This is a genomic window from Dentiradicibacter hellwigii (assembly GCF_041770905.1).
GTDB lineage: Bacteria > Pseudomonadota > Gammaproteobacteria > Burkholderiales > Rhodocyclaceae > Propionivibrio > Propionivibrio hellwigii.
This window is the reverse complement of record NZ_JBEUWX010000002.1, coordinates 1,204,668-1,262,338: the sequence shown is the minus strand read 5'-3', so window position 1 is coordinate 1,262,338 and position 57,671 is coordinate 1,204,668. Positions and strand designations below refer to the sequence as shown.

The window sequence follows — 57,671 nt, the reverse complement described above, 5'->3', positions numbered from 1 at the left end:
CTGGCGTGGACGGAAGTGGGCGGCGAGTTGCTGACCATTGAGTCGGTCGTTTTGCCAGGCAAGGGAAAGACGACGATGACAGGCTCGCTGGGCGATGTTATGAAGGAGTCGGTAGAAGCCGCGCGTTCTGTGGTGCGCGCCCGTGCCCAGCGTCTTGGAATCTCGGATGATGTATTTGAAAAACGCGACATCCATATCCATGTACCCGAAGGTGCAACGCCTAAGGATGGGCCGTCGGCAGGAATTGCCATGACGACCGCGATGGTGTCTTCACTGACCGGTATTCCAGTGCGTTGCGACGTGGCGATGACCGGTGAAATTACGCTGCGCGGTGAAGTGTTGCCGATTGGCGGCCTCAAGGAAAAATTGCTGGCGGCGGTGCGCGGTGGCCTGGCGCGGGTGCTGATTCCGGAAGAAAACGTACGCGATTTGGCCGAGATGCCCGATACGATCAAGAATCGGCTTGAAATTATTCCGGTCAGATGGATCGACAAGGTGCTCGAACTGGCGCTGGCGCAAGTACCGACTCCTTTGCCGGAAACAAAGGTGGTTGCGGCCGTTCCGGAAAATAGCGACACATCATCGACTGCGCCATCGGTTGTCACGCACTGATTGGAATCCGCCGCTACCCACGGTGGCGGCAGAGGGCTCCCTTACAATCCATTGGCTCCTTACGAGTGGCTGAATGAGCGCTGTGCTCATGTGCTCAGTGAATTCGTTTGCGCTGGAAAAAGGGTAGTCGCAGATGGGACAAGAAGTCTGTGGCAAATACAGAACGGCGAGCCAATGCTGTTGGCGACGATAAAGAATGGATAGTGATTTTCCCGCCGGATAAGCATATGCTATCGGCACAGATCTTGACAGCGCTGACCTCATGTTGTCAGATGCGCCACTACGCGTATGACTGATGCCGGTTTCCCGTAATGTGTGGTGCCTGTCTGTACTCATGCACCCGACGGACTTTACCTGGCCGGATATGTTTTTGCTGATGCTAGGCCGGAATCAGGCCATGACGCCACCTTTTTCCTCAACGACTGCAAAGGAGGTCATTATGAATAAGGCCGAGCTGATCGACCGGATCGCCGCATCCGCTGAGATTTCTAAGGCTGCCGCGGGGCGTGCGCTTGATGCGACGATCACGACCGTCAAAGCCTCTCTCAAAAAAGGCGGTTCTGTTTCACTCGTTGGTTTTGGGACTTTCTACGTCGGCAAACGCGCCGCCCGTGTCGGACGTAACCCGCAAACCGGTGCAACACTGAAAATCAAAGCGGCCAAGGTGCCGAAGTTCCGTGCTGGAAAAGGGCTAAAAGATGCAGTAAACTAAGCGCTTTGCGTTCTGGCGCATAGCGGGTGCTTAGCTCAGTTGGTAGAGCGCTAGCCTTACAAGCTGGATGTCGGCGGTTCGAACCCGTCAGCACCCACCATTCAGGCGAGAGATGGCAAAACTCCCTCTGCTGTAAAATTGGCGCTTTGCCTGATCTGCTCTCTGGAGTGGTAGTTCAGTTGGTTAGAATACCGGCCTGTCACGCCGGGGGTCGCGGGTTCGAGTCCCGTCCACTCCGCCAGTTTTCAAAGGCGAACGTGAGTTCGCCTTTTCTTTTTTGATTCGTATTTTTGTCGTTTGAGTTAGGCACACTACCATGTTCGATGCCGTCAGAAATAATCAGAAGATCGTACAAGTTTTTCTGGCCCTGATTACGCTGCCTTTTGCCTTTTTTGGCATCGAAGCGTATGTCCGAAATTCGGGCGCGGGGGATGATGTCGCCCGCGTCGGCGATACAAAAATTACCGCACATGAATTTGAGCTGGCGATGCGCGAACGTCAGGATCAACTGCGCCGGTCGATGGGCGAATCGTTCAGGCCGGAGATGCTTAATTCTTTGGATGCCCGCATGAGTGTGCTCAACTCGCTGATCGACCGGCGGCTTCTATTGCTTGATTCGAGTCAGAACCGCATGGTGGTCAGCAACGCTGCGCTCGTAAACGAAATCAACAAGATTCCGGCTTTGCAGGATAACGGCAAGTTTTCGCTGGAAAGATACAACCGTCTGCTCAATGCTCAAGGGATGTCGAAACCGCAGTTCGAGGCAATGTACCGCCAGGATCTGACGATTCAGCAACTGATGGATGCCGTTAGCGAGACGGCTTTCGTATCGCAGGCGCAGGCCGATGCGCTGCTCGATATTCAGCTGGGCGGGCGGCAGTACGCGGAACATCATATTGCCCCCGGACAATTTACTGCGCAGGTCAAACTTGCTGCTGACGCAGCCGAAAAATATTACAACGACAATAAAGCGCAATTCGAGACGCCCGAGCAGGTTAAAGCGGAGTTTCTGGTGCTCTCGCCGGACGCATTGGCAGCGCAGGCAGCCATTAGCGAGGCGGAAGTCAAGGCCGCCTATGAAGCCGGCAAGGATCGCTACCAGCAAGCGGAAGAGCGGCGTGCCAGCCATATTTTGATTACCGCCAAAAATGACGGCGAAAAAGCGGCCGCCAGAAAAAAGGCTGAAGAATTGCTCAAGGAAGTCCGCAAAACGCCCGCCAAGTTCGCCGACCTGGCTAAGCAGCACTCACAAGATCCAGGTTCGGCGGGGAATGGTGGCGATCTGGGTTATTTTGGCCGCGACGCGATGGTCAAACCCTTTGAAGACGCGGTTTTCAGCCTTAAAAACGGTGAGATTTCCGATGTGGTCGAATCGGATTTTGGCTATCACATCATCAAACTGACAGGCATCAAGCCGGCCAAGCTGCTGCCGTTGGAGAGCGTGCGCGCCGACATTGAGAAAGACCTCCGGCAGCAGGCGGCGCTGCAAAAATTTGCCGAATCTGCAGAAAGCTTCAGCAACATGGTTTATGAACAGCCGGACAGCTTGCAGGCGGCGGCCGAGGGCTTCAAGCTCCAACCGCAGCAGAGTGGCTGGATTGCCCGGAACGCGACGCCGCAGGAGGCGGCAGCGCTCGGCCTCTTGGGTAACGAAAAGGTGCGGGCTGCATTGTTTTCGGACGATGCCATCAAGAACAAGCGCAACATTGAGGCAGTCGAAGTTGCGCCGAATACTTTGCTCGCGGCGCGGGTGATCGAACACAAGGCCGCTGCGCTCAAACCCTTCGAGTCTGTCAAAAGTGAAATCGAAAAACTGCTGACCGCGCGCGAGGCGGGAAGACTGGCCGAGGAGTCGGGCAAAGCGCATCTGGCCGCCTTGCAGAAAGGCGAGGCCGACAAGGTGAGCTGGTCGCCGCTAAAAACAGCGACCCGGATGCAGCGCGGTGACTTGCCTGCAGAAGCGGTACGCCCATTGTTCCAGGCCGAAACGGAAAAACTCCCCGCCTACGTGGGGGTCAATGTGCGCGGCGGTTATTCGCTTTACAAGCTTGTCAAGCTCGTTCCACCGGAGAAGCTGGATGAAACGCGGCGCAAGGCACTGGAGCGCCAATACGCGGGCATTCTGGCGCAGGAGGATCTTTCCGCGTATATCAACGCGCTGCGCGCCCGCTACAAGATTGACATCAACAAATCGCTGCTGGAAAGCCGGGAGCGCTGAACCCGAACCGAATCCCAAATCCCAAATTCCAATTCCAATCCGCTTTTCTACACTTTTGGCGGAATAAGCGATGAAACGATGGAAATGGCTGACTCTGGTCAGTGTGTGATTGTGTCGCGGCAGGTTTCACAGCTCGTCATTCCGCATGGAGTGTAACGGGCAAAGTGTGCCGTGAATGGGGGCGAAAATACTGTGAATGCCGCGTGTTCAGGCGTAACGGACGCCGGATTGGGCGGCCTGGTTTGGCCATCGGTCATGGCTCAGGCAAATAGGCAGTTTGCATTTGCACCAGATGACATGGCCGGACGGGCAGGTCCTTGCCCCCTGGACTGCTGATCCATGCCGCTGCTCATCGCTGCCTCAATGCAGCCTCAAGAAAGATGCTTGCGTCAGGCAGCAAGCCGCCCGGATTTTCCCGATAAAACGACTTGTCGGCGTTCTGGGCGCCAGTATCCAACCGCGCTTATTGCCGCTGTCCCCGTTATCCATGCGGTAGATGGGAAAATGGATGCACTGTGGCCGAGACTGTGATGGGGATCCGGCCGGCATAACGCCTGGAATGCCGCGAAGGCGCCGGAAACGGTGCGCAGCGAGCTGAAAAAGAAAGAAATTCCGGACGCCGTAGCGTCCGGATAGTCTGTGTGCCGGCCATGATATGACCGGATGATGCCGTCCCGGAAACCCCCAAGGGACGCGGGCTCCAGGCCCATGCTTTAGGCCGATAGCGCGTCCTGGTTGCCGAGCGCTGTCGTGTTTATGCCGCCGTCGACATAGAGAATCTCGCCGGTGATTGCGCTGGACAGGTCGGAGAGCAGGAAAGCCGCGGCGTTGCCGACTTCCTCAATGGTGACATTGCGGCGCAGCGGTGCATGCTGCGCGTTGTAGCTCAATAGCTTGCCGAAATTGCCGATCCCGGAAGCGGCCAGTGTTTTGATCGGGCCGGCCGAAATCGCATTGGCCCGGATGCCTTGCGGGCCGAGGCAGAAGGCCAGATAACGCGTTGCCGCCTCGAGGCTGGCTTTGGCCAGACCCATCGTGTTGTAGTTCGGCATCGTGCGCTCGGCGCCCAAATAGGTCATCGCCAGTAGCGACGGGTGGTTGCCCTTGAGCAGCATGGGGCGCGCCGCCTTGGCCAGCGCCGGATAGCTGTAAGACGAGACATCGTGCGCGATGCGGAAGGCTTCGCGCGACAATCCGTCGAGAAAATCGCCTTCGATGGCCTCTCCCGGCGCATAGGCGACCGAATGCACGAGACCATCCAGCCCGTCCCAATGTTTGCCCAGTTCGGCGAACAGCCCGTCAATCTGGGCGTCTTCGGCAACGTCGCAGGGAAAAACCAGCGTGCTGTCAAATTCGGCGGCAAATTTGGTGAGGCGATCCTGAAAGCGTTCGTTCTGATAGGTGAAGGCCAGGCGCGCGCCTTCCCGATGGCACGCCTTGGCAATGCCGTAGGCGATCGAATGCTTGGAGAGAAGGCCGCAGATCAGAATGCGTTTGTCAGCAAGAAATCCCATAAATGCTCCCGTACAGTGTGAGTGGCAACAGATACCGCCAATGCGGCGAATACACCGAATGTGCCGGACGAAACAAAAAAACGGCCAACGGCGCACGCACGGCCAGATCGGCGGCGGATTGTTGTTATGCCTTTCCGGACGTTTTTCAGCAGGGAAATTATAAAAGATTTCGCGACCCGTCCCGATACTGCCTGCGCTGGCGCGTTTTTGCCGGCGCGGTGCAATGCGTGAGAACGCGGGTCGGGTTAAACTCCGCCCATGTCCTGCTTTTCGTTGCCCGCCGATTTCACCGTACTTGCCGACCCTATGCGGCGCTTGTTGCGCGCGCTGCCGTGCAGCATCCGCTGTGCCGCGCATCTGCTCGCCGGGGCGGTTTTGCTGGCAATCACCGGCTGCGGCAATGAATGGAACGATCCGTACCCTGCCGTCGAGCGCGGCCGCAACATCTTCTACACGGCATTTATCGAGCGGCCGAAACACCTCGATCCGGCGCAATCCTATACCGAGGATGAAAGCGTTTTTACCGGGCAAATTTATGAGCCGCCGCTGCAATACCATTATCTGAAACGGCCATATGAGCTGATCCCGGCAACCGCCGAAGCCGTGCCCGAAGTGCGTTATCTCGACGCCTCGGGCGAACCGCTGCCACCCGATGCGCCGGCGGCACGCATCGCTTTCAGCGAATACGAAATCCGCATCAAGCCAGGCATCCTTTACCAGCCGCACCCGGCTTTTGCCGTCGATGCTGCGGGTGTGCCGGTTTATGCCAATCTTGATGCGGCACGCCTAAGATCGATCCGCACGCTGGCCGACTTGACACACACCGGAACGCGCGAGCTGATCGCCGACGATTACATCTACCAGATCAAACGGTTGGCGCATCCGCGTCTGAACTCGCCGGTTTTCGGGCTGATGGCCGGCCACATCGTCGGCCTGAAAGAACTGGGGGCGGCGTTGCAGACAGCACAGTCCGCGCAGCCCGCGCGTCCCGACACCTGGCTTGACCTCGACCGTTTTCCCCTCAGCGGCGTCACGCGCATCGACCGCTATACTTACCGGGTGCGTCTGATCGGCAAATACCCGCAGTTTCTCTACTGGCTGGCGATGCCGTTTTTTGCGCCCATCCCGCGCGAGGCCGACCGCTTCTACAGCCAGCCTGGCATGGCTGAGAAAAACCTGACACTCGACTGGTATCCCGTCGGTACTGGCCCCTTCATGCTGACTGAAAATAACCCGAACAGCCGCATGGTTCTGTCGCGCAATCCGAATTTTCATGGCGAAACGTATCCGTGTGAGGGCGAGGAGGGCAAAGGGAAGGGCAAGGGCGGGCAGGACGACCGAGCCGCCGGCCTGCTGGCCGACTGTGGTAAGGTGCTGCCGCTGGTCGACCAGGCTGTCTTTTCGCGCGAAAAGGAAAGCATCCCGTACTGGAACAAGTTCCTGCAAGGCTATTACGACGCTTCTGGCATTTCGTCCGATAGCTTCGACCAGGCCGTGCGGCTTAACGTCGGCGGCGACGTGCAGCTCTCCGATGAAATGCGCGAACGCGGCATCCGCCTGCTGACCAGCGTGCGCGCCGCAATCTTCTATATGGGATTCAACATGCACGACCCCGTCGTGGGCGGAAAGGACGGCGTCGGCGAGATGCGCGCGCGCAAACTGCGTCAGGCGCTGTCGATTGCCATTGACCAGGAAGAGTTCATCTCGATCTTCCTTAACGGGCGCGGCATCGCCGCCATGAATCCGCTGCCGCCGGGCATTTTCGGCCATGAAAGCGGCGAAGCCGGCATCAATCCCGTGGTCTATGACTGGGAGAGGGCGCATTCCCATGCTGCGGAAGATGGGGATGGCGGCCGTGCGCGGCGTAAACCCATCGCCGCGGCGAAGGCGCTGCTGGCCGAAGCCGGCTGGCCGAACGGGCGCGATGCCAACACCGGCGAGCCGCTGGTGCTCAACCTCGACACCACGGGCACCGGCATGGGCGATAAATCACAGCTCGACTGGCTGCGTCGGCAATTTGCCAAGATCGGCATCCAGCTTGTCGTCCGTTCAACCGATTTCAACCGGTTTCAGGAAAAGCTGCGCAAAGGTGCGGTGCAGATTTTCTTTTTCGGCTGGAATGCCGATTACCCCGATCCGGAAAATTTCTTTTTCCTCTTTTCGAGCAAGGAAGGCATGCTCGCGCACGGCGGAGAAAATAAGGCCAATTACGTCAATGCCGAATTTGATCGCCTGTTCGAGACCATGAAAAACATGGACAATACGTCGCAGCGGCAGGCCATCATCCGGCGCATGAACCGCATCCTTCAGGAAGATGCGCCGTGGATCTTCGGCTTCCATCCCAAGAGCTACACGCTTAGCCATAGCTGGCTGTACAACCGCAAGCCGAACGATGTTGCCAACAATGGCCTCAAGTATCAGCGCATCGACGCAGCCGCGCGCGAACGCCTGCGCCAAGCATGGAATCCGCCTGTCGTCTGGCCGCTGGCGTTGGTCGCCATCGCCGCCGTCGCGACCCTGATCGCCGCGGTGCTCGCCTGGCGCCGCCGCGAACGGCGCAGCGCATTGAGGCGGTGATGGGCGGCGGCATGGATTTGCAGCCGGCCAAGGCGCAACGTAACATCCCGTCCTGGCCGTACCGTCTAGCGCGCGTGCATGTCGCCAAAGCGGGTTGCCGGAGCCATGACACGATGGCCGAGACGTACCGCCTGATTCTGCGCTTATTTCTGCGCCCGTTGCGCCTGAACGCGCGGTATCCACGTTTTTTCACCTTTTGCTGACTTTGCGAGCTGCCATGAGCTACAAAATCTTTGTCGATGGACAGGAAGGCACCACCGGCCTACAGATCAACGAATACCTCGCGCAGCGCGACGATGTCGAGGTGCTGCGCATCGACGCGGACAAACGCAAGGACCCGGCCGAGCGCAAGCGGTTGATCAACGCCTCCGACATCACCTTCCTCTGCCTGCCCGACGATGCGGCGCGGGAAGCGGTGGCGCTGGCCGACAATCCGGCCACCTGCATCATCGACGCCTCAACGGCGCATCGCGTCCATCCGGGCTGGGTCTACGGCCTGCCGGAACTCGAGCGCCAGCAGCGCGAGCGGATTCGCACCAGCAAGCGCATTGCCAATCCCGGTTGCCATGCCACCGCCTTCATTTTGGCGCTCAGGCCGCTGGTTGCAAGCGGCCTGCTGCCGGCCGGAACGCAGGTTGCGGCGCATTCGATCACCGGCTATTCGGGCGGCGGCAAAAAGATGATCGAGTCCTACCGTAATGCGCAGCGCATCGACGCGCCGCGCCCCTATGCGCTGGCCCTGACGCACAAGCACCTGCCCGAAATGCGCGCCCATACTGGGCTGGACATCGCGCCGATCTTCGTGCCGATCGTCGGCCCTTTTTACAAGGGGCTGGCCGTTACTGCCTATCTGCATCCCGGCCAGTTCGCCCGCAAGGCTACACCGGCGGAGGTGCAGAAAATCCTCGCTGACTATTACGCCGGCGAAGCCTTCATCCGCGTCCATCCCTGCGATCTGGAAGCGGCGACGGACGGCGGCTTCTTCAACGTCGAGGCCAGCAACGACAGCAATCGCGTCGACCTCTTTGTATTTGGCAATGAGGAGCGCATGCTCGTCGTCAGCCGGCTCGACAACCTGGGCAAGGGCGCATCCGGCGCCGCCGTCCAGTCGATGAATATCCATCTTGGCATCGACGAGACGAAAGGGCTGGTTTGAATGCGAATCGCGCCATCGCGCGGCAAGCCGTGGTGCGATTGACCTGAAACGCCGCCATGCTCGCCTATCTCATCCGCCGTCTGCTCTACGCCATTCCGATCCTGATTGGCGTCAATCTCATCACCTTTGCGCTCTTTTTCATCGTCAATACGCCGGATGACATGGCGCGCATGCAGCTGGGCGTCAAGCGGGTCATGCCGGAGGCGATCGAGAAATGGAAGGCCGAGCATGGTTACGACAAGCCGCTTTTCTTCAACGCCCAGGCCGGGGGCAGCGGCAAACTGAGCGACACCATTTTTTTCACCAAGTCGGCGCGCCTGTTCGTCGGCGACTTCGGGCGCGCCGAGGATGGCCGCGACATTGCCGGCGAAATCGCCGCGCGCATGGGGCCGTCATTGGCCGTTGCCGCACCGACCTTTGTTCTGGGGCTGGTCGTCACCGTCTGTCTGGCGCTGTTGCTCGCCTTCTTCCGCGCCACGCCGTTCGATTTCTGGGGCGTTGTGCTGTGTGTGGCGATGATGTCGGTTTCCGGCTTGTTCTACATCGTCGGCGGCCAGTATCTCATCAGCAAGCTGTGGCGGCTGGCGCCGATTTCCGGCTACGCGCCGGGCATCGATGCGTGGAAGTTTCTCATCCTGCCGGTCGTCATCGGCGTGATCTCCGGCATCGGCGCCTCGACGCGCTGGTACAGGACGATTTTCCTCGAAGAGATCGGCAAGGATTATGTGCGCACGGCGCGCGCCAAAGGTTTGTCGGAGCGGCTCGTCATGTTCCGGCATGTGTTAAGAAACGCGCTTATTCCGATTCTGACCGGGGTGGTTGTGGTCATTCCGCAGCTGTTCATGGGGTCGCTACTGATCGAATCCTTTTTCGGCATTCCCGGTCTGGGCAGCTACACCATCGATGCCATCAACGCGCAGGATTTCTCCGTCGTTCGCGCCATGGTCTTCATCGGTTCGGTGTTGTACATCGTCGGCCTAATGCTGACCGATATCGCCTATACGCTGGTCGATCCACGCATCCGTTTTGAATGAACGCAGGAGGATAAGGCCATGTCTTTTTCGACGGAAGAACGCAATGCCCTACTGGCGCTGAAAGGCGTTGGCCCTACCGTTCTTGCCCGCCTGGAAGCGATGGGGATCGAATCGCTGGCGCAGCTCTCCACTGCCGATGTGGAAAGCATCGTGGCGCACGCCGCCCGTTTGACCGGATCGACCTGCTGGAAGAACAGCCCGCAGGCGCGCGCCGCCATTCAGGCCGCCATCGACCTGGTGCGTTCGGCCTCGGCGGAAGCGGCGCAAAGGACCGGCGCACCGTGCCCATCGGATGAGACAGCCGCGTGATGCCTGACTTTGCATCCTTCCAGCCCGTTCTGCTTTGGTCCGACGTGCTCGTCTGGTTGCTCGTCGGCGTCAGCGCGCTGGGCGCCGGGCAGGCGCGGCGTAATGCGCTCTCGCGTGCGGCGTGGGCGCGTGTCGGGCGCAGCCGGCCGGGCATGACGGCGGTGACCGTGCTCACCGTGTTCGTCCTGATCGGCCTGATCGATTCGCTGCATTACCGGCCGCGCCTGCCCGGCGATCATGCCGATGCGCCGCCGGTTTACGCCGTCGAGGTGCGCTCCCTGCTCGATGCGCTGGCTTCGCCGCTGCGCGAACGTCACGAGAAAACCTATTCCGCGCCCCTGGCGACACGCGCCTATGCCAAGGAATCGCTGGAAATGCGCGGTGAGGATGGCCGCGTGCACACGGTGCGCGAATTCCCACGCCTGCGCTATGGCGGCGCGCATCTGGGGGATGCGGAGAACCGGCGCAATGCCGATGTCCGGCGGCGTATGCTGGCCGCAGCCGCGCTTGCGGCAGGGCTGACCGGCCTGCTGGCTCTGGGCGTTGCGTTTTTTCTGGCGCGGCGGCAGGGCAAGCCGCTGGGCGCTGTTTGGCGCGCGCTCTGGCGCGGTGAAACGGCTTTTGCCTGGAACGCCGTACTGATGAGCCTGGGCGTTTTGTTGCTGATCGGTCTGCCGGTGCTGGCGCTGTGCGTCGATTATCACGTTTTCGGCACCGACAAGGTCGGGCAGGATGTCTTCTACCAAGTGCTCAAGAGCGTGCGCACGGCGCTGGTCATCGGGCTGGTGACGACGCTGGTGACGATTCCCGTCGGCGTTGCGTTCGGCACGCTTGCCGGCTATTTCCGCGGCTGGGTCGATGATTTCGTGCAGTATGTCTATACGACGCTTTCGTCGATTCCCGGGGTGTTGCTGATTGCGGCGGCCGTACTGATGATGCAGGTGCTGATCGACACGCATCCGCAATGGTTCGCTACCGCCGCCGAGCGCGCTGATCTGCGCCTGCTGGCGCTCTGCTTCATTCTCGGGCTGACGAGCTGGACGAGTCTGGCGCGGCTGCTGCGCGGCGAAACGCTCAAGCTGCGCGAACAGGAATACGTGCAGGCGGCGCAGGCGTTCGGCGTAACCGACGGGCGCATCCTCCTGCGCCATATCCTGCCCAACCTGATGCATATCGTCATCATCACGCTGGTGATGGATTTTTCCGGGCTGGTGCTGGCCGAGGCGGTGCTGTCCTACGTCGGCATCGGCGTCGATCCGGCGACGATCAGCTTCGGCATGATGATCAACAACGCGCGCATGGAGCTGGCGCGCGAACCGATGGTGTGGTGGTCGCTGGCCGCCGCGTTTACCGCCATGTTTGCGCTGGTGCTGTCCGCCAATCTGCTGGCCGACGCCGTGCGTGACGCCTTTGACCCCCGGCTGGGATAACCCGCGCTGGACGCGATTACTGACCGAGGCGAAGCGAATGACCGAAAGTGCGGAAGTCATAAAAATGAGTGTAACGATGACACGCTGGATCCAGATTGAACCGTCCGTAGCGCGTGCCCTGCACAAAAAGCGGGCCGCCGGGCGCGGCCCCCTGGCGGCGCTGGCTGGCGCCGGCGCCAGACTGCCCGCCTGGGCGCCAGCGTGCGTCCGCCAATGGACGCCGGCTGTGTCCGGCTTTACCCGCCGGATGCGCGGCGATCGTGCGGCCCGTTGATCATGGCGCATCCGGATCGAATCGTTCTCAGCGTGCGCGATTTGCGCGTCGGTTTCGTCGGCGAGGCGGGAGCGCCGAATGGCGCGCGGCGCATACGCCCCGTCGTCGACGGCATCTCCTTCGAAGTCTCGGCGGGCGAAACGCTGGCGCTGCTCGGCGAATCGGGCTGCGGCAAGTCGGTCACGGCGCTTTCCCTGCTGCGCCTGCTGCCGCCGAATGCCCGCCTGCTCGGCGGCGAGGTTCATTTCGCCGGGCGTGAGTTGCTGGGCTTGCCGGAAGCGGACATGCGCGCCGTGCGCGGCGGCGGCATTGCCATGATTTTCCAGGAACCGGCGACCAGCCTCAATCCGGTGCTGACGATCGGCCGGCAAATCGGCGAGGCGCTGGAAAAACACGCCGGATTGCGCGGCAGCGCAGTGCGCGCCCGCGCGCTCGAATTGCTCGATGCGGTCGGTATTGCCGACGCGGCGCGGCGGCTCTCCGAATATCCGTTCCAGCTATCCGGCGGGATGAAGCAGCGGGTGATGATCGCCATTGCGCTCGCCGGTTCGCCGCGCCTGCTCATTGCCGACGAACCGACGACGGCGCTCGATGTGACGATCCAGGCGCAGATTCTCGACCTGCTGTGCCAGATCCAGCGTGAGCGCGGCATGGGCATACTGCTGATTACCCACGATCTGGGCGTTGCCGCACGCATGGCGCAGCGCATCGGCGTCATGCGCGCGGGCGTGCTGATCGAAACTGCCGCGCATGAAAGTTTTTTCAGCCGGCCACGCCATCCCTATACACAGCGCCTCTTCGCCGCGCTGCCCGACGCCTCGTGGCGACGCGGGCGCGATGAACGCCGGGGGTGCGGCGAAAACGAAGAAAACACCACGCGAAACACCGCGTGCATAGGATGCCCGGAAGCCTGCGTCCCACGGGCATTTCAGGGCACCCCCTCTGGAAAGCCCGTGGATACTGGGCTAGCGGGCCATGCCACGGTCGATGCCGCCAGGGATGCGACGGCGGATGGAGTGGCGGACCTTGTGGCCGACCTTGCGGCCGATGTTGCTGCGGATGGCGCGGCGCGGACGGATGGCCTGGCCGCTGCCGATGCGGTGGCTCGCGCCGGACTGCCCGTGCCCGACGCCGCCCCCAATGTCGCGCCAGACGCTGCGCCTGATCTGGCGCCAGACCCGCCGCCGCTGCTCGCCGTGACCGATCTGCGCGTGCATTTCCCCATCCGGCGCGGCCTCCTGCGGCGCGTTGTGGGGCATGTCAAAGCGGTCGACGGCGTTTCGCTGACCTTGCGGCGCGGGCGCACGCTGGCGCTGGTTGGTGAGTCGGGCAGCGGCAAGACGACGGCCGGCAAGGCGATCCTGCAACTGCTGCGGCCTGGCGGCAACGTCCGGGTGGAAGGCAGCGTCCGGCTGGACGGCCGGGAGCTGGTCGGTCAGTCGCGCGCGGCCTTGCGCCCGGCGCGGCGGCGTATGCAGATGGTGTTTCAGGACCCGTTTGCCTCGCTCAACCCGCGCCTGCCGGTCGGTGAAATCATCGCCGAGGGCATGCGGGCGCTCGGCGTCGGTAGCGAAGGAAGCGGCGCCGCGCAGTCGGCCGAACGTGCCGCCGCCGTTGCCGCGCTGCTGGCGCAGGTGGGTCTGCCAGAAGATGCGGCCTGGCGCTATCCGCACGAATTTTCCGGCGGTCAGCGCCAGCGCATCGCCATCGCCCGCGCCCTGGCCGTGCAGCCGGATCTGATCATTTGCGATGAGCCGACTTCCGCCCTTGATGTGCTGGTGCAGTCACAGATTCTCGATCTGCTCAGATCCTTGCAGGAAAGGCTGGGGCTGACCTATCTGTTCATCACGCACAACCTTGCCGTCGTCGATGCGCTGGCGCACGAGGTGGCGGTGATGTACTGCGGCCGCATCGTCGAACAGGGGCCGGTCGATGCGGTACTGCGCAGGCCGCAGCAGCCGTATACGCAGCGGCTGCTCGCCGCCGTGCTGGAGGTGCCAAAGCCGTTGCCTGCACCTACGGCCGCGTGCGCGGACGCGCGCAAACAGGAAGCGGCGGGCGAGAGATAAAGGGCGGGCGGGGAGGCCGGTACGGGTACAATAGACGCCCGTGAATCGCGGCTTGAATAGCGGCCTGAATCGCAGCTTGGGCAATCCGGCCGGACGCAGGCGCCGTTCAAGGCGCGGTGGTGCGGCAGCGCCCAGCGTAGGAGTGGCAGGAATGGCAGAAATGCGCCGCAGAGGATGTTGCCGAGGTCGTTTTGCAAAGCTTGTGAAGATTGTCCAAGATTGTCCGGATAGCCGTCTATCGTCTTTCAATCCACTTTCATCGTGAGATGCCATGTCAATCAAATATCAGATCGTTCCCGTGACGCCGCTTGAGCAGAACTGCACCATTCTCTGGTGCGAAGAAACCCGCAAGGCGGCCATCGTCGATCCGGGCGGCGAAGTTCCGCGCATCGTCGCGGCCATTGAGCAGCTGGGCGTGACGCCGGAAAAAATCCTGCTGACGCACGGGCATATCGACCATGCCGGCGGCGCGGCGGAGCTGGCTGAACGGCTCGGCGTGCCGATCGAAGGGCCGCAACGCGAGGACGCTTTTCTGCTTGACGGGCTGCCGGCGCAGGCGCGCGCCTACGGTTTTAGCGGCGTGCGGGCGGTGACGCCGGATCGCTGGCTGGAGGACGGCGACACCGTGACGGTGGGCAACGCCACGCTGAAGGTGTTTCACTGCCCCGGCCATACGCCCGGCCATGTCGTCTTTTTCGATGAGCCGGGCCGCATACTGCTTTCCGGCGATGTGCTCTTTCAGGGGTCGATCGGGCGAACGGATTTTCCGCGCGGCGATTTCGACACCTTGATCGCGTCCATTCACCTCAAGCTCTGGCCGCTGGGCAACGATGTCGCCTTCATTTCCGGCCACGGGCCGATGTCGACGATTGGTCATGAGCGACGCTACAACCCGTTCTGCGCCGGCTGAATCCGAAGCCGGCGCGCCCAAGCCCGTGTCCGTTCGAGCGTCCATTCCCGCGTCGATTGCAGCGTCCATTGCCGCGCCCATGACGGACGCCCCCTATCGGACTTACCAGCTGGCGATCCACATCGACGCGCCGGTGCGCGTTGCCGTCGGCCGGCTGGGCACGTTCGATTTTCCGGCCGGCGATTACGTGTATACCGGCAGCGCAAGGCGCAATCTGGAGGCGCGCATCGCCCGCCATCTTGCGCGGGCGAAGAAATTTCACTGGCACATTGATTATCTGCTCGCCGCGCCGGGCGTGGCGATCTGCAAGGTGCATCGCCTGTCGGCGCCGGAGTGTGTGGTCAACCGGCAGCAGGCGGGTGAGATCGTCGTGCCGGGGTTTGGCGCGAGCGATTGCCGGGCGGGCTGCGGCAGCCATCTCAAGCGTCTGCCGGACGGCGGCACGGCGCATCATCGCCTCCGCCGTGATCGGTCTGGGCGCGCGGGCGAACAAGGCACCGCGCCGGCCTACTGGCGCGAGGCCTGTCAGGCGCTGTCCGCCGCCGATCCGGTCATGGCGGCGATTATCCGCCAGCACCCGATCGATTCGCTGATCTCGCGCGGCGATCCTTTCGGCACGCTGGCGCGTTCCATCGTCGGCCAGCAGATTTCGACCAAGGCCGCCGACAGCGTTTGGCGGCGCTTTGCCGCCGCGCTGCCTGCGGTAACGCCGGCGGCGGTGCTGGCAGCGGAAGCCGAGGTGCTGCGCGCCTGCGGGCTGTCCGCGCGCAAGCAGGAATATCTGACCGATCTGGCGCGCCATTTCAGCGAAGGCAGCATTCATGCGCATGACTGGCAGGCGATGACGGACGCCGACATCATCGCCGAGCTGACTTCGGTGCGCGGCATTGGCGTCTGGACGGCGGAAATGTTCCTGATCTTCAACCAGATGCGTCCGGACGTCTTTCCGCTGGACGACATCGGCCTGCAAAAAGCGGCTGCCCAGCATTACGGCGGCGGCGAACGGCTCACGCGCAAACAGCTGACCTGCCTGAGCGAACGCTGGCGGCCGTGGCGCTCGGTGGCGACCTGGTATCTCTGGCGCAGCCTCGACCCGCTGCCGGTCGATTATTGAAGCGCGCGTTTGCGTTGCAGGCAGCGGCCGGGGGCGACAGCGAAATGGGGAAGACGGGCGAGGACAGCGTGACGAGCACAACGGCGAAGGCCGCTCCGGCCGCGCTTGTCGACGCGGCGCTGCGCCGCTTTTTCGCCGAGCATCCGCCGGTAGCGCGGCGCATTTGCGTTGCTCGTATTTGTGTTGCCCGAATTTGCGTTGCTTTTTCCGGCGGCATCGATTCGGTTGTCCTGCTGCATGCGCTGCACCGTTACCGGCAGGCGGCCGCGGCGGGCGGCCAAGCGCCCAGATTCGCCGTGGGGCAGGCGTGGACATCCGGTATTCCGGCGAATGAATCAGATGAGGCGAACCCTGCCGGCCAGACGGCAGCGTTTGCGCTCTCGGCACTGCATGTGCATCACGGCCTCAGCCCGCATGCCGATGCGTGGGCGGATTTCTGCGCGGCCTTCTGCCGCAGTCTGGCAGTTCCGCTCAATATCGTCCGCGTCGAAGTGCAGCGCAACAGCGGCGAAGGCCTGGAAGCGGCGGCGCGGCGCGGCCGTTATCGCGCATTCGCCTCGGTTGATGCCGACTGGCTGGCGCTGGCGCACCACCGCGACGACCAGGCCGAAACGGCGCTGCTCAATCTGCTGCGCGGGGCGGGGGTTTCCGGCGCGGCCGGCATGCCGGCGCTTCGTGCGCTGCAAATCACTGGCGGCGGGCCGGAAAAAGGCGATCGCAGGGCGCGATCAATCGAGCTGATCCGGCCGCTGCTGGCCGTGCCGCGCGCCGCGATCGAAGGCTATGCGGCCGAATACGGCTTGCATTGGGTCGATGATGAAAGCAACGACAGCCGGCGTTTCCGCCGCAACTTCCTGCGCCACGAAATTTTGCCGGCGCTGGAAAAACCGTTCCCCGGCGCGCGTCAGGCGCTGGCGCGGGCGGCCGGGCATTTTGCCGAAGCGGCCGATCTGCTCGCCCAGCTGGCGCGGATCGACGCCGATGCGGCGCGCCTGCCGTCAGGGCGCGTGGGGCTGGCGGCATTCAACCGCCTGCCGCCGGCGCGCGCGCGCAATCTGCTGCGCCACCTGTGGGCAGAGGCCGGCTTCCGCCTGCCGGAGGCGCGCTGGCTGGAGGAAGCCTGCCAGCAACTGGCGGACTGCGCCCCCGGCGCAGAAACCTGCGTGACGACCGCGGAGGGTGAATTGCGCGTTTATCGCGGCGAACTGTATTGCCTGCCGCGCTGCGCGTTTGCCGCGCCGCAAGCGGCCATCTGGTGCGGCGAGGCGGAAGTGGCGTGGGGGTCGGGGCGCGTGCGTTTCGTGCCCGCCGTCGGTAGCGGCATCGCCTGCCGTTGGCTGGAAGGCATGCGGGCGGAAGGACGGAAAGAGTGGGGAACGCTGCGGGTGCGGCAGGGCGGCGAACGCTTCCGGCCGCACATCAATCGCCCGCGCCGCGCCGTGCGCAATCTGCTTCAGGAAGCCGGCGTGCCGCCGTGGGAACGGATGCGGATGCCCCTGTTGTGGATCGACGGACAGCTTGCCTGGGTGGGCGGACTGGGCGTCGAGGCCGGCTTTGCCTGCGCCCCCGGCGAACAGGGCGTGCTGCCGGTCTGGCAGCCCGTGCAAGCTTTGCAGCCCTGAAGCCCGCGTAAACAGGGTATCTCCGAGAAGGTATAGCGGCTTCCTTTGCCAAAATACTTCTTTGGCTCGCCTTGCCGTACTGCTCGTACTGTCAGCGGCTCGCCGCCTTGTCTTTTGGCAAAGTTAAGCCGCTATAGATTGTCGGTTTTTAAAAAGGGCTGCCCGCAACTCCGTATGGATAGGGCGTTTCCGGGCAGGCACCTCTGAAACGCCCTATTTATAAGGGTTTCAGGGCATACCCCTCGGAGATGCCCTAAATACGCGGGCTAGCGGGCAGGTGCCCGGAAGAACAAAAAACAGGGATTAAAAGGATTGTTTAACTGTAGGCGCTGGCTCCGCCCACGAGGCTTCTTTTGACGCCGTTGCGCTGAGCGGCAGCGCGCCCCGCTGACTTTCTTTGCCTCGCCAAAGAAAGTCAGCAAAGAAAGGCGACCCCCAGGCGCAGAAAGCTCCTTGCCGCGGGTTTGCTTGGCGGCGGGCTTGATTAACTCGCTGCGCTCAGACAATCAAGCCCTTGCTTCCGCCAAGCCGCCCCGCGCCTGCGGCTGCGCCTAAGGGGGTTTGGGCGCTTCGTCGTTATTGAATAGGCGAAAGAATATGCCCGGAAACCCGCGTGGATAGGGCGTTTTCGGGCAGGCACCTCTGAAACCCTTATAAATAAAGGGCTTCAGGCCACCTCTTTTTGGAGATACACCTGCGCTTCCGTCCCCCGCGTTTTTCCAATTCTCCCCCTGTTGGGAAGATGCCCCAAACCCGCGTGGATAAAGGACTTCAGGGCAGGGTGCCCGGAGATGCCCTAAATACACGGGCTAGCGGGTAGGTGCCCTGAGACACTTTAAATATAGGAATTGCCAAGGTCTGCGCGCTGACCTTCCACACATGGAACTCCTCTTGATGCCGTTGCGCTGGACGGCAGCGCGCCCCGCTGACTTTCCTACCTTCTTTCTTTATCTCGCCAAAGAAAGTCAGCAAAGAAAGGCGACCTCAGGCGCAGAAGACTCCTTGCCGCGGGTTGCTTGGCGGCGGGCTTGATTAACTCGCTGCGCTCAAACAATCAAGCCCTTGCTTCCGCCAAGCCGCCCCGCGTCCCTGAAATAGCGGCTTCCTTTGCCAAAATACTTCGTTGGCTCGCCTTGCCGTACTACTCGTACTGTCAGCGACTCGCCGCCTTGTCTTTTGGCAAAGTCGAGCCGCTATGAGGCTTTCGGGGCACACTTCTGAACCCCGCGTGGATAGGGTATCTCCGGGCAGGCGCCTCTGAAACGCCCTATTTATAAGGGTTTCAGAGCACTTCTCTCGGAGAAGCCCTAAATACGCGGGCAGCATTTCCGGGCGCTTTCTTGGAAACGCCTTATCCACATGGGCGCCGGTGGAGGGGCTGCGCGGCGGCAAGTTGACGGCTTGTCGGGCGGCGGGCAAAGGTTCACAATGCTGCGCCCATGAAACCCATTTATGTCGATGCGCGCGGCATCACGCTGCCAAGGGGATGCGTGAAAACCGTGAGGACGGCGGGTGCGGCGGGGGAATCTTCCGGCGGTTTGTGCGGCGCCCATGCAGATGCGGGCGATGCCGCGGAGTTGCCCGTCCGGCGCGGGCTTCCGGCAGACTGCGTGTGTGCGGGCGAGCAGTGCGGCGATGGCGGTGTGCGGATATTCATGGCCGCGGCGCAGGCGGCCCGGGAGCCGGCATCATGAGCGGCGAACGCGTTAAATCATCCGAAACTGCCGCGGGCGCAAGTGATGGCGCAAGCGGCGCCTCGTTGTCACGGCGGGTCATTCTGGCGACGCAGCTCGTTTTCAATATCGGTTTTTATGCCGTCGTGCCGTTTCTTGCCGTGCACATGGCCGACGATCTGGCGCTGTCGAGCCAGCTGATCGGCGTGGTGCTGGGGGTGCGCACTTTTTGCCAGCAGGGATTATTTTTTATCGGTGGTCTGCTGGCCGAACGCCTCGGCAGCCGCTGGCTGCTGCTGGCGGGGTGTGCGGTGCGCTTCTGCGGCTATGCGGCGTTCGCGTTTTCCGCTTCTTTTAGCGAGATGCTGCTCGGCGCGTGCCTCACCGGGGCGGGCGGCGCGATGTTCTCGCCCTGTCTGGAAGCGCTGGCTGCCGAGGCGGAGCGGCAAACGCCGGCGGCGCTGCGCCAGCATGGCATCTTTGCGCTTTTTGCCGTCTGCGGCGAAGTCGGCGCGGTGGCTGGCCCCTTGCTCGGCAGTGCCTTGAGCGGCTTTGGTTTTCGTGTCATGGCGCTGGCCTGCGCCATGCTTTTCCTGATCATGATGGGGGTTCTCTACCGTTCCATTCCGACGCATATGGCGCTGCCGGAGCGTCCGGTGGGCTGGCGCGGGGTCATGGGCAACGCGCCGTTCCTGCGCTTTATCCTTTGCTACAGCGCCTATCTGTTCAGCTATAACCAAATGTATTTTGGCCTGCCGCTTGAACTGGAGCGGGTCGGCGGCGGTGCGCGCGAAATGGCTGGGTTGTTCATGCTGGCCTCGGTCATGGTCATCGTCATGCAGATGCCGCTGGCCGGCTGGTGCCGCAGGCAGCCGCCTAGATTGCCGCTCGTCGCCGGTTTTTCGTTGTTTGCCGCGGCGTTTGCGTGCGTTGCCTTGGCGGCGCTGTCGCCGTTATTTAATCCCGCAGATGCAGGCTGGCTGCGCTTTGCGCCCATCACGGCGATGGTGATTCTGCTCACCCTGGGGCAGATGCTCGCCGTGCCGACGGCGATGTCGCTGGTTCCCGGTTATGCGGGGCAGGGCGCATTGCCGGCGTATTACGGCGCGCTGGCTTCGGCCGGCGGCTGCGCCGTGCTGCTCGGCAATGTCCTGCTTGGGCGGATGTTCGATCTGGCGGGGGCTTCAGGCGCGGGGATCAAGCTGGCCGTGGCAGCGGGCGGCGGGGATATCGGGCATGCCGGTCGCTATGCGCTGGCCTGGGGCGTGGCGGCGCTGTGGCCGGCGCTGGCCGCCGCCGGTTTTGCCGGCCGTTTCTGGAAGCCGCCCGCCGTTTGATGTCTGCCGTTTGCCGCCTCGACAAATCGCTGCCGGGTAATCCGGCGCCGCCGGCGATGCACAAGGCTTCTATTGGGGCTTGCCTTCATCGGCGCTGGGGCGTGCCGTACATCGTCCGCGGGTTTGGCTGATAACGCCTGAAAAAAACCGATAGTTGTCTCATTTATTTTCAGTTATTTTCCCTCTGCGTCCCTCCTGCTAGAAATGGCTTGCCCTGAGAATTATTTTTATATATGCTGCACCCAGCCTTGGCCCCGAAAGGGAAACGCGCCGTCTTCCGTCTTATCTGAGGGATTGGCGGCATGCGCAAGGGAATCCAGGCGCGAAATCACGCAATGATGTACTGCAAATCACAGGTGCATCGACTATTCGGCGCGGTCGTCGCGTAAAAGGAACTGCCCCCGTAACTGTAGACGAGGAGTCGGCTCGACAGAAGCCACTGGTGCTTTACGCATCCGGGAAGGCAAGAGTCCGGCGATGAATCGTGAGTCAGGAAACCTGCCAAGGCTGGGCCGGTGTTGTTGGTGTGGTTTTTGCCGGTTCATTGCTGGTCGAGTGTTCGGGAAGGAACGCTCTCGTGAATTCTCAGTCGCCCATGCCGCTGGCTATCAGGTCAATGGGGCGGGGCGCGCGGATTCGCGTTCAGGTTTCTTTCCAACACAAGAAAATTTCAATCATGGAGAGAAATCATGCGTTTTCAACGAATCATTCCCGCGCTGGCGCTGGCTGCCCTGAGTTTTTCCGCTCACGCCACGACCTACCCCCTGAAACTCGAAAACTGCGGTCAAACCCTGACCTTCGACAAGGCGCCCGCCTCAGTCGTGACCATCGGTCAGGCCGGAACGGAAATGCTTTACGCGCTGGGGCTGGGCGACAAGGTGGTCGGCACCTCGCTCTGGTTCCACGACATCCTGCCGCAGTTCAAGGAAATCAACAGCAAGGTGCCGCGTCTGGCCGACAATGCGCCGAGCTATGAATCGATCATCGGCAAGCGCCCGAATCTCGTTGTTTCGCAGTTTGAATGGATGGTCGGCAAGGAAGGCGTGGTTGGTACGCGCGAACAGTTCCACAAGCTCGGCATCATGACCTACGCGATGCCTTCCGATTGCGAAGGCAAGGACAACCTGACCGGCGCTGACGGCAAGCGCATAAAAGCCTACAACGTTGAAGCGCTGTACAAGAGCATCAAGCAACTGGCCGAAATCTTCAATGTCGAGGCCAAGGGTGACGCCCTGATCAAGGAAATTCGTGCGCGTGCGGCCAAGGCGGAAGAAAAGGTGCGCGCCGCCAAGATCAAGGATCTGTCCGCCGCGATGTGGTTCTCCAGTGCTGATATGGAATCCGACCCCTATATGGCCGGCCGCTCCGGCGTCGCTGGCTACATGATGAAAGCGCTCGGCATGCGCAACGTGGTGACTTCCGATGAAGAATGGCCGACCGTGGGTTGGGAAACCATCGCCAAGGCCAACCCCACCGTGTTGATCATCTGCCGCATGGATCGCCGCCGCTTCCCCGCCGACGATTACCAGAAGAAGCTTGAGTTCCTCAAGAAAGACCCGGTGACCAAGCAGATGGACGCCGTCAAGAACAACCGTATCGTCATCGTCGATGCCGATGCGACGCAAGGCTCGATCCGCATGGCTGACGGTCTGGAACAGATGGCCGAAGGCGCGCTCAAGGTCAAGGGCGCCAAGAAGTAAGCGCAGTCAGTAAGCACAGTCTTGTGCGATAAAAATGCCGGATGGGGGCGCTGCCTGCAGCGTGCCCGTCCGGCGCATTCAGGAAGTTCATGAATAGCTTTAATAAAAGATTTCGCCAGCAACTGTGGTTCAAGTTGCTGGTCGCCGTTCTCTCGCTGGTGGCAATCGTTGTCGCCGTCATTTTTGGGGTTGCCATCGGCGAGACGCCGATCGCCCCTAAAATGGTTTATCACGTGTTGAGCAACCATCTGTTTGGCGCGGAATTTCCGGTCGAGCCGCTCGATGACGGCATCGTCTGGAATTACCGGCTGACGCGCGCCCTGGTGTCGGCCTGCTGCGGCGCTGGGCTGGCCGTGTCCGGCGTCATTCTGCAATCGCTGCTGCGCAACGCGCTGGCCGAACCTTATCTGCTGGGCATTTCCGCCGGCGCCTCTACAGGCGCGGTGCTGGTGACCATTGTCGGCGTCGGCGGTGGCGCCATTTCAATGACCGTCGGGGCGTTCTTCGGTGCCGTCTTCGCCTTTGCACTGGTGGCGCTGCTGGCGCATGCGGCCGGTGGCGACGGGCTGCGCAACGGCGGACAGATCGTGCTGGCGGGGATCGCCGGCTCGCAGCTATTCAACGCGCTGACTTCGCTGATCATTACCAAATCCGGCAGCGCCGAGCAGGCGCGCGGCATCATGTTCTGGCTGCTCGGCAGCCTGGGCGGCGCGCGCTGGTCGGACGTGTCGGTCGCCTTTCCGACCATCATTGTGGGCGGGGCTATCTGCCTGGTGCTGGCGCGGGCGCTGGACGCTTTCATTTTTGGCACCGAGTCGGCCGCCTCGCTGGGGATTCCCGTGCGGCGCGTGCAGATCACCCTGCTGCTGGTGGCAGCGATGATGACTTCGGTGATGGTTTCCATGGTCGGCGCCATCGGTTTTGTCGGGCTGGTCATTCCGCATACGGCGCGCATGATTGTCGGCGTGCGCCATCAGGTGCTTATTCCGGCCAGTATGGTGCTGGGGGCGATTTTCCTGATCGCGTCCGATGTGGCCTCACGCATTCTCATCATGGGCCAGGTGCTGCCGATCGGCGTCATTACCGCCCTGGTTGGCGCGCCGGTATTTGCGGTGATTCTCCTGAAAAGAAGCGGGCGGCGGTCATGACGAAGGAGCAAGTGAAATCTTCCGAAGCGCTGAGTGCACGGCAGGTCGTGCTGGAAGCGCGCAATGTCAGCTGGAGCGTGCGCAGCGCAACGCTGGTGCAGGACGTGAGCCTGTGCTTGCGCGCCGGGGAAATGCTGGGGCTGATCGGCCCCAACGGTTCGGGCAAATCCAGCTTCCTGCGTCTGCTGGCCGGCGTCAATGCGCCGAGCGCGGGCGAGGTCTTTCTCGAAGGTCAGCCGATGCATGCCATTCCCCGGCGCATGGTCGCGCGCCGGCTGGCGCTGGTTTCGCAAATGGCCGACACGGTCGATGCGATCACGGTGCAGGATGCCGTCGAGCTGGGGCGCACTCCCTGGCTGAGCGCCCTGCAAACCTGGTCGCAGCGTGATGATGAGATTGTCTCCAAGGCGCTGGCGCTGGTCGGCATGGAGGAAAAGCGCGAGCAGTACTGGAGCACCCTGTCGGGCGGTGAGCGCCAGCGCACGCACATTGCCCGCTCGTTGGCGCAGCAGCCGAGCATCCTGTTGCTTGACGAACCGACCAACCACCTCGACATCCACCACCAGCTGTCGCTGATGCATTTGATCCGCAGCCTGTCGGAAAGCATGTCCATCGCCGTGGCCATTCACGATCTCAATCATGCGCTGATGTGTGACCGGCTGGCTGTCATGTACAAGGGGCGTCTGGTGCGCATCGATGTGCCGGAGAAAGTGCTGGAGCCTGAATTGGTGCGGGAAGTGTTCGAGGTCGATGTCAGCGAGCTGACCGACCCGGCGGATCAGGCGCGCGTGTTGCGTTTCATGCCCTTATAAAGCGGCGTTCAGGGCGTTATACGTGCAGAGTGTTTTGTTTTATCTGAAGACAAGGAGAGCGTAATGAAATTATGGAAACCGGTAAGCCTGCTGATGGCGCTTGTTATTTCGGCCCTGCCGTCAATGCCGGCGTGGGCGGAAACCTATGAGGTGAAGCTGCTCAACCGTAACGAAACGGGGCCGTATCCTTTTGAACCCGAGTTTCTGAAAATCAAGCCGGGCGACAAGGTCACCTTCAAACTTGTGACGACGGGGCATGCGCCCGCATCTATCGAAGCCATGATGCCGGCGGGCGCCAAGCCGTTTAGAACCAAGATCAACCAGGGGATTACCGTCGAGTTTACCGAAAAGGGGCTGTACGGCATCAAGTGCATTCCGCATTTCTCGATGGGCAGCGTCATGATCCTGCAAGTGGGCGATGAGGCGAGCCTAGACGATCTGAAGATCAGTTCGGACGTGCCGCCGATCTCGCAAAAACGCTTCAAGGACATCATCGCGCGCGCAAAAGCGGCGGGGGCGAAGTAACTATTTGATCCGTTCCTTTGCGGAACATCAAAACACATACCACGCTGGGGAGTGAAAATCATGCAGTTCAAACACCATCATCTGGCCCGCCTGGGCGCGGCGTGCGGCTTACTGCTGTGCTGCGCGCCGCTGGCCGGTGCGCAGGAAAAAGCCACCGCGCCTGCCGGGGAAACGTCCGGCTCATCGTCGGGCTCATTTTTCTCGCCGGTCATCGACGATGCGCACTGGAATATCCTGACGCGCACCGTGTATTACCGCCGCGATTACCTGAACGGCGCCAAGAGCAACGGCGGCCGCAACGCCTATCTGCCGCGCGCCCGGCGCAGCGATTACGCCGAGGAATGGGGCCTGGGCGTGATGGGCAACCTGGAGACGGGCTACACGCGCGGGCCGGTCGGCTTTGGCGTTGATGCCTTCCTGTACGGCGGGCTGAACCTGATGGGCGACGATTACCGGGTCGGCAAGATTCGCATGTTGCCGGTCGATAAAAACGGCTATGCCCAGGACAACCTGCTCCGCGGCGGCGTCGCGCTCAAGGCGAAGATCTCGAAAACCATGCTCCGCTTTGGCGAGCAGCGCATCAAAACGCCGATCTTCAGTTCATCGGATTCGCGTCTGCTGCCGGAATCGATGCGCGGCCTCTACCTCAACAGCAAGGAGTTCAGCACGCTGACCTTCCATGCCGGGCACTTCACCGGTTCGACGGACCGCAACTCGCGCAATACCAACCACGCTCTGACCGTCAACTATCTGAACCCGGCCTTCCGGCGCGGCGATCACTTTGACCTGGCCGGGCTGACCTGGACGGGCGTGCCGGGGCTGTCGCTCAGCGCCTTTGCCGGCCGCTTGGCCGATACCTGGGTGACCGGTTATCTCGGCGCGTTCTACAGCATGACGCTGGCCGACAAGTCGAAACTCTCTTTCGATTCGCACCTCTACGTCAGCCGAGATACGGGCAAGGCCTACGCCGGCGATATCCGCAATACCACCGGCAGCATTCTGGCGTCCTACCAGACGGGCGTGCATAAGGTCGGCCTGGGTTACCAGAAGGTGGCCAGCGATACGCCTTTCGATTACGTTACGCGTGGCGCCCTTTGGCTGGGTAATTCCTCGCAGCTTACCGACTTCAACGCGCCGCACGAACAGTCCTGGCAACTGCGCTACGAGCTGGACGGCAAGGCCTTCAGCCTGCCGGGGTCGAGCCTGGGCGTGGCGTATATACGCGGCTCGGACATCGACGGCACGCGTATGCCGCGGAACAGCGGCTATCGCTGGCTGGGTTACGGCAAGGACGGCAAACACTGGGAACGCGACCTCTGGTTCCGCTACACCGTGCAATCGGGAGCGGCCAAGGGGCTGGCGATGCTGGTGCGTTACAACGTCCATCGCGCCAACGACGCGCAGGCCGAGCTGGATACCAACGAGATTCGCCTGGCGGTCGAGTACCCGTTCGGTAAATAAGCCGGAACGGGCGGCAGCCCGCCGCGCGGCCCCTCAGCGCCAGCCCGCGTAAAATGGGCTTCTCCCGGCGGTCAGGCCGGAGACCTGCGTGGAATAAGGGCTTCCGGGGTGCCTGCCGGCAAACGCCCGATTGGCGCGGGTTCCAGCGCTACCTGGCTGGAAACGCCCAAAAGACGCGGGCTTGCGGCCGGCCGCTGCAACGGGTGACCGCCGACGTTCAGCCACTGCCGCCCGCTGCTGCGCTTTGTCCCGGCAGATTCGCACCGGTATTTGTATCGGCAGACGCCGGCGGTGACGGAGCGCCGGCCGGAGACCTGCGTGGAGGGAACCGCGTGGAATATCGTTGATTTGAATAGATAAAAAAGCGTGATAAGGAAAAGCGTCACAAGGCGCGCCGCCGCAGACAGTACAAGGCGTGCGGCAAGGCGGCGCAACACCGTGACGATTTTTTAGATATTTGACGCTAAGGGCTGCCGGGGTGCCTGCCCGCAAACGCCCGATTGGCGCGGGTTCCAGCGCTGCCTGGCCGGAAATGCCCAAAGGACGCGGGCTTGCGGCCAGTCGCTGTGGCCAGTCGATGCCGGCGTTCAGCGCCCGGTATCGACTGGAAGCATTGATCAATCTGATATGGAAGCCGGTATGAAGCCGTAAAACCGTTGCCGGCCCGCCCTCGTATCTATCTGTGCCCGGAAATACGCCGTTCCGGGGCAAACCTTGCCGACGCTGAAAAAGGGTTGCGTTGAGGGTTGCGTTTTTTTGCGTTGCGTACTGCCTCACGAAAGGAATCCATCATGAACATCGCCGTTTTTCGCCGAATACTGCCATGCACCGCCCTTTGCCTTTGCTTTGCCGGCGCGCCGCTTGCACGCGCCGCCGAATCCGGCACGGACGCCGGCGGTTCCGGGAGTTCCACCAGTTCCGCCACTTCCACCAATTCCACCACGTCCACCAAGGCGGCCGTTGCGCCCGATGCTGAAATTGCGCATACCGGCGGCCTGCCCGGTTACGAGGTGATCAAGGCGCCGGCGAACATTGCCAGGCTTCCCCGCGTCAGGCAGAAGCTCGTCGCCCCGCCGAACGTGCCCGAACACAGTCAGGAATCGCCGGCCGCGCCGCGCCTCGTGCAGGTGGACATGACCATCGAGGAAAAAGAGATCGAGGTTGAACCGGGCGTCTTTATGTGGGCGTTTACCTTCAACGGTTCCGTGCCCGGTCCGATGATTATCGTGCACGAAGGCGATTACGTTGAACTGACGCTAAAGAATCCGTCGAAAAACCAACTGGTTCATAACATCGATTTCCATGCTTCGACCGGCGCGCTGGGCGCGGGCGACCTGACCTACGTGCAACCGGGGCAGGAAGTCACGGTGCGCTGGAAGGCGATTAAACCCGGTGTTTTCATCTACCACTGCGCGCCGGGTAGTCTGATGATCCCCTGGCATGTGACGCATGGCATGAACGGCGCCATCGCCGTGCTGCCCAAAGGCGGCCTGAAGGATAAAAACGGCAAAAAAATCCGCTACGACAGGGCGTACTACATCGGCGAGCAGGATTTCTACCTGCCGAAGGATGCGAACGGCAAATACAAGCGCTACGCCAGCCCCGGCGAATCGATGGAAGACGACTTGGTGGTGATGGAAAAACTGATTCCCACGCACGTCGTCTTTGGCGACCGCAAGGACGCCTACACGGGCGAGAAGGCGCTGACGGCTAAAGTCGGCGAAACCGTTATGTTCTATCACTCGCAGGCGAATCGTCCCTCGTATCCGCACCTGATCGGCGGCCACGGCGAGTACGTGTGGGAGCGCGGCAATCTGGCCGATAAACCGGCGCACAATCTGGAAACCTGGACGATCGCCGCCGGTTCCGCCGGCGCGGCGATGTACACTTTCAAGCAGCCGGGCGTTTATGCCTACCTCACCCATAACCTGATCGAAGCGTTCAATCTTGGCGCTGCGGCGCAGGTCAAGGTCGACGGCAAGTGGAACAACGATCTGATGGAGCAGCTCTTCGAGCCGCGCGCATTCAAGGAGTAGGGGCTTGCACGTTTTCCCGTGGTTTTGCCGTTCGCGCCCCGGGCATGGCCGTTGGATGCGGGCGGCCGGGCGGCGAGACAGGGAAAATGTCGAGCGAGATGTAGAAATTGTAGAAATGTAGCGCATATACGGCAAGAGGAAGCCGGCGCGGCAGGGAATCCGGGTTTATCGGCGGTATTCCGCGTATTCCGGCCTTTCGGCGGTCTTTGAATCTGGCAAGGAGTCGAATATGTCCAAGTATTTATCCGGGCGTTTGTCGCTTTCCGGTTTCCGGCGGCTGTTGTGCCTGTTTTTTCTGTTTTGCCTGTCCCCCAATCTTTTCGCCGCGAGTGCGGCGCGCGGGATGCCGCTCCATTTCGACCTGATCGGCGAGAAAGGGCGCGTCACGCAGGAAAGCTACCCGGGTAAATACCTGCTGCTGGCGATCGGCTACACCAACTGTCCGGACATCTGCCCGACGACGCTATACGAATACAGCGAAGTGATGCGCGCCATCAAGAATCCGGACGCCATTCAGCCGCTCTTCGTCACCATCGATCCGGTCAGTGACGATATGCACTATCTCAAAATTTATACCCACCATTTCCATGAACGTATCGAGGGTCTGAGCGGCGAGATGGAGAATTTGCGCGCGCTGACCGATCAGCTCGGCGCAACGTTCGGCTACCGGCTGAACGGCAAGAAGGTCGATAAGCCGACGCCGGGAACGGACTACAACGTCTATCACAGCGGTTTCATTTACCTGATTTCGCCCGAGCGCAAACTGATCGACATCTATGACTACCAGATTGGCCCCGCTGAGCTGACGAAAGCGCTCGATAAAGTGCTGGGCGAACCGGGCGGCCAAACCGGAAAAAGCGCCGCGGATGGCGACGCGCCGGGGGCCTCGGCAAAAAACGCGGCGGCGGCTTCCGTGCCGCCGGATCGATCCGCACAAGCGGCCCAGAATGCCCAGACGACGCAGCCGGCGGCTGCGGCCTGCCCCTTGCCCGTGGGCTTTTCCGCGGCGAAATCGAACACGGCGTTGAGCGACATTCTGCCGGAGATGAAAACGGGCGCGGAAGCGGGAAAACAGGGCGGCACGCTCGTACTGCTCAACGTTTGGGCGGCCTGGTGCGCGCCTTGCCGGATCGAGTTGCCGGCGCTGGACAAGCTGGCCGCCGCGCACAAAGATATTTCCGTGCAGACGCTCAATCTGGGTGATAAGCCGGCCGATATTGCCGCACTGTTTAGCAAAATGAATATCCGGACGTTGCCCCAAACCGGCAGCAATGATGCCGGCCTGCTGGCGCGCCTGGGCGCGGTTGGCCTGCCGTTTACCGCCCTGTTCGTCGATGGCCGGCAGGTCGCCAGCCGCAACGGCATTCTGGAGAGGACGGAAAGTATCGCCGACTTTGCGCGTTGCCGGGCCGCAGCGCGTTAATCTGCACGGCTGAATCATGAGCCAACCGTGCTTGCTTCCGTGCCGGTTCCATCGCGAGCTTGGCTGTGTGTCCGTACCGGCGGTGCAGACCTTCCGCAGCAATTTTTGCCCGTCCGGAAAAGTGGAGAAATTTATGAATGGCGTTCTTAACCGGAGTCCACGAAAGAAAGGAGAAACGATGACACTGAAGACACTAAAAGCGGCCCTGTTGGCTGCCGCTTGCGCACAAACAGCCATGCTGGCGCATGCCGCTGAACCCGCCATTGCGGCGCATACCGAGCTGAAGGATTGCGTCATTCAGGAAGTGCTGCCGGGCAAAAACATGACCGGCGCGTTCGTCCGCTTCGTCCATCACGGCGCGCCGGTGGAACTGGTGCGTGTTGAAATGCCCAGTGTCAGCCCGCGTATCGAGCTGCATAGCATGAAGATGAAGGACGGCGTGATGGAAATGGCCCGCATGACCGACCTGAAGCTGAGCGAAGGAGAGCGCCGGTTCAGGAAGGGGGGCGACCACGTCATGCTCTTTGACATCGCCCAAAATCCTGCCATCGGCAGTACGCATACGATGACCGTTTATTTCAGCGACAGCACCCAGGCCCATTGCCAGGCGGTGGTGAAGTCCGTGCGCGAGGTCATGAAAGACGCCGGCATCGACGCTGCCCCGGCGCATGACCATAATCATGACCACGGGCATAAACATTAAGCGGCGTTCGCTGGCCTGACGGGCGCGGGTTTGCGAAGGGGTGCCCGGAGCCCCTTTATCCACGGGCATTTCTGAAGGGGCGCCCGGAGCCCCTTTATCCACGGGCATTTCTGAAGGGGCGCCCGGAAGCCCTTGTAAACAGGGCATTTCAGAGCGCCTGCCCGGAGATGCCCATTCCATCAGGGTTTGCGGGCACCCCCGCTGAGATGCCCACCCCATAAGGATTTCCGGGCAGCCTGATTGCAGGCGTGCGTAGGCGTCATGGTTGAAAGGATGAAAATGAAGCGGCGGAAATTTCTTTTATCAGCAACCGGCGCGCTGCTGGCGCTGCCCGGTGCGGGCGCATTCGGCGCGCCGGTTGGGCGTTTTTTCAGTTTATGTTTTTTGATGCCCTGATCCCCTTGTATTTAAAGGGCTTCCGGGCAATTTATGTTTTCTGATCTGTTTTCGTAGCTTTCGGAGCATCCTCTTTTTGCCTGCTGAGATGTCCTATCCACGCGGGTTGCCGGTCATGTCCCTTCGCGCATTCAATCATTACGAAGCACCCAACCCCCTTAGGCGCAGCCGAAGGCGCGGGGCAGCTTGGCGGAAGCAAGGGCTTGATTGTCCGAGCGTGAGCGAGTTAATCAAGCCCGCCGCCAAGCAAACCCGCGACAAGGGGTTTTCTGCGCCTCGGGGTCGCCTTTCTTTACTGACTTTCTTTGGCGAAGCAAAGAAAGTCAGCGGGGCGCGCTGCCGCACAGCGCAACTGCATCAAGAGAAGTTTCGTAAGTGGAAGTCAGCGCGCAGGCTGTGGCAATTCCTATATTTAAGGTATCTCAGGGTGCCTGCCCGCTAGCCCGCGTATTTAGGGCATCTCCGAGAGGGGGTGCTCTAAAAGCTTAATAGCGGCTCGACTTTGCCAAAAGACAAGGCGGCGCGCTGTTGACAGTACGAGCGTACGGCAAGGCGAGCCAACGCCGTATTTTGGCAAAGGAAGTCGCACTATTCAGAGCGGATTTTTGAAAGGATGGAAATGAAGCGGCGGAAATTTCTTTTATCAGCGACCGGCGCGCTGCTGGCGCTGCCCGGTACGAGCGCATTCGGCGCGCCGGGCTGGGCGGATATCGACAGCGTCAAGCTCAAACCCGGACAGGTGGCGCTGAACGAGTCGCCGACCCGCTACGCTTTTGTCGCCGACAAATTCTCCAATTTCATCAGCATCGTCGATATTGTCAGCGGCGATTACATCGAGACGCTGGATTTAGGCTTCCGCCCGCAGGTTTTTGAAATGGCGCGCGACGACGCCATGATGGCCATCGGTTCGCCGGAAGTGTCCGGCATCTGCTTCTTCAATCTGACGACGCGCGAAAGGCGCTTCCTGCGCCTGCCGGCGCCGGTCTACCAGATTTTCTTCGTGCCGCAGTCGAAGCTGGTGGCCGTCGGCCTGCGCGACCGCGTCGGCATGATCGACTATGAATCGTTTTCCATCCGTATTTTTTCGCGGCGTTTCGATTCGCCGCAGCGCCAGACTGTGCTCGACACCTTTTATTCGCTGCTCTTCAGCTCGTTCAGCCGCACGTTCTGGATTCTCGATGAAGAACGCCCGCGCATCTTTCGGCGCCACTTCGATCAGGCGGCGAGGAACCTCGATGCCGCCGAAGATGTAAAAAATGCAAAAAGCGGCCAGGTAAAAAAAGCGGCAACAAAACCGCTGTGGAAAGAAATCGACTTCTCGCGTCGCATCAAAAGCCGCGCCGGCTTCGGCATCGGCATCGCCAGCCCGGAAGACCATCTGCTCGCGCTGACCGTCGACGACGGATCGGAAGGGCTGATCTATTTCCCGGAAACGGACACGCTGCGCTCCACCGGCCCCATGCGCACCGTCGGCACGACCAACGAGCCGATGATCCGCCCCTATATCGACGCCAACACGCAGCGCGTGATTTTTGCCGACGTGGAAGGCAATGTCGCGCTTTTCGACCTGACACGCGACGCCGCCAAGCCGCAGCGCTTCCGCGTTGATTTTTCGCCCCGCGTCATTCGCAGCGGCTGGCTGGAGAGCACGTGGCTGCTGGGCGGCGACAAGGCGTTGCTGTTCCAGTCGTTCGACGACCCGGACGATCGCAAGCTATTCCGCTTTCGGGCGCAGGTCGTCGATATGTGGGTAACGGGGGACAGCAAGACCGCGCTGGTGACGATCGACGAGCAGTTGCCGCAGATTTTTCGCTACGACATTCATACGCGCGAAATGCTCGCGCCGGTGCGGGTGCCGCGCATCACCATGGCCAGCAGCATCCGTATGGGCAGCAACAACAGCCTGTGCTACTGAGGGAATGCATCGTGGTGGGCGGCAGGATGAGCGCTGGGCACGCCGTGATGGCGGGAAGTTCGCCGATACGGCGGGTTTATTGCAGATTGGCCGACGGCGCAACGCCGATACGATTTTTTAGATGTTTAACGATAGATGCAGCGATCCGCCGAAGGTTTGCCTCACCGCGCAAGGCGGTATACGCTTAGCGCATTAATACGGCCATGACGGCCTGATTACGATGGAATCGATTATGAAAACTGACTGGACCGTTTGGGCGAAAAAAATATGCCGGCTGGCTTTTTCCCTGTGTTTCTGCGTTTGCACGTATGCCGTGGCGGCGGAATCGGCGGAAACCTCCGATTTTTCACGCGCCGCCGTGCCCGAACCGCTCAAAACCTGGGTGCCGTGGGCGCTCGACGAGGTTCCCGATGCCGCCTGCCCGCATCTCTTCAACCGGGATGCGCCGCGGCAATGCGTCTGGCCAGGCGTACTTGAACTGAAGGCGGACAGCCGGGGCGCCGCCTTTGCCCAGTACTGGCGCGTCTATCGCCCTACTTGGGTCGAACTGCCCGGCGAGACGCGGTATTGGCCGCAGGATGTGCAGGTCGACGGCAAGCCGGCGGTCGTGATCGGCCGCGGCGGCGTGCCTTCGGTGCGGCTGGAGGAAGGCAGCCACCGCCTCAGCGGCCGTTTTGCCTGGCGGGCGTTGCCTGAGTCGCTCGCCTTGCCGGCGCGTGCGGCGCTGCTGCATCTGGAAGTGGACGGCAAGATTGTTGCCCGGCCGGTGCGCGACGAGGACAACCAGCTCCGCCTGCAAGGCCGCAGCGAACGCGAAGCGGGCGACGAAGCGCAGATTCACGTTTATCGCAAACTGGCCGATGGGGTTCCCGTCACCGTCGAAACGCGCATCCGGCTGGATGTTTCCGGCAAGGCGCGCGAGCTGACGCTTGGCCGCATCCTGTTGCCCGGCACGTTGCCGCAGGATTTGCGCTCGCCCTTGCCGACGGCGCTGACGCAAGCGGGTGGCCTGCGCGTGCAGGCGCGCGCGGGTCGTTGGGACATTACGCTGATTGCGCGCTATCCGGGCGCGGTCAAGGCGCTGACGCTGGCCGGCGAGGGGGGCGAAGAAAAGATTGCTGGCAAGGCTGATACAGCGGATAACCGCAACAATGGGCAAAGCGAACAAGGCGGACAAAACGAACAAGAGAACGGGTCAGGCGAGCCGCCGGCCGATGCGGTAAAAAATACGGAAAGTACGGAAAATGCGGAAGCCACCCCGACGGGCGAGGCGCCGCTGTTGGCCGACGAGGAGGCCTGGGTCTTCCAGGCCGATCCGTCGATTCGCAGCGCAACGGTCGAAGGCGTCGCTTCCGTCGATCCGCAGCAGACCGATCTGCCCATGGAATGGCGACGTCTGCCCAGTTATCTGATGCGCCCCGGCGAGACGTTGACGCTCAAGGAAATCCGTCGCGGCGACAGCGACCCCGCGCCGGATCGCCTGAGCCTCGAACGTCAGGCATGGTTGAGTTTCGACGGCGGTACGCTGACCGTCAGCGACCGTCTGTCCGGGGAAATCGGCCGCGCCCGGCGGCTGGAGGTTGCCGCGCCGGCCAAGTTAGGCCGCGTCGATATCGACGGTGAGGCGCAATTGATTACGCGCAGCGGCGAGGCGGAAGACACGGCGGGCGTCGAGGTCAAACGCGGCCGGCTGACCATGAGTGCCGACAGCGAAATTTCCGGCGCGCCGCACCGCTTTAGCGCCATCGGCTGGCAGCATGACGCCGAGCGTCTGAACATGACGCTGAACCTGCCCGCCGGCTGGCGGCTGCTGCACGCATCGGGCGTGGATCGCGCCGGCGGCGCCTGGCTGGCGCAATGGAATCTGCTTGATTTCTTCCTGGTCATGCTGACTGCGCTGGCGGCCGGCCGCCTTTGGGGCGTGGGCTGGGGCGCCGTGGCGCTGCTGGCTATGATGCTGGTCTATCAGGAAGCGGATGCACCGACCTGGGACTGGCTGCTTCTGATCGCCGCCGTAGCGCTGTATCGCGTGCTGCCGGAAGGGCGCATGAAACGCGGCATGCATTTCATCCGTTGCGCCGGTGCATTGCTGCTGACGCTGCATCTGCTCTCCTTTGCCGTGGATCAGGTGCGGATGGCGCTCTACCCTGTGCTGGAAGGCGAGGGTTTGCGCACGGTGCAGGCCGGAACGGCGCAGCCGTACTCCCGCAATGAAATGGACGCCCTGCGGGAGGATGAGGATGCCGCCGTTCAGGAAGAAGCCATAGATGCGCGCGAAGCCCCGCAGGTGATGGCGATGCCCGCGCCGGAGGCGGTCCAGTTAGAGAAAGTGCCAGCCAAAATGGCTGCCGCGCCGCGCCATGCCGCTTCTTCCAGCAGCATGGCCGCCAAGAGTGCGATGCGCGCCCGTCAACGCGAAACCCCGATGCAGGCGGCCAAACGCAATGTCTACCAAATTGCCGACCCGGACGCCAAGGTACAGACCGGTAACGGCTTGCCCAACTGGCGCTGGAACGTACACTCGCTGACGTGGAATGGTCCCGTTGCCCAGGATCAGATGCTCAATCTCTGGCTGCTTTCGCCGCTGGCCAATAAGCTGCTCGTTGTTTTGCGCCTGGCGCTGCTGGCCGGTCTGCTGGCGCGCATTCTCGACCTGGTGCCGCGCGCTGCCGGAAAAACAGGCGGTATGGGTGGTCCGGGCAGCGGCCGGTCTTGGGGCTGGCTGGGCGGCTTCGCGCGGAAAGAAGGCGCGTCGCCTGCGGCGCAGTATGCACACTCCGGGCGCGCTCAGCCCGCCGTACTGCTGGTCGTGCTGGGCCTCGTGCTGACCGCCGGACTGAGCGGGCCGGTGCGGGCGGAACTGCCGAACAAGGCGCTGCTCGACGCATTGCGTGAAAAACTCACGCGCCCGGCCGAATGCCTGCCGGAATGCGCCGATATTTCACGCCTTTCCGTTCATCTGGCGGATGGCAGCCTGCGTCTGATCCTCGATGTCGAGGCGGCGGGCGACGTGGCGCTGCCGCTGCCGGGCGGTGTCAAGCAATGGCTGGCGAGTGAGGCGCGCATCGACGGCAAACCGGCTTACGTCTATACCGAAAACGAAAATGCCTGGCTGCTGGCGCCGGCAGGGCGTTCGCGCGTCGAACTGTTCGGGGTTCTGCCGGCCGCCGATGTCGTGCAGTTGCCTTTGCCGCTGCGGCCGCGCCGCGTCGAAGTACAAGCCGACGGCTGGGAGGTGGCCGGCATATCCGAAGAATCCGGCGTTGCCGATACCCTCCAGTTCTCCCGTCGCGCCGAAAAAGACAGTGCGGCCGATGCCGCCCGGGCGGCGCGGGGCAGGCAGGAAGCGCAGAACGCGCAGGATGCCGCCGTGCTGCCGCCGTTCCTGCGCGTCGAACGACGCTTGTTTTTCGATCTGAACTGGCGCGTGGAGACGACCGTGCGCCGCGTTTCGCCGCCCGGTGCGCCGGTGGTCGTGCAGGTGCCGCTGCTACCGGGCGAGTCGGTGACGACGGCGGGTATCGTCGTTAAAGAGGGGCAGGCACAGGTTAACCTGGCACCGCAGGCGACCAGTGTCGGCTGGGTATCGACCCTGGCGCCGCACGATGCGCTGACGCTGACGGCGCCTGAAACCGACGCCTGGGTTGAAAGCTGGATGATGAGCGCTTCACCGCTCTGGCACGTCGACGCCCAGGGTTTTCCGCCGGTGGCGCTGGGCACGGACGCGCAGGATGCCGACCTGAGTTTCCGACCCTGGCCGGGCGAGACCTTGCGGCTGTCGATCACGCGGCCGCAACCGGCGCCGGGACGGACGCTGACCATCGACACTTCGGCGCTGGCGGTGACGGCCGGCGCGCGTTCGAGCGATTATCACCTGAGCCTCTCACTGCGTAGCAGCCGCGGCGCCGATCACACGCTTACCTTGCCGGAAGGCGCGGTATTGCAGCGCGTCGCCATCGACGGCAAGACACAGCCGATTCGCCTGGATGGCCAGCGTTTGACGCTGCCGCTTGCGCCCGGCAAACAGGGCGTCGAAATCCTCTGGCGCGTCGAGCAGGACATGGCGCTGCGCTACGCAACGCAGCGCGTCGATCTCGGCCAGGACAGCGTCAATCACCGCGTGCAGCTGCAATTGCCGCGTGACCGCTGGTTGTTGCTGGCTGTCGGGCCGGGCATCGGGCCGGCCATTCTGTTCTGGGGCAAGCTGCTGGTGCTGCTGGTCGCTGCCGTGCTGATCGGCCGTTTCAGCGCCCGCAATGCAAGCTGGCCGCTGCGCAGGACATGGCAGTGGCTGCTGCTGGCGCTTGGTCTGACGCAGGCGTCGTGGTGGTCGGCGCTGATTGTCATCGGCTGGTTCGCCGTATTCGGCTGGCGCGCGCGGCAGAGCGCCGCTGTGCCGCTCAATCCGGCGATTTCTGCGGCTGCCGGGGAAAGCGAAGCGGCCAAATGGCAGGCGCGGATGTCGTCCAGGCTGTCGCACTGGCCGTTCAACCTGCGCCAACTCGGATTGGCATTGCTGACCCTGGTCATGCTGTCCGCGCTGTTTTCCATTGTCGAAAGCGGTCTGCTCGGTTATCCGGACATGCAGGTCGTCGGCAATGGATCGCACGCCTTCCGGCTCAACTGGTATCTCGACCGCGCCGAGGCGACGCCCCCCGGCGCCTGGGTGGTGACGCTGCCGATCCTGGTCTATCGCGGGCTGATGCTGCTCTGGGCGCTCTGGCTGGCGTGGTCGCTGCTCGACTGGCTGAAGTGGGGCTGGAACGCCTTCTCTGCTGGCGGCTTGTGGCGGCGCAGATCGAGGGTCCAGGCGTGAGCGCAATGTCGGGAAAAGCGCCGGCTGGGCGGCGGCGCGGGCGGAACGCCATAGCGTATCTGGTGTGCGTAGCGTGCGCATTGCGCTGCGCGTGTCGTGAGATACGTGAAGTATGCGAGAGACGTGAGAGATATGGGATACGCGCGGCACGGCGCATATCGTTCCTTTTCTGCGGCTCTGCCGCAGGTAGGTTGCGCTGTCCGCACGTTTTGCGCCGCGTGTTTCATTCCGTCTGCGCCGTGTTGTCCTCGAATGCTGCGCCCGTTGGCGCCTTGGCGGCCTATGCGGAATATCCGCCGGAGCCGTCGTTCGCGTTCATTCGCGCCGCTCTGCAATCCAACGGCCGGCGCTGCTGCGCACAGGCCGGAGGGCGCGTGTGATGTATTAAACCAAAGAGGAGTCTGCCATGAGTCTGTCTGCCGAAACTACCGCCGCCCTGCGTGACATCGGCCTGCGCCTGCGTGCGCTGCGGCGCGTTCTGTTCATCACCGGCGCCGGAATTTCCGCCGACTCCGGGTTGCCGACCTATCGCGGCGTCGGCGGGCTGTATAATGATGAGGCGACCGAGGACGGCATGGCCATCGAGGAAGCGCTGTCCGGCGCCTGCTTTGCCGCGCGGCCGGACATTACTTGGAAGTATCTGGCGCAGATCGAGCACAATTGCCGCCAGGCCGCGCCGAATGCCGCGCACCGTGCCATTGCCGCGCTCGATGACAGCCATGAGGTCGTCGTGCTGACGCAGAATATCGACGGGCTGCACAGCCAGGCGGGTAGCCGCAATCTGATCGAAATCCACGGCACGCTGGCCGAGCGCTACTGCACGCAGTGCGGCGCTGCGGCGGATACCGCCGATGCCGCAATACCGCCGCGCTGTCACCAATGCGGCGGCATCGTCCGCCCCAATGTCGTGCTGTTCGGCGAAATGCTGCCGGAGCGCGCGATCAGCCGCCTCTACCGCGAGCTGGATACCGGCTTCGATATGGTGTTCGTCATCGGTACGACGGCGGTTTTTCCCTACATTGCCGAGCCGGTTCTGCGGGCTGTGCAGCGCGGCGCACCGACGGTCGAGATCAATCCCGCGCATACTTTCCTGAGCAACCGGGTCTCATGGCATGTCGCTGCCGGTGCGGCAGAAGCGATGACGGCGATCTACGAAACCTGCCGGCAGACGCATTGAGATAGAGGCTGTCTTTGCCAGAATACTGTGTTGGCCTCGCCTTGCCGTATGACTTGTACTGTCTGGCTCGCCGCCTTGTCTTTTGGCAAAGTCGAGCCGCTATTAAGCTTTCGGGGTACTTCTATGAAACTCTCGTGGATAAAGGATTTCAGAGCCCCCTCTCTGAAACCCGCGTGGATAGGGCGTTTTCTGGCAGGTGCTCTGAGATGCCCTGTTTATAAGGATCTCCGGATACCCACTTCGGAGATGCCCGAAATACGCGGGCTTTGGACGATGCCTGCAATACCTTCTATACTGCCGGCTGGTCGTTCAGGCAACGCCAGGTATGGCAAAGAATGTCATTCCGGGCTGATGTGTTTTGGCCTTTATTGTTTATTTCACAGGGATTCGCACTATGGGTATTCGCGTCACGTATTACCAATCCAGCGATCAGAAACTGAAGGCGTACATAAACGACGAAGAAACGTCTGATGAACAAGAAGACGGCGAGAGACGCGAATGCGACGTTGATAAATCCTGGGATGTGCTGCATTTTGTCCTCATGGGGAAATCAGCCACGTATCCCATCCAGGGGGATTGTTTGAGCGAAGCCATCGTCGGCCAACATACGATTTTTGGTGAGCCGGATGACATATATGTGGCGGGCACCTATTCCGGGCATGTGTGTGAGATTGTCAAAGCGCTGCAAGAAGTTGATTTTGGTAAATGCCCGGAAAAATTTGCGCTGCGCGATTTTTATCGTGAGATGGTGGAAAAAGGCTGTTCCATGATCATGTCGAGGAGTTGAGTTTTTTGGTAAGAGCAGGTAATGGGCAACTTTCAGGACGCAGCGCGTTACGAGCGCTACATGGGCGGCTGGAGCCGCGCCGCCGGGGCGGCATTCCTCGACTGGCTGGCGCTGCCGGCCGGGCAAAGCTGGCTTGACGTGGGCTGCGGCGGTGGGGCGTTTGGCGTACAAATCCTGCAACACGCCGCCCCCGCCACCCTACACGGCATCGACATTTCCGCCGCGCAACTCGCCTACGCCCGCGCGCAGCTGCCGGCGCACGTCGTCCTGCAACAAGGCGACGCCGCCGCGCTTTCCTTCGACGCCGATACATTTGATGCCGTCGTTATGCCACTCGTCATCGTCTTTGTGCCCGACCCCGCCCGCGCCGTCGCTGAAATGGCGCGCGTCTGCAAACCCGGCGGCACCGTCGCCACCTACATCTGGGATCTGCCGCAGGGCTTCCCCTACGCTCCCGCCTTTGCGCTCCTGCATGAACACGGCGTACTGCCGCAGCGCGACGCCAGCGACGACATCACGCAACTGCCGCGGCTGCACGCCTTATGGGAACAGGCGGGGCTGACCGACATCGCCACGCGCGCCTTCCACGTCGCCTATCGCTTTCCCGACTTTGCCGCCTACTGGCAAGCGCTGGCGGACAGCGCCAGCATCGGCGAAGCATTCGCCGCCCTGCCGCCGGAAACGCGCCAAAGCGTGCAGCAGGCCTTGCGCCGCAGCCTGCCGATTGCTGCCGACGGCTGCATCACCTGCCACGCGCGCGCCCACGCCGTCAAAGGCCGGCGCGTGTGATAGCGGCGAATACCGCATTGACCTTAATAGCGGCTTCCTTTGCCAAAATACTGCGTTGCTGTGTTGGCCTTGCCATACTGCTTGTACTGTCAGCGGCTCGCCGCCTTGTCTTTTGGCAAAGTCGGGCCGCTATGCAAGGGTATTCGAAATACCCCATCTGAAACCCGCGAAGATAGGGCATCTCAGAGCACCCGTCCGGAGATGCCCTGTTTACAAGGGTTTCAGGATACCCCTCCGGAAATGCCCTAAATACACGGGCTTCCGGCCGGTTATCAAGCGCCTCGTTTTAGAAGTCCGCAGAAACTTCGAGGGCGCCGTGCGCCAGGTGTGTGGTGTCGGCCCAGCGGATGATGCGCCAGGCACTGGGAGAAATATCCAGCCAGCAGATGCCGGTGTTCGGGATGGGAAAATCGCGCGCCTTTTCCAGCGGAATGCCGTTGGCGCGACGATAGACAAGGTCGAGCGTGCCGCCATGCGTAACAGTGATGACGGTTTCCCCCGCATGCTTTACGGCCAGTGCGTCGATGCAGTCGTAGATGCGCTGCTGGTGCTGGCGCAGGCTTTCGCCGCCGGGCAGTACGTAATCCGGCAGGCGCTCGCGCAAAGCGCGCGCATCTTCGGGATAGGTCGCCGCCACGTCTTTGCGCACCATGCCTTCGCAGCGCCCGTAGTTGCGTTCGCGCAGGGCTATGAGGCGCGTGGGCGTCAGCCCCAGCGCCGCCGCAATCGGCTGCGCCGTCTGCCAGGCGCGTTGCAGGTCGCTGCTGTAAATGGCGTCGGCGCGCAGGCCGGTGAACTGACGAGCAGCCTGTTCCGCCTGAGCGCGTCCGCAGGCATTTAGCGGCAGATCCTTGTGCCCCTGCATCCGCTGCTCGGCGTTCCAGTCGGTCTCGCCGTGGCGGACGAGACACAGGCGCATCGGCGGTGTTGCGGCTGGGTGGGCGGCGGGCGGTGTGGTCAGCGGGTTCATCGGGTTCCTTGATAGGCGTCATTCGGTGCGCCGGGCTGTAGTGTCGCGGCGGCGCAGCGTTTCATTCAGCACTACCGCATGGCGGCGCCGAATGACAGCATAACGCACCCGACGAAGCTTGTCTTGCCCGACGGCGGGGGCATAAAAGACAGCGCGAGAGGCATGAAAAAGCGCGCGAAAGGCTGCGCGGGCAGGCGTTTTCAGAACGATGCCGAAAGGGATAGGAAGCATCCGCGGGAGCGGCGGCAGGGGGGCGGCGAGCGTCAAGATAAGACAAATACAGGGCAAATACACGGCAAGGCAATCGGGTTGTGGGGTGCCGTGCCGCCGGCATGCGGCTTCTGCGATGTCCGTCACTGCAAGGAATCCGGTCTGCCGGGCAGGGAGTGCTGTATTTATAGGAGGCTGATTGCTTCGACTATACTGGCGCCGTTGCCGCCATTCATGTCTTGAGGGAGATCAGCCATGCCGGAAATTTTGCCGCTATCCATCGCTGCCGACGAATTGGCGCGCTTTCGCGCCAGTGCGCCGCTCGTCCATTTATTGACCAACGAGGTCGTTCAGGAAATCAGCGCCAACGTGCTGCTGGCGGCCGGCGCCTCGCCGGCGATGATCGTCGCGGAGGAAGAGGTTGCCGCATTTGCCGCGCACGCCGGCGCGCTGCTGATTAACGTCGGCACGCTCTATCCGGCGCGGCTGTCCGCGATGCGCCTGGCCGTTGCGGCAGCCGTTCAGGCCGATGTGCCGTGGACGCTCGATCCGGTGGCGGTCGGTGCGCTGGCGTACCGCACGCAGTTTTGCCGGGAATTACTGGCCAGCCGGCCGGCGGCGATTCGCGGCAACGCTTCGGAAATCCTTGCGCTTGCCTGCGAAATAGACAGCGCGGATGGCGCGGACGGCGCGGATGGTGCGGACGGCGTGGGCGGGCGCGGCGTCGATACTCTCGCTCGCTCGGAAGCGGCAATCGACGCCGCACGGCAGCTGGCGCGGACGAGCGGCGCCATCGTCGCCGTCACCGGGCAGACGGATTACATCACCGACGGCGAAACCGTCTGGGCGACGCCGTGGGGGCATCCGCTGATGACGCGCGTAGTCGGCACCGGCTGTGCGCTCTCGGCCCTGGTGGCCGCACTGACGGCTGGTGCGCACAGCCGCACGAGCCGCCTCAATGCCGTCGCCGCCGCCTGCGCCATCGCCGGGCTGTGCGGCGAATGGGCGGCAGCGGAAAGCGACGGCCCCGGCTCATTGAAGGGCGCTTTTCTCGATGCGCTGTACCGCCTCGATCCGGAAGCCCTGCGGGGGCGGGCGATATGAAAAAACTCGATCTTTCGCTCTATCTGGTTTTGGACCCCGATCTGTGCGGCAGCCCGGACGGCATGGTGCGAACCGCACGGCTGGCGGCGGAAAACGGCGCGACGGCCGTGCAGTTGCGTGCGCCGCACTGGAAGAAGAAACAGTGGCTGGAAACGGCGCGCAAACTCAAGGCGGCGCTCTCGCCGCTCGGTGTGCCGCTGATTATTAACGACCAGGTCGACGTGGCGCTGGCGGCCGACGCCGATGGCGTGCATGTCGGCCAGGATGATCTGCCGGCAGCGGACGTGCGCCGCCTGATCGGGCCGGACAAACTGTTAGGCGTCTCGGTCTCGGATTTTTCCGAGCTGGCCGCTGTGCCGGCCACGGGCGTGGATTATCTTGGCGTCGGGCCGGTGTTTCCGACCGGTACCAAGCCGGATGCAGGCGCAGCCCTGGGTATCGCCGGCCTTGGCAAATTGGCGGCGGCCACGGCCCTGCCGGTCGTGGCGATCGGCGGCATCCGTTCGGTGCATTGCGGCGAACTCCTTGCTGCGGGGGTGCGCGGCGTTGCCGTCGTTTCGGCCATCTGCGGTCAGCCCGATCCGGCGCAGGCCAGCGCCGCACTGGCCGTCGCACTCGCCACTGCACTGAAAACTGCGCCGGCTGCATGCAGGTTAAATGCAGGTTAATAAGGGATGCCCGGAGCCCCTTGTAAACAGGGCATCTCAGAGGGGGGTGCCCGCCAGCCCTTTATTTATCAGGGTTTCCGGGCAGGGTACCCGGAAATGCCCTATCCACGCGGGTTTCAGAGGGGGTGCCTGGAAACGCCCTGTTGACGCCGTTTGCCGGAAGCCTGATGCGCGCCCATCGTCACCCGCCCGATGCCGTGGCCGATTGAGCGCGTGAACCGCATGGCGCCTTGCCGGCCCATGACTCGCGTTTAAATTAAACCGCCAGTCGCGCCAGTTGTGCGGCGGCGCCGGCGTGGTGGCGTTCAAGCGCTTGAATACACGGAGCAAAGCGTGCGCTTAAGCGCTCGTCCGCCTGCAATTGCGCCAGCCACTGCCGCGCCAGATCAAGCGCTTGTCGCCACTGCGCAGGGGTGATGTCGGCGCGCAGGGTCAGCGCGGGCAAGGCAGCGGGCAATCCGCCGCCGCTGGTGGGCGCAAACGCCATCGCCGTCATGTCATACACCGGTGCGAGGCGGTAGGGAGGCGCGCCATCATCGATAAAAGAAAGATTACCGCCGTGCATATCGCTGTTGCCAATCAGCGTGCCAAATGCCCACAGCAACGCGACGCGTTCGGCCGCTGCCGGCGTAATCACGCCCTGTTGCGCCAGCGCGCGCGTAACTCCCACCCAGCCTTCCGATGCGTTGCCGGTAAATTGCAAATCCAGCGCGGTGAGCGAATGCAGCCCCACGCGCCCCGTTGCGCCGACGCGGTCAAAGCGCGTGCTTTCCAGAAAGCGCTGTGCGGCGCTATCAATAATCGCGCTTGCCGCTGCGTCAAGCCCCGACGCGCGCAAGGTGGCAAGCGCCCAATATTCCGCCAGCAGCAAATCGCGCCAGCGCTCGCTCACGGAACCCGCCTCCGCTTCGCTGAATTTCACAATCACATGCCCGTCTGCCGTGTACGCTGTGAACTTCGGCTGCTCGCCACCCGCGGAAGAGCCGGCCAACTCGCCCGTTGCCGCCTGCGCCGCCAGCTCAGGATAGCGCCGGGCTTTATCTTCAACCTGCTCAGGCGCTTGCATATGTAAGAAACGCGCGCGGCACGCTTCGCCAATCAGCAAATCGCCGCTCATATCCACGCCATCCGCCAGCAGCGCGCGCAGCACATGGTGGTCGGCCCAGCGGCGAATATCTTCAGGAAAATCAAAACGCTGCGCATGCTGGCGCGCCCACGCCCGCCCCAAATACCCCTGCGGGCGCATATCGTACAGCCACCACGGCAGATCGTCGCTACGCACACTGCGCCCCGATGCCTCCTGCATCACAAAGCCTTGCGGATAGATCGCGAGTAACTGCCCCAGAAACAGCAATTTACCCGCGCCATCGACACGATAAACCGGCATTTCAGGCAGACCGTGGCGCCGGTCACGCAGCGCATATTGAATAGATTTTCCCTTGCCGATGCGCACCACCTCATCGCCCAGCGCTTTTAGTTGGCGCGACAAAGTCGGCTGGCTAATTTTAATAGAATCAATTAGTTGCGAAGGAGTTGCTACGCCTTGCGTAAGCGTTTGGCGGATGGTTTCGGCGTAATCAGGCATGGTGATGAATAGAATTATGAATAGATTGGTGAATAGTATATTACAAATAATTTGCTGTGGCTCCCCTTGCAAAGGCGAGCGATGGCGGCTTCCTTTGCCATGTAAAAAAATAGACTGCTCATCCCGCAGCCCTGCGGGTTGTTTCCCTTTAAAAAAGGAGCGGAGAACGATTTATGTTTTTTGATGCGCTGAGCCCCTTGTATTTAGCGGGGTTCGGCGCGATTTATGTTTTCTGGTCTGTTTGAATGGTTTTTAGAGGAGCGCTCCGAAGACGTAAATAGCGGCTTAACTTTGCCGAAAGACAAGACGGCGAGTTGGCGGCGAGTTTTTTGTCGGGCATTGATGCCCGACGGTCGTTTGTCTAACGATCTGTCGGGTGCAAAAATCTGATTTATGTTTTTTGATGCACTGGAGCCCTTATGTTTAAAGGATTTCCGGGCGTTTTATGTTTTCTTCCCTATTTGTGCGAGTTTTGGCGGGAGGGGTAGAAGCCGCCATTGGGCTATTGCTGCGGATGGCGGCGCAGGAATTTTTGGCTGCGTTCGCGGATGTCTAAGAGGGCCTCGGTGGCATCGTCGTATGTGGCGGAAAGCCCTTGTTCGTAGGCGACGGCGGGCGGCGAGTCGAGCCACGAGCCCATGCCGCCAAAGACTTGCGAGCCTTGTAACGCCCGCGCCAGGCGTTCGGTGGCGGGCAGCGTTTCGTCATCGAGTGCGCGGCGCGCGGCGCGAAACGTGCGCGTCCAGCCGGGGAAATTCAGGGTGTCGGCAAGCGCGGCGATGTTGTCGAGCGCGCGGCGGAAGTCGCCGATGAGAGCCTCGTCGGTGGCGGGGGCGTCGGGTGTTTTGCCCTTTTGTTGATTCATTTGATGTGGCGAACTCTTTGCCGCGGAGGCGCGCGGCATTGCCGTCGTTTCGGCCATCTGCGGCCAGCCCGATCCGGCGCAGGCCAGCGCTGTGCTGGCTGCCGCACTCGCCGCCGACCGCCGACCAGATGAATGGTCGGCCGGATAAAACCGGCGGCGGGTCAAGCGGCGATGCTTCCCGCTATGGTTACACCAGTGTCTTGATCAGCGTATCCCGATCACCCGGCAAAAGATCCATCGGCGCGATCTCCGGCACGGTGTAAGCCCCAGGCTTCAGGTGATGCGCGGCGGCGCGTGCGCAGGAGGTCATGACCTGGGCGGTCAGTGCCGGGTTATTGATCGTCATGCGGAATTCAAAGCGCTGATTTTGCGTGACGCCGCTGACGCCCTTGCGTGTCATGCGCACGCCGTGGCCCATGTCTTTCAGCGTATCGATGCTTTCGACGGCAAAAACGTGCGTGTCGTCCTTGATAAAGTAGTCGTCGCTCTTGATGGCTTTTTCTACGGCAGAAAAATCCGCGCCGGCTTCCAGTTCGACATAGACCATGCGGCGATGCACGCCGGAACCGGCGGGAATCGTCATCGACAGGGCATCCTTGACGCCCGGCTTGGATTTGGCGCAAACCGAGTGCCCCATGCTCATGCCCGGGCCGAAATCGGTGTACGTCAGCCCTTTCGGCGCCATCGCCAGCAGCAGCGTGCGCATCAGCGAATCGCTGCCCGGATCCCAGCCGGCGGAAACGACGGCAACACTGTTGTGTTGCTTGCCAATGGCGTCCAGATTTTTGCGCAGCGCCAAAAGCGATTCGCCGTGAATGTCAAAACTATCGACGGTGTGGATGCCGCGGCGCAGGTACTCGGGCGCGGTATCGGGAACGCTGCGCGTCGGGCAGCAAAGCAGCGCCACATCGACCTTGCCGAGCGCTGAAACGTCGGTAACGATGGGAACGCCCGCCAGTTCGGAAGGGACGGCGGCTGCGGAACGGCGGACGATGCCGGCCAGTTCCATATCCGGCGCGGCGCGCACGGCTTCTACGGCACTATGACCAATGTTGCCGTAGCCAACGACGGCGATTCTTGTCAAACTCATGATGTCACTTTCAATCAGTAAAAACGAAAGAAAAACGCTCCGCATTCAGCGAAGGCAAAAGCACGTGCAGAATACCAGATATTTTTGGGCGTCCAGTTTTCGGGCGGATCGGAAAAATAAGGAAGGCGAGTCATGACGCCTTGGAACGCCGCTCCCGCCATTGCGCGGCGAAGGCGAGCGCATCGGGCAGGAAAGCGCGGAAATCGGCGGCGAAACCGTCCGGATCGGCGAGAAATTCCTCAAAACCGCCTGCCAGCGGATTGGCGCGTTTGAGCCGGTGGATCGACATTTGGTCAATCGCTCGGGCGACAGCGGCCGGGTTTCGGTAGTGCGTCAGCCAGTCTTCCCGACACATCCGTTCGGCGACAGCGCGGGCGGGTGCGGGCAGGACGTGGAGGTAAGCCGGCAGCGCGGCATAGATTGCCGCCGTGTAGACGGCGAGCGGCGGGTGGGCATCGCCGGTTTCTGTTGCCGTGCTGGAGGACTTTGTCCGGAAGGCGGGTTCGCCTGGCCAGTCGCGCGCCAGCAGGTGATCGTAGAAAAGGTCGACCAACACGCCAGCGACGCGCCGTCGCCGGGAGCTGACGCGCGCCCGGCTGGCGAGAAAAGCGGGATGCCGGTCGGCATAGCCGTCGATGGCGCGGTGCAGGGCGACCCCCGATGCCAACGCCGGCGGCAGGCCGGCGGGGAGCGGCCCTTTGATGAAGTCGCCGAGCAGACCACCGATGCGATCGGCCTCGTCAACCCCGGCCAGTACGGTATGTGCAAGGAAATTCATCGGGCGCAACTGCTGGTGGGCATTGGCTTGTTGAGAGGCATTTTTCGGCCATCATGCCGTTTCAATGATTGCAAAGTCGTGGCTGATTTCAGCACTTTGGGCAAGGATGATCGAGGCAGCGCCGTATTTTTCCTGGGAAAGCGTGGTGGCGCGATGGCGCGGGCGATGACCTCTGGCTTGAGCTGAACATTGAGCTAAACACTTTGCCGCTGATAGAAAAATGAAAGTGAATTTTCGTGAAAACCGTGGGCTCGCTTGCGGAGCGCTCGGCGCGCTCGGCGCACTCGGCGCTCAGGCTGACTGCGCAGGCATCGTGCTGCAAATGCGTTGATGATTGCCGATAGGCTCGATTCGCCGCCTGACTTCGGCGGGTGTCTGACCTGTCTGCGTTGCGTATCCGCCTATACGATTGCAGCCTTGACCGTACGAGAGCCCGATCGTGTGCCTATGTCAGCGGGTTGAACCAGCCGCCCTGATTCATGATCAGCCGGTCGGCCGCGCGCGGCCCCCAACTGCCGGGAGCGTAGGGCTGCGTTAGCGGGTGCGATTCAAGAATCGGTTCAACGACGGCCCAGGCGGCCTCGACGGCATCTTGCCGGATGAACAGGGCGCCGTTGCCCATCATGGCCTCGCCAAGCAGGCGTTCGTAAGGCGTTTCGGCCGCCAGATATTCGTCGAGCAGGAACAGTTCGCGCTGTTCGCCAATGAATTCTTTTCCGCTGCGCTTGACGCGCGCTGCCAGGGCGATTGCCGAACGCGGCGAGAGGCGGAAGCGCAGATAGTTGGGCGGGCCGTTGTGCTGCGAGTCGTTGAACAGGCGTTGTGGCGGCGGCTTGAGCTGGACGACTACCTCGGCGGCGGTTTCGGCCAGGCATTTCCCGGCACGCAGGAACCAGGGCACGCCGGCCCAGCGCCAGGAGTCGATGAACAGGCGCAGGGCGCAGAAGGTTTCGACGTCGGAATTGGGGGGGACGCCGGCCTCGGATTTATAGCCTTCGTACTGACCGCGCACGATGTCTTCGGCGCTCAGCGGGCACATGGACTGGAAGACTTCGGCGGTCTTGTCATGCACGGCGCCGTAGCCCCGATAGGCTGGTGGCTCCATGGCCAGCAGGGCGACGATCTGGAACATGTGGTTCTGCACGACGTCACGCAGGCAACCGGCCGTTTCGTAGAACGCGCCGCGCCCTTCGACGCCGAATTTTTCTGATAGCGTAATTTGCACGCTGTCGATGTAATTGCGGTTCCAGATCGGCTCCAGGAAAGCGTTAGCGAAGCGAAAATACAGGATATTCATGATCGCTTCTTTGCCGAGGTAGTGATCGATGCGGAATATCGAGTTTTCCGGAAAGGCCGACAGCGCGATGCGATTGAGTTCCATCGCCGATTTAAGGTCGCGGCCGAAGGGTTTTTCGACGATCAGGCGGGCGTTTTTTGCCAGCCCGGAATCGCGCAGGCCGGTAATCATCGTCTCGAACAGCGCCGGTGGAATGGCGAGGTAGTGCGCTGGACGCTCCGCCAGATCGAGCGCCTCGCGGATCATGGCAAATGTTGCCGGGTTTTTGTAATTGCCGCTGACATAGCTAAGCTTGGAGAGCAGCGTCTGCATGGCCTCCGGATCGTCAATGCCGCCGTTTTCCATGATGCTCTCAGTGGCGCGCTGGCAAAGCTGCTCCTGCGTCCACGGCGATGAGGCGACGCCGATGACGGGGACGTTCAGCGTACCGCGCTTGGCCATGGCATAGAGCGAAGGAAAAATCTTTTTGCGGGCAAGATCGCCGGTAACGCCATAGAGCACCAGCGCGTCACAGGGGCTGGCTTTTTGCGGAGTAAAGTTCATATCGTCTTCCTGAATCGTCAAGTCGGTCTGTCCAGCGTGAACAGCGCGCCGCGCAGAATACCTCAATGCCGCTGCGCAGGGAAATGGCGTGCGCCGGAATACCGGGGCTGGCGCGTCCTCGGGCGACAGCGGTCAGTGTTCTCGGCATCGGCTCGGCGTATTTCGGTATATGATGGCCTTCCGGCTGTTGGCCGGAGCAATGACGCTGTCTTTGGGAATGACCGTGTTTCCGGCACGTAAGCTGTTCGGCCTCAGGATCGGTGTATGCGACGTGCGAAAAATTCTGCCGTTTCGTGCGGTGTTCGGCGCGCCGCTGGCGCTGGTGAACGTTTGTCCCCTGCGCTCGTGGGATTGCAGGTGCTGGCCAATTTTTGATGTGAGGGAAACCATGAAAGCCGTTTGTCTCAGCGCTCCTGGCGAGATTGCCTTGGTCGATCTGCCCGAGCAACGGCGCGGCCGCGACGAAGTGTTGATCCGCGTGCGTAGCGCCGGTATTTGCGGTTCCGATATCGGCGCCTACAAGGGCGTGAATCCCTTGGTGTCTTATCCGCGCATCATCGGGCACGAAGTTGCCGGCGAGGTGGTCGAGGTGGCGCCGGACGAGACGCTGTTCAAGGTCGGCGAACGGGTCATCATCGAACCTTATGTTTACTGCGGAAAGTGTTATCCGTGTTCGATCGGCCATACCAACTGTTGTGAGCATCTGACCGTGCGCGGCGTACATATCGACGGCGGCATGGCCGAATATATTTCGCATCCGCGTCATTTGCTGCACAAAGTGCCGGAGGGCATTCCGTGGCATCTGGCGCCGCTGGCCGAACCGCTGGTCATTGCCATGCATGCGGTCAGGCAGGCCGAAGTCAAGGCTGGACAACATGTCGTCATCACGGGCGCCGGACAGATCGGCCTGCTCGCGGCGCAGTATGCGCTGACGCTGGGCGCCATTCCGGTCATCGTTGACCCGGTTGATGCGCGATTGTCGCTCGCACATGCGCTCGGCGTGGCGCATACGCTCAACCCAGCCGGCGCCGATGTTCTGGCGGCAATTCAGACGCTGACACAGGGACGTATGGCCGAGGCCGTCATCGAATGCTCTGGCGCTGCGCCGGCCATTCGCAGCGCCCTAGATTATGTTTCCTACGCCGGTCATATCGCCCTGGTCGGCTGGCCAAAGGCGGAAATTCCCTTGCCGACGGCGCTCTTTACCAAAAAAGAGCTGACTGTGCGCGGTTCGCGTAACAGTGTCGGCCAGTTTCCGGAAAGCCTGCGTCTGATTGCCGAAGGCAAAATCGATGTCGGCGCGTTGTTGACTTGCAGCGTCCCGCTGGCAGAAACGCCTGCCATCGTGGCTGATATTTCCGAACACCCGGAAAAATATCTGAAAGTAACCTGCGTGTTTTGATACGCTATCGCATGTGCCGAGATGCGCCTTTCGGCCTGCTTCTATAGATGGGCGGGCGACTCGCGTAGCGATGTCGGTTGCTTGAAACCAGAAAATTGACAGGAGAGAAACATGGCAGCCAAAGACAGACTGGCCGTATTGACGGCGATTATTGAGCAAAGCGTCATCCCCGTGTTCTATCATCCGGATGAAGAGGTGTGCATCAACGTCATCCAGGCCTGCGCCAATGGGGGGGCGAAATGCATCGAATTTACCAATCGCGGGGATTTTGCTGCCGACGTTTTCCTGCGGGTGACGCGGCATTTCGCCAAGGCTGATCCTTCGGTCATCATGGGCGTCGGCTCGGTGTGCGATGCGCCGACGGCGGGGCTTTATATCGCCTATGGCGCAAAATTTGTCGTCGGCCCCATGCTCAATGCAGAAGTGGCGCGGCTGTGTAACCGGCGTGGTATCCCCTACAGCCCAGGGTGTGGCTCGGCGACGGAAATCGGCAATGCCCAGGAACTGGGGTGTGAAATCATCAAGGTATTTCCCGGCGCATCGGTCGGCGGGCCGGATTTCGTCAAGAGCGTCATGGGGCCGATGCCCTGGACGCGCATCATGCCCACCGGCGGTGTCGATCCCAGTGAAGATTCGCTGCGCAAATGGTTTAGCGCCGGCATTGTCGCTTGCGGTATTGGCTCCAACCTCATCACCAAAAAACTGCTTGAAGCCAAGGATTACCAGGGGATCGAGGAAAATTTCCGGAAGACGATCGCCCTCGTCAACCGCATCAAGTCCGAGCTTGCCGGTAAGTAAGCCCGATCAAAAATAGCCAAGAGAGCAAAGAAAGGATTTTCCATGAGCGAACTCATCGTCAAACCCGCCGGCGATGCCCAATGGGATTGTGCGGCCTTTGGTGAAATCATGCTGCGTTTCGATCCGGGGTTTGGCCGCGTGCGCAATGCCCGCAGCTTTCAGGTCTGGGAAGGCGGCGGCGAATACAACGTTGCCCGCGCCATGCGCAAATGCTGGGGCAAGCGCGCAATGGTTGCGACGGCCATTCCGAAGAACGACCTTGGCTGGCTGCTTGAAGATTTGATCATGCAGGGCGGCGTCGATATGCGCCACGTTATCTGGCGTGATTTTGACGGGCTGGGTAAAAACACCCGCGTCGGTCTCAATTTCACCGAAAAGGGGTTTGGCATCCGTCCGGCCCTCGGCTGTTCTGACCGCGGCAATTCCGCCGCCTCACAGATTCGCCCCGGCGAGATCAATTGGGAAAAAATCTTTGGCGAAGAAGGCGTGCGCTGGTTCCATACGGGCGGCATCTTTGCGGCGCTCGCCTCGAATACGGCCGAAGCCGTGATCGAAGCGGTTCAGGTCGCCAAAAAATACGGCACGGTGGTGGCCTATGACCTCAACTACCGCGCCTCGCTGTGGACGAGCCAGGGCGGCAAGGAGGCCGCCCGGCGCGTTAACCGCGAAATTGCCAGGTACGTCGACGTGATGATCGGTAATGAAGAAGATTTCACGGCCTGCCTCGGCTTTGAGGTCGAAGGCGCCGATGAGCATTTGACGAAAATCGAAACAAGCTCTTTCGCCAAAATGATCCAGAAGGCCGTCGGCGAATTTCCCAACTTCAAGGTCGCGGCGACGACGCTGCGCAACGCAAAAACGGCATCGATCAACGACTGGTCGGCCATCCTCTGGTTCGACGGCAAAATTTACGAGTCGATGAAGCGTGACAATCTGGAAATTTATGACCGCGTGGGCGGCGGCGACGGTTTTGCCTCCGGTGTGGCTTACGGTTTCCTGGAAGGCAAAGGCCCGCAGGCCGCCGTGGAATATGGGGCGGCGCACGGCGCACTGGCTATGACCACGCCGGGCGACACATCGATGGTGCGCGTCGAGGAGGTCGAAGCCGCGATGAAAGGCAAAGGCGCCCGGGTAATCCGCTGATGCGGCCGGTGGCAGCCATCGCCGCGCCACCATAAACAAGCAGCACAAGCCGTCCGTGGGGCGGCTTTTTGTTGGGCGAGCTTTGTTGTGCTCCGGTAAAAATTCGCTGCCGCCGGGCGATGCATTCAAGCCAGCATCGACCCATGCGCAGGCGGATGAAGCGTCTGAACCGCCCCAGTTGCAATATTGAAATTCAGGCATGTGATGATCCGTGGTCGGATGCTCGGCGTTGGCAGCTTTGAGCGGTTCGTCAAGGGAAACGGGATCTATTTATTACGGTACCATGCACACAAGGCCTCCTTAAACCCTCTGGCGCCGCCCGCACCGGCTAGGTTGAGGGAATTTAGGTAGGATGCGTGTTGTCAGTTTCCGCCATGTCGCCAATGGTCAAAGACGGTCGCCGAAGTGCTGGTCAAACACTGCCCCGTGCCGCAGGAATTTGTCGGCATTGAGGATACCTTTACAGAGTCGGGCGACTACGAGAAACTGCTGGCGAAATACGGTCTGTCGGCAGCGCATATTGCGGACAAGGCGGAAAAAGTCTTGCGCCGCAAACGCTGACGGACTGACCGGCGGCGGATTTTTTCAACGCTTCGTGCAGGCGTTCGTTTCACGGGGGAGATGATGATGCGTATCGTCGTAGCGCCGGATTCATACAAAGGCAGCGTTTCCGCACCGGGCGTGGCGGCGGCCATGCAGCGCGGCATCGCACGGATATTCCCCGACGCGGTTATCGACCCGGTGCCGATTGCCGACGGCGGCGAAGGAACGGTCGAAGCGCTGGTGGCGGCAACGCACGGCGAGCTGCGCCATGCGCGCGTCACCGGCCCGCTCGGCGAAGCGCTGACGGCGCACTGGGGCGTGCTCGGCGATGGCCGGACGGCAGTCATCGAAATGGCGGCGGCTTCCGGGTTGCCGCTGATTCCGCCCGATCGCCGCAATCCGCGCGTGGCGACGACTCTGGGTACGGGCGAACTGATCCGCGCCGCGCTCGATGCCGGTCTGCGCAAAATCATCATCGGCATCGGCGGCAGCACCACCAACGACGGCGGTGCGGGCATGGCGCGGGCACTGGGGGCGCGCTTTACCGACGCCGCCGGGCACGATCTGCCGGAAGGCGGCGCAGCGCTCGCCCGGCTGGCGACGATCCATCTGGAGGGCCTCGACCCGCGTCTGGCGGAAGCGGAAATCGTCGTCGCCTGCGATGTCGACAATCCGCTTTGCGGCGCGCGCGGCGCATCGGCCGTCTTCGGCCCGCAAAAGGGCGCGACGCCGGAAATGGTCGCCGAGCTGGATGCGGCGCTGGCGCACTATGCGCAGATTGCCGAGCGGGCGACGGGGCGGCCCATTGCCGAATCGCCCGGCGCCGGCGCGGCCGGCGGCCTGGGCGCGGGGCTGCGCTTCTTCACACCGGCGGTTTTACGGCCGGGCGTGGAAATCGTGCTGGAAGCCGTCGGCTTCGATGCGCGGGTCAAGGACGCCGCTTTTGTGCTGACGGGCGAAGGGCGCACCGATTTTCAGACGGCTTTTGGCAAGGCGCCGGTCGGTGTGGCCAAAGCCGCCAAGCGTTACCGCGTGCCGGTGTTCTGCATTTCCGGCGGCCTGGGCGAAGGCGCGGACGAAATTCTGGCGCAGGGCATCGACGCCGTGATGAGCATCTGCGACAAACCGATGCATCTCGCCGAATGCATCGACGATGCCGAAGCGCTGATCGAAGCCGCCGCCGCCCGTCTGTGCCGCATCATCAAAGCGTCGCGGACGGTCTAGCCGCGCCGGCGGCTGCCGGCCTGATACCGCTTCGCCGGAAAAGCCGGCAAGCCACTTTTCGTGCGTCCGAGTGGGGCGGGTATTTGCCGTCGGCAGGGTGCCCGCTAGCCCGCGTAAAACGGGCATCTCCGGATGGGCTGCCCGCCAGCCCAGTGTTTACGTGGGTTTCCGGCCTGCCTATCTGCCAGCCCAGTATTTATGGGCGCTTCCAGCCTGCCTGCCGGCAAACGCCCGATTGACAAGGGCTTCAGAGGCAACCGGGCTGAAACGCCCAAAATACGCGGAGCACAGGCCGACGGATCATTTCACTCCGCTGCGGCTGGCAGGCGCATGCCTGACCCATACGGCCGGCGGCGGTTTGCCTTTGAGAATTTTCCCGCGCTTGGCATCCGAACACGCACAATCTGCCGGCAGGGAGATTGGGCGGATGAAAAACTGCTCCGCCGGAAAAGCCAGCAAAACCACTTGCCATGCGTCCGAGTGGGGCGGGTATTTGCCGTCGGCAGGGTGCCCACTAGCCCGCGTAAAATGGGCATCTCCGGAAGGGCTGCCCGCCAGCCCAGTGTTTACGTGGGTTTCCGGCCTGCCTATCCGCTGGCCAAGTATTTACGGGCACTTCCAGCTTGCCTGCCGGCAAATGCTCGATTGACAAGGGCTTCAGAGGCGGCCGGGCTGAAACGCCCAAAGGACGCGGAGCACAGGCCGATAAATTATTTCACTCCGCTGCGGCTGGCAGGCGCGCTTTGGTAGGAAGCGGGCGGCGCACCTTCGTTTTCCTTGGCTTGCGCTCGTCCCGCGCGCGTCAAATTCGGACTATGGCGTTTTCTTCATACGCGCCGCACCTGCGCCTTCCGCGCTTTCCTCAGGCGCCTGCCGAAAACGCCGGCCTTGCCAGGTGCCACGTTCGCGCAGGCGCGCTTCCAGCAGGGCGGGGAAGCGCGAGAGGCGCAGGCCCCAGTCGGGCGAGAGCCGCAGCTTGGGCGGCACTTCGCTGCCTAGCCGCTGGATTTTGACCGACGGCGGCAGGTATTCGAGCATATCGATTACCGCGTCGAGATAGGCGGGCGGCGAAAGCAACGCGATGCTGTCCGGCGCGCGCCGGTATTGCACGGCCAGCCGCGTGCCGCGCACGATTTGCAGCTGGTGGAATTTCAGCGCGTCGATCGGCAGGCGGGACAGCGCCTGGGCGCCCTGGATCAGGCCGGCCGGCGTCTCCAGCGGCAAGCCGAGCAGCAGGTGGCCGGTGACGAATAGCCCGCGCTGCACCGCACGCCGGATGGCATCGGCGCTACAGGCAAAATCATGGCCGCGCCGGCATGCCGCGAGCACCGCGTCATCGCAGGATTCGATGCCGATTTCCAGCTCGACCGGCCGTCCGCGCGCCAGATCGGCGAGATAATCCAGCGTCGCATCCGGCAGACAGTCGGGGCGGGTGCCGATGACGAGGCCGCGGATGTCCGGGTGCGCCAGCGCTTCGCCGTACATCCGCCGTAACTGTTCGAGATCGCCATAGGTGTTGGAATAGCTCTGGAAATAGGCGAGAAACCCCGCCGTCTCCGGGTAACGCCGGCGCATGAAGGCGATGCCGGTGTCGATCTGCCGGCGGATGTCGCGCTGCTCGCGCAGGTAGCTGGGCGTAAAGCCGGCGTTGTTGCAGAAGCTGCAACCGCCCCGCCCCAATGTGCCGTCTCGGTTGGGGCAGGTGAAGCCGGCGTCGAGCGAAATCTTTTGCAGTCGCCCGCCGTGATGCGCTTTAGCCCAGTCGTTATAAGCATGGTAGCGACGGCCGCGGAAATCGGCGGGTATTCCCGGCATATCGGATTCCGGCGTGACCGCCCGCTCGGCAGCGGACGGATGGCGGGACGATGCGGGCAGGGGGGCAAGCGTCATTTTGATTCGGTGAATACGCGGCACGGGTATGGCAGCGCGGGTATTTTAGGGCATCCTGCCTTTTGAGACGCAGCCCGGCCCGCTCAAGGCATGGCGGCGCTGCCTGATGACCGCAGCCTGGGCGTAAAGACAGAACGGGTCATGGCCGACAATGGCGCAGCCTATCGGTCATGGCGCTTTGCTAGGCGGCTGGCGCGCCTGGAGATCACGCACCTTTGCACCCAGCCCTAGACGCCACGCACCCCTGGCAGGGCTGGGCGGTTCATCCAGATGCTGCTGCGCGATTGGGCCGATGCTTATCGTTACCCCTCATCAGCGCATCGCGCTGATGAGATCGCGCCTTAGATGCTTCGTTACAACTTTCATCGGCCTTACTCGGCGGTCGGCCACTGGCTTCCCGCTACGCGGTTCGGCTTTGCAGGGAACGATGTGTTGGCAAATTACCGTTAGATGCCCGGATGCTTGCCGTCGTCCGGCGGGTCAGGCAAGGCGTTGGCGCATCGTCTGTGTTCATACTCATGCCATATCCATGCTATCCGCCGCCGCAGAGGCGCCCGGCCGTAGGCGGAGGTTTCGTTGGGCGGCTTGACCGAGCTTCGTCCGGGAATAGTCAATGGCGGGCAGGCTAAGAGCAGCAGTCGTGGCAGAGCCAGCGCCGTTGCAACGCCGGCAAAGTTATCGGTCGAACCAAAAACGGCGCTTCAGGAAGCGCCTGGATGAAGGCGCTTTCCAGAGTGCGATGCCTTGCGCGGCGCATCGGAGGAGGCGTTCAGCGTTACTGCCCGGTTTCGCCCGAGGTGTCGTCGCTCCGGAAGAATGGTTGCCGTCGCACATGCCGTTTTTCCAGCCCGGCGATGTTCGCAACGCCAAGCTGGGCGAGGGTGCGGCTCAACTCGCTGGTGAGAATATCCAGCGCCTTGTCGATGCCGGCGCGGCCGGCGGCGCCAGCGCCGTAGAGCAGCGGCCGTCCGAGCATGACGGCCTGCGCGCCGAGCGCCAGCGCCTTGGCGATGTCCGTCCCGCGTCGGAAGCCGCTGTCGATAAAGATTTCCGCCTCGTTGCCGCAGGCGGCGTGGATCTCTTCCAGCACGTCCATCGGCGAAACGCAGCCGTCGAGCTGGCGGCCGCCGTGGTTGGTTAGCACAACCGCGTCGGCGCCGAGGCGAATGGCGCGGCGCGCATCGGCGGCGGTGAGAATGCCTTTGACGACCAGCTTGCGCGGCCAGGTCTCGCGCAGCCATTCGAGGTCGGCCCAGCGCAGGCCCATATGCAGTTTTTCGGCGATAAAGCGTGAGCCGCGCCCGGCGCGGTC

Annotated in this window: 45 protein-coding genes, 2 tRNA genes and 1 riboswitch (2 of these 48 cut by a window edge); of the genes, 38 read left to right on the top strand and 9 right to left on the bottom strand. The window is 62.2% G+C overall.

What is annotated here, in order from left to right:
• The 5 genes from lon to ABCS64_RS08055 form a co-directional block, all read left to right on the top strand.
• A protein-coding gene (gene lon, locus ABCS64_RS08075) for an endopeptidase La (protein ID WP_418891344.1) crosses the window boundary here: on the top strand, positions 1 to 612 show its end. It extends 1,812 nt beyond the left edge of the window; only the last 612 of its 2,424 coding nucleotides appear in the window; its start codon lies beyond the left edge, outside the window; the stop codon is at positions 610 to 612.
• A gap of 397 nt (positions 613 to 1,009) precedes the next feature.
• Positions 1,010 to 1,324 carry an HU family DNA-binding protein gene (locus ABCS64_RS08070; protein WP_479686664.1) on the top strand — a complete coding sequence of 105 codons (315 nt, stop codon included), beginning with the start codon at positions 1,010 to 1,012 and terminating at the stop codon, positions 1,322 to 1,324.
• Between the two features lie 24 nt (positions 1,325 to 1,348).
• Positions 1,349 to 1,424 (top strand) — tRNA-Val (locus ABCS64_RS08065).
• A 64-nt stretch (positions 1,425 to 1,488) separates the two neighbouring features.
• Positions 1,489 to 1,565: transfer RNA gene (locus ABCS64_RS08060), tRNA-Asp, on the top strand.
• A gap of 75 nt (positions 1,566 to 1,640) precedes the next feature.
• The gene (locus ABCS64_RS08055) at positions 1,641 to 3,542 is read left to right on the top strand and encodes a SurA N-terminal domain-containing protein (RefSeq protein ID WP_418891343.1); all 1,902 of its coding nucleotides are present in this window, start codon (positions 1,641 to 1,643) and stop codon (positions 3,540 to 3,542) included.
• A gap of 713 nt (positions 3,543 to 4,255) precedes the next feature.
• Here ABCS64_RS08055 and fabI read toward each other — a convergent pair.
• Positions 4,256 to 5,056: an enoyl-ACP reductase FabI gene (fabI, locus tag ABCS64_RS08050; protein ID WP_418891342.1), complete on the bottom strand. Its 801-nt coding sequence runs from the start codon at positions 5,054 to 5,056 to the stop codon at positions 4,256 to 4,258.
• A gap of 306 nt (positions 5,057 to 5,362) precedes the next feature.
• On the opposite strand from fabI, the gene ABCS64_RS08045 reads away from it, so the two are divergent.
• From ABCS64_RS08045 to ABCS64_RS07920, 26 genes are all read left to right on the top strand, one after another.
• Positions 5,363 to 7,633, top strand: a complete 2,271-nt coding sequence (locus ABCS64_RS08045) for an ABC transporter substrate-binding protein (RefSeq protein WP_418891917.1) — start codon at positions 5,363 to 5,365, stop codon at positions 7,631 to 7,633.
• Between the two features lie 11 nt (positions 7,634 to 7,644).
• Positions 7,645 to 7,836: a hypothetical protein gene (locus ABCS64_RS08040; RefSeq protein WP_418891341.1), complete on the top strand. Its 192-nt coding sequence runs from the start codon at positions 7,645 to 7,647 to the stop codon at positions 7,834 to 7,836.
• 14 nt (positions 7,837 to 7,850) lie between these two features.
• Positions 7,851 to 8,789, top strand: a complete 939-nt coding sequence (gene argC / locus ABCS64_RS08035; protein WP_418891340.1) for an N-acetyl-gamma-glutamyl-phosphate reductase — start codon at positions 7,851 to 7,853, stop codon at positions 8,787 to 8,789.
• Between the two features lie 56 nt (positions 8,790 to 8,845).
• Positions 8,846 to 9,823 (top strand): ABC transporter permease, encoded by a 978-nt coding sequence (locus ABCS64_RS08030; RefSeq protein WP_418891339.1) that lies wholly within the window; start codon positions 8,846 to 8,848, stop codon positions 9,821 to 9,823.
• A gap of 18 nt (positions 9,824 to 9,841) precedes the next feature.
• Complete coding sequence (locus tag ABCS64_RS08025) at positions 9,842 to 10,132, top strand: hypothetical protein (protein WP_418891338.1); 291 nt, start codon at positions 9,842 to 9,844, stop codon at positions 10,130 to 10,132.
• Positions 10,132 to 11,562 (top strand): ABC transporter permease, encoded by a 1,431-nt coding sequence (locus ABCS64_RS08020; RefSeq protein WP_418891337.1) that lies wholly within the window; start codon positions 10,132 to 10,134, stop codon positions 11,560 to 11,562. The genes ABCS64_RS08025 and ABCS64_RS08020 overlap by 1 nt, the downstream gene beginning before the upstream one ends.
• Before the next feature lie 37 nt (positions 11,563 to 11,599).
• Positions 11,600 to 11,836 (top strand): hypothetical protein, encoded by a 237-nt coding sequence (locus ABCS64_RS08015; protein WP_418891336.1) that lies wholly within the window; start codon positions 11,600 to 11,602, stop codon positions 11,834 to 11,836.
• A 2-nt stretch (positions 11,837 to 11,838) separates the two neighbouring features.
• Entirely contained in the window at positions 11,839 to 13,905 is a 2,067-nt protein-coding gene (locus ABCS64_RS08010; RefSeq protein ID WP_418891335.1) for an ABC transporter ATP-binding protein, read from the top strand.
• Positions 13,906 to 14,176: 271 nt separating this feature from the next.
• The gene (locus tag ABCS64_RS08005; RefSeq protein ID WP_418891334.1) at positions 14,177 to 14,815 is read left to right on the top strand and encodes an MBL fold metallo-hydrolase; all 639 of its coding nucleotides are present in this window, start codon (positions 14,177 to 14,179) and stop codon (positions 14,813 to 14,815) included.
• Positions 14,781 to 15,929 (top strand): DUF123 domain-containing protein, encoded by a 1,149-nt coding sequence (locus ABCS64_RS08000; RefSeq protein WP_418891333.1) that lies wholly within the window; start codon positions 14,781 to 14,783, stop codon positions 15,927 to 15,929. Before ABCS64_RS08005 ends, ABCS64_RS08000 begins: the two co-directional genes overlap by 35 nt.
• Positions 15,930 to 15,973: 44 nt before the next feature.
• A complete protein-coding gene (tilS, locus tag ABCS64_RS07995; protein ID WP_418891332.1) occupies positions 15,974 to 17,551 on the top strand; it encodes a tRNA lysidine(34) synthetase TilS in 1,578 nt (525 codons plus the stop codon).
• Positions 17,552 to 18,990: 1,439 nt separating this feature from the next.
• Positions 18,991 to 19,245, top strand: a complete 255-nt coding sequence (locus ABCS64_RS07990; protein ID WP_418891331.1) for a hypothetical protein — start codon at positions 18,991 to 18,993, stop codon at positions 19,243 to 19,245.
• A complete protein-coding gene (locus ABCS64_RS07985; protein WP_418891330.1) occupies positions 19,242 to 20,561 on the top strand; it encodes an MFS transporter in 1,320 nt (439 codons plus the stop codon). Before ABCS64_RS07990 ends, ABCS64_RS07985 begins: the two co-directional genes overlap by 4 nt.
• 232 nt (positions 20,562 to 20,793) lie before the next feature.
• Positions 20,794 to 21,081: riboswitch (cobalamin riboswitch) on the top strand.
• A 169-nt stretch (positions 21,082 to 21,250) separates the two neighbouring features.
• Positions 21,251 to 22,261 carry an ABC transporter substrate-binding protein gene (locus tag ABCS64_RS07980; RefSeq protein ID WP_418891329.1) on the top strand — a complete coding sequence of 337 codons (1,011 nt, stop codon included), beginning with the start codon at positions 21,251 to 21,253 and terminating at the stop codon, positions 22,259 to 22,261.
• Between the two features lie 89 nt (positions 22,262 to 22,350).
• On the top strand, positions 22,351 to 23,409 hold the full coding sequence (locus tag ABCS64_RS07975; RefSeq protein WP_418891328.1) for a FecCD family ABC transporter permease: 1,059 nt from the start codon (positions 22,351 to 22,353) through the stop codon (positions 23,407 to 23,409).
• On the top strand, positions 23,406 to 24,221 hold the full coding sequence (locus ABCS64_RS07970) for an ABC transporter ATP-binding protein (protein ID WP_418891327.1): 816 nt from the start codon (positions 23,406 to 23,408) through the stop codon (positions 24,219 to 24,221). Before ABCS64_RS07975 ends, ABCS64_RS07970 begins: the two co-directional genes overlap by 4 nt.
• 63 nt (positions 24,222 to 24,284) lie before the next feature.
• Positions 24,285 to 24,746 (top strand): plastocyanin/azurin family copper-binding protein, encoded by a 462-nt coding sequence (locus ABCS64_RS07965; protein ID WP_418891326.1) that lies wholly within the window; start codon positions 24,285 to 24,287, stop codon positions 24,744 to 24,746.
• A 60-nt stretch (positions 24,747 to 24,806) separates the two neighbouring features.
• Complete coding sequence (locus ABCS64_RS07960) at positions 24,807 to 26,207, top strand: OprD family outer membrane porin (RefSeq protein WP_418891325.1); 1,401 nt, start codon at positions 24,807 to 24,809, stop codon at positions 26,205 to 26,207.
• Between the two features lie 791 nt (positions 26,208 to 26,998).
• A complete protein-coding gene (gene nirK / locus ABCS64_RS07955) occupies positions 26,999 to 28,243 on the top strand; it encodes a copper-containing nitrite reductase (protein WP_418891324.1) in 1,245 nt (414 codons plus the stop codon).
• Between the two features lie 229 nt (positions 28,244 to 28,472).
• The gene (locus ABCS64_RS07950; protein ID WP_418891323.1) at positions 28,473 to 29,666 is read left to right on the top strand and encodes an SCO family protein; all 1,194 of its coding nucleotides are present in this window, start codon (positions 28,473 to 28,475) and stop codon (positions 29,664 to 29,666) included.
• A gap of 178 nt (positions 29,667 to 29,844) precedes the next feature.
• Complete coding sequence (locus tag ABCS64_RS07945; protein ID WP_418891322.1) at positions 29,845 to 30,369, top strand: copper chaperone PCu(A)C; 525 nt, start codon at positions 29,845 to 29,847, stop codon at positions 30,367 to 30,369.
• A gap of 1,015 nt (positions 30,370 to 31,384) precedes the next feature.
• Positions 31,385 to 32,680, top strand: a complete 1,296-nt coding sequence (locus ABCS64_RS07940) for a YncE family protein (protein WP_418891321.1) — start codon at positions 31,385 to 31,387, stop codon at positions 32,678 to 32,680.
• A 232-nt stretch (positions 32,681 to 32,912) separates the two neighbouring features.
• A complete protein-coding gene (locus ABCS64_RS07935; RefSeq protein ID WP_418891320.1) occupies positions 32,913 to 37,496 on the top strand; it encodes a hypothetical protein in 4,584 nt (1,527 codons plus the stop codon).
• A gap of 406 nt (positions 37,497 to 37,902) precedes the next feature.
• Positions 37,903 to 38,673, top strand: a complete 771-nt coding sequence (locus tag ABCS64_RS07930; protein ID WP_418891319.1) for an NAD-dependent protein deacylase — start codon at positions 37,903 to 37,905, stop codon at positions 38,671 to 38,673.
• A gap of 394 nt (positions 38,674 to 39,067) precedes the next feature.
• Positions 39,068 to 39,460 (top strand): DUF1877 family protein, encoded by a 393-nt coding sequence (locus tag ABCS64_RS07925; protein WP_418891318.1) that lies wholly within the window; start codon positions 39,068 to 39,070, stop codon positions 39,458 to 39,460.
• Positions 39,461 to 39,481: 21 nt separating this feature from the next.
• Complete coding sequence (locus ABCS64_RS07920) at positions 39,482 to 40,249, top strand: class I SAM-dependent methyltransferase (protein WP_418891317.1); 768 nt, start codon at positions 39,482 to 39,484, stop codon at positions 40,247 to 40,249.
• Positions 40,250 to 40,535: 286 nt separating this feature from the next.
• Here ABCS64_RS07920 and ABCS64_RS07915 read toward each other — a convergent pair whose 3' ends face one another.
• A complete protein-coding gene (locus ABCS64_RS07915) occupies positions 40,536 to 41,219 on the bottom strand; it encodes a histidine phosphatase family protein (protein WP_418891316.1) in 684 nt (227 codons plus the stop codon).
• Positions 41,220 to 41,684: 465 nt separating this feature from the next.
• On the opposite strand from ABCS64_RS07915, the gene thiM reads away from it, so the two are divergent.
• Positions 41,685 to 42,533, top strand: coding sequence for a hydroxyethylthiazole kinase (gene thiM / locus ABCS64_RS07910; RefSeq protein WP_418891315.1), 849 nt, complete (start codon positions 41,685 to 41,687; stop codon positions 42,531 to 42,533).
• A complete protein-coding gene (thiE, locus tag ABCS64_RS07905; protein WP_418891314.1) occupies positions 42,530 to 43,201 on the top strand; it encodes a thiamine phosphate synthase in 672 nt (223 codons plus the stop codon). The genes thiM and thiE overlap by 4 nt, the downstream gene beginning before the upstream one ends.
• Positions 43,202 to 43,457: 256 nt before the next feature.
• On the opposite strand, the gene yjjJ is transcribed toward thiE, so the two are convergent.
• The 5 genes from yjjJ to zwf form a co-directional block, all read right to left on the bottom strand.
• Entirely contained in the window at positions 43,458 to 44,786 is a 1,329-nt protein-coding gene (gene yjjJ, locus ABCS64_RS07900; protein ID WP_418891313.1) for a type II toxin-antitoxin system HipA family toxin YjjJ, read from the bottom strand.
• 502 nt (positions 44,787 to 45,288) lie between these two features.
• Entirely contained in the window at positions 45,289 to 45,816 is a 528-nt protein-coding gene (locus tag ABCS64_RS07895) for a hypothetical protein (protein WP_418891312.1), read from the bottom strand.
• Between the two features lie 22 nt (positions 45,817 to 45,838).
• The gene (locus ABCS64_RS07890) at positions 45,839 to 46,741 is read right to left on the bottom strand and encodes a diaminopimelate dehydrogenase (protein WP_418891311.1); all 903 of its coding nucleotides are present in this window, start codon (positions 46,739 to 46,741) and stop codon (positions 45,839 to 45,841) included.
• A 130-nt stretch (positions 46,742 to 46,871) separates the two neighbouring features.
• A complete protein-coding gene (locus tag ABCS64_RS07885) occupies positions 46,872 to 47,519 on the bottom strand; it encodes an acyl carrier protein phosphodiesterase (RefSeq protein WP_418891310.1) in 648 nt (215 codons plus the stop codon).
• 445 nt (positions 47,520 to 47,964) lie between these two features.
• Positions 47,965 to 49,359: a glucose-6-phosphate dehydrogenase gene (gene zwf / locus ABCS64_RS07880; RefSeq protein ID WP_418891309.1), complete on the bottom strand. Its 1,395-nt coding sequence runs from the start codon at positions 49,357 to 49,359 to the stop codon at positions 47,965 to 47,967.
• A 388-nt stretch (positions 49,360 to 49,747) separates the two neighbouring features.
• On the opposite strand from zwf, the gene ABCS64_RS07875 reads away from it, so the two are divergent.
• From ABCS64_RS07875 to ABCS64_RS07855, 5 genes are all read left to right on the top strand, one after another.
• Positions 49,748 to 50,761, top strand: coding sequence for a zinc-binding alcohol dehydrogenase family protein (locus tag ABCS64_RS07875; protein ID WP_418891308.1), 1,014 nt, complete (start codon positions 49,748 to 49,750; stop codon positions 50,759 to 50,761).
• 111 nt (positions 50,762 to 50,872) lie between these two features.
• Positions 50,873 to 51,559: a bifunctional 4-hydroxy-2-oxoglutarate aldolase/2-dehydro-3-deoxy-phosphogluconate aldolase gene (locus ABCS64_RS07870; protein ID WP_418891307.1), complete on the top strand. Its 687-nt coding sequence runs from the start codon at positions 50,873 to 50,875 to the stop codon at positions 51,557 to 51,559.
• Between the two features lie 42 nt (positions 51,560 to 51,601).
• Positions 51,602 to 52,702 (top strand): PfkB family carbohydrate kinase, encoded by a 1,101-nt coding sequence (locus tag ABCS64_RS07865; protein WP_418891306.1) that lies wholly within the window; start codon positions 51,602 to 51,604, stop codon positions 52,700 to 52,702.
• Between the two features lie 405 nt (positions 52,703 to 53,107).
• Positions 53,108 to 53,263, top strand: coding sequence for a hypothetical protein (locus ABCS64_RS07860; RefSeq protein WP_418891305.1), 156 nt, complete (start codon positions 53,108 to 53,110; stop codon positions 53,261 to 53,263).
• Positions 53,264 to 53,329: 66 nt separating this feature from the next.
• The gene (locus ABCS64_RS07855) at positions 53,330 to 54,469 is read left to right on the top strand and encodes a glycerate kinase (RefSeq protein ID WP_418891304.1); all 1,140 of its coding nucleotides are present in this window, start codon (positions 53,330 to 53,332) and stop codon (positions 54,467 to 54,469) included.
• Positions 54,470 to 55,282: 813 nt separating this feature from the next.
• On the opposite strand, the gene mnmL is transcribed toward ABCS64_RS07855, so the two are convergent.
• Complete coding sequence (mnmL, locus tag ABCS64_RS07850) at positions 55,283 to 56,359, bottom strand: tRNA modification radical SAM protein MnmL/YtqA (RefSeq protein WP_418891303.1); 1,077 nt, start codon at positions 56,357 to 56,359, stop codon at positions 55,283 to 55,285.
• A gap of 775 nt (positions 56,360 to 57,134) precedes the next feature.
• Positions 57,135 to 57,671 carry the 3' portion of an alpha-hydroxy acid oxidase gene (locus tag ABCS64_RS07845; RefSeq protein WP_418891302.1) on the bottom strand. The gene runs 660 nt beyond the window's last position, so the window shows 537 of its 1,197 coding nt (coding positions 661-1,197); the start codon falls outside the window, past its right edge; it ends in the stop codon at positions 57,135 to 57,137.

What these genes read in the sequence shown, in the direction of transcription:
- ABCS64_RS08030 (WP_418891339.1), top strand. Translation starts at nt 8,846, where the DNA reads ATGCTCGCCTATCTCATCCGCCGTCTGCTCTACGCCATTCCGATCCTG.
- ABCS64_RS08010 (WP_418891335.1), top strand. Translation starts at nt 11,839, where the DNA reads ATGGCGCATCCGGATCGAATCGTTCTCAGCGTGCGCGATTTGCGCGTC.
- ABCS64_RS07990 (WP_418891331.1), top strand. Translation starts at nt 18,991, where the DNA reads ATGAAACCCATTTATGTCGATGCGCGCGGCATCACGCTGCCAAGGGGA.
- ABCS64_RS08005 (WP_418891334.1), top strand. Translation starts at nt 14,177, where the DNA reads ATGTCAATCAAATATCAGATCGTTCCCGTGACGCCGCTTGAGCAGAAC.
- ABCS64_RS07870 (WP_418891307.1), top strand. Translation starts at nt 50,873, where the DNA reads ATGGCAGCCAAAGACAGACTGGCCGTATTGACGGCGATTATTGAGCAA.
- ABCS64_RS08070 (WP_479686664.1), top strand. Translation starts at nt 1,010, where the DNA reads ATGACGCCACCTTTTTCCTCAACGACTGCAAAGGAGGTCATTATGAAT.
- yjjJ (WP_418891313.1), bottom strand. Translation starts at nt 44,786, where the DNA reads ATGCCTGATTACGCCGAAACCATCCGCCAAACGCTTACGCAAGGCGTA.
- ABCS64_RS07890 (WP_418891311.1), bottom strand. Translation starts at nt 46,741, where the DNA reads ATGAGTTTGACAAGAATCGCCGTCGTTGGCTACGGCAACATTGGTCAT.
- thiE (WP_418891314.1), top strand. Translation starts at nt 42,530, where the DNA reads ATGAAAAAACTCGATCTTTCGCTCTATCTGGTTTTGGACCCCGATCTG.
- ABCS64_RS08040 (WP_418891341.1), top strand. Translation starts at nt 7,645, where the DNA reads ATGGATTTGCAGCCGGCCAAGGCGCAACGTAACATCCCGTCCTGGCCG.
- ABCS64_RS07950 (WP_418891323.1), top strand. Translation starts at nt 28,473, where the DNA reads ATGTCCAAGTATTTATCCGGGCGTTTGTCGCTTTCCGGTTTCCGGCGG.
- ABCS64_RS08045 (WP_418891917.1), top strand. Translation starts at nt 5,363, where the DNA reads ATGCGGCGCTTGTTGCGCGCGCTGCCGTGCAGCATCCGCTGTGCCGCG.
- ABCS64_RS08055 (WP_418891343.1), top strand. Translation starts at nt 1,641, where the DNA reads ATGTTCGATGCCGTCAGAAATAATCAGAAGATCGTACAAGTTTTTCTG.
- ABCS64_RS07965 (WP_418891326.1), top strand. Translation starts at nt 24,285, where the DNA reads ATGAAATTATGGAAACCGGTAAGCCTGCTGATGGCGCTTGTTATTTCG.
- ABCS64_RS08020 (WP_418891337.1), top strand. Translation starts at nt 10,132, where the DNA reads ATGCCTGACTTTGCATCCTTCCAGCCCGTTCTGCTTTGGTCCGACGTG.
- ABCS64_RS07915 (WP_418891316.1), bottom strand. Translation starts at nt 41,219, where the DNA reads ATGAACCCGCTGACCACACCGCCCGCCGCCCACCCAGCCGCAACACCG.
- argC (WP_418891340.1), top strand. Translation starts at nt 7,851, where the DNA reads ATGAGCTACAAAATCTTTGTCGATGGACAGGAAGGCACCACCGGCCTA.
- ABCS64_RS07920 (WP_418891317.1), top strand. Translation starts at nt 39,482, where the DNA reads ATGGGCAACTTTCAGGACGCAGCGCGTTACGAGCGCTACATGGGCGGC.
- ABCS64_RS07975 (WP_418891328.1), top strand. Translation starts at nt 22,351, where the DNA reads ATGAATAGCTTTAATAAAAGATTTCGCCAGCAACTGTGGTTCAAGTTG.
- ABCS64_RS07940 (WP_418891321.1), top strand. Translation starts at nt 31,385, where the DNA reads ATGAAGCGGCGGAAATTTCTTTTATCAGCGACCGGCGCGCTGCTGGCG.
- ABCS64_RS08015 (WP_418891336.1), top strand. Translation starts at nt 11,600, where the DNA reads ATGACCGAAAGTGCGGAAGTCATAAAAATGAGTGTAACGATGACACGC.
- ABCS64_RS07865 (WP_418891306.1), top strand. Translation starts at nt 51,602, where the DNA reads ATGAGCGAACTCATCGTCAAACCCGCCGGCGATGCCCAATGGGATTGT.
- ABCS64_RS07960 (WP_418891325.1), top strand. Translation starts at nt 24,807, where the DNA reads ATGCAGTTCAAACACCATCATCTGGCCCGCCTGGGCGCGGCGTGCGGC.
- ABCS64_RS07885 (WP_418891310.1), bottom strand. Translation starts at nt 47,519, where the DNA reads ATGAATTTCCTTGCACATACCGTACTGGCCGGGGTTGACGAGGCCGAT.
- ABCS64_RS07855 (WP_418891304.1), top strand. Translation starts at nt 53,330, where the DNA reads ATGCGTATCGTCGTAGCGCCGGATTCATACAAAGGCAGCGTTTCCGCA.
- zwf (WP_418891309.1), bottom strand. Translation starts at nt 49,359, where the DNA reads ATGAACTTTACTCCGCAAAAAGCCAGCCCCTGTGACGCGCTGGTGCTC.
- thiM (WP_418891315.1), top strand. Translation starts at nt 41,685, where the DNA reads ATGCCGGAAATTTTGCCGCTATCCATCGCTGCCGACGAATTGGCGCGC.
- ABCS64_RS07945 (WP_418891322.1), top strand. Translation starts at nt 29,845, where the DNA reads ATGACACTGAAGACACTAAAAGCGGCCCTGTTGGCTGCCGCTTGCGCA.
- ABCS64_RS08000 (WP_418891333.1), top strand. Translation starts at nt 14,781, where the DNA reads ATGAGCGACGCTACAACCCGTTCTGCGCCGGCTGAATCCGAAGCCGGC.
- nirK (WP_418891324.1), top strand. Translation starts at nt 26,999, where the DNA reads ATGAACATCGCCGTTTTTCGCCGAATACTGCCATGCACCGCCCTTTGC.
- fabI (WP_418891342.1), bottom strand. Translation starts at nt 5,056, where the DNA reads ATGGGATTTCTTGCTGACAAACGCATTCTGATCTGCGGCCTTCTCTCC.
- ABCS64_RS07875 (WP_418891308.1), top strand. Translation starts at nt 49,748, where the DNA reads ATGAAAGCCGTTTGTCTCAGCGCTCCTGGCGAGATTGCCTTGGTCGAT.
- mnmL (WP_418891303.1), bottom strand. Translation starts at nt 56,359, where the DNA reads ATGACGCTTGCCCCCCTGCCCGCATCGTCCCGCCATCCGTCCGCTGCC.
- ABCS64_RS07980 (WP_418891329.1), top strand. Translation starts at nt 21,251, where the DNA reads ATGCGTTTTCAACGAATCATTCCCGCGCTGGCGCTGGCTGCCCTGAGT.
- ABCS64_RS08025 (WP_418891338.1), top strand. Translation starts at nt 9,842, where the DNA reads ATGTCTTTTTCGACGGAAGAACGCAATGCCCTACTGGCGCTGAAAGGC.
- tilS (WP_418891332.1), top strand. Translation starts at nt 15,974, where the DNA reads ATGGGGAAGACGGGCGAGGACAGCGTGACGAGCACAACGGCGAAGGCC.
- ABCS64_RS07935 (WP_418891320.1), top strand. Translation starts at nt 32,913, where the DNA reads ATGAAAACTGACTGGACCGTTTGGGCGAAAAAAATATGCCGGCTGGCT.
- ABCS64_RS07925 (WP_418891318.1), top strand. Translation starts at nt 39,068, where the DNA reads ATGGGTATTCGCGTCACGTATTACCAATCCAGCGATCAGAAACTGAAG.
- ABCS64_RS07930 (WP_418891319.1), top strand. Translation starts at nt 37,903, where the DNA reads ATGAGTCTGTCTGCCGAAACTACCGCCGCCCTGCGTGACATCGGCCTG.
- ABCS64_RS07985 (WP_418891330.1), top strand. Translation starts at nt 19,242, where the DNA reads ATGAGCGGCGAACGCGTTAAATCATCCGAAACTGCCGCGGGCGCAAGT.
- ABCS64_RS07970 (WP_418891327.1), top strand. Translation starts at nt 23,406, where the DNA reads ATGACGAAGGAGCAAGTGAAATCTTCCGAAGCGCTGAGTGCACGGCAG.